The following is a 57295-nucleotide window of genomic DNA, read 5'->3' on the forward strand; positions in this document are numbered from 1 at the left end:
CTCTATATCTCCATCGTATTCAACCCGAAGCCTCATTTGGCAGGAAGGGCACAGGTTGCCTTCGATACGGACACCAAGCTCCTTCTCAATCTCTGGACGAAGCTCATGCGGGATCAAGTGCAGCGGCTCTTCATGCATCGGGCAGCCTTTAATGGCGTAAATAGCTCCCTTCTCCGTTCTGGAGAAACGCTCCAGCCCTTTCTTCAGCATCGTTACAATGGTGGATTTGCCGCCGCTGACCGGCCCCATGAGAAGCAGGATCCGTTTACGGACATCCAGCCTTCTGGCAGCCGAGTGGAAGTATTCCTCCACCAGCTTCTCCACGGCGCGGTCGAGACCGAAAATTTCCTGTTCGAAGAACTTATAACGCTTCCTTCCGTTATCGTCCTCTACCCCAAAAGATTCAATCATCTCATAGACGCGCGCGTGCGCAGTCATGGCCGGGGTCGGGTCCTCTCTAAGCAATTGAATATATTCTCTGAAAGATCCCGTCCACGCAAGCTTTTCACTCTCTGTCTGATACTCCGATATTCGCTTGAAAATGTCCATGCCGTGCCTCCTCCCATCGCTTCCGCAATCCGCTAGTTTTCATTCCGCCCGGGATTATCTCTACATCATTGATCGTGTGGACCAACTTTTTACTGAAGTATTACAATCCTATGCTTAGTTATGTAGGAAATTGACCACTATTTTAGGCGGCAATCCGGCAAATAACGACAAGCATTTGCTATAATGAGGGGAGAAAGAGGGGAATTAACATGGCAGTTAACAAGGAAGAGGAGCTGTACAGCCCCATCAAGGCCTACTACGAAAAGCTAGGCTTTACGGTAAAAAGCGAGGTTCTACACTGCGATTTGGTTGCGATGAAGCCGGATGGCAGCGAGGCGGTTGTTGTCGAAATGAAAAAAACGTTCAATCTCGCCTTGCTGCTGCAAGGGATTGAACGCTTACGCATAAATGATCATGTTGTGCTCGCCGTAGAGCGCAACCGCAAGAAAAGCGGCGCCCATAACCAGCGCTTCGGCGATATAACGGAGCTGTGCCGGATGCTTGGTCTTGGTTTAATGACCGTCACCTTCTTCAAGACCAAAGCGCCGCTGATCGAAATGCTGTGCGAGCCCGGCGAGATGCCAAAGCGCGGCATCCGAAGAACGCGCCAGGCACGGCTCCTCCGGGAGTTCCGGGAACGGAGCGGCGATTACAATGTAGGCGGCAGCACCGGCCGCAAGCTCGTTACGGCCTATCGGGAGAAGGCGCTCCGGGCGGCCTATGCCTTGCAGCAAGCCGGCATCCTGTCGCCAAGCCAGCTGGCGTCGCTGACGGGCAATCCGCAAAGCGCCTCGATGCTGCGCAGCAATTATTATCTTTGGTTCGAAAAGGTAGGGCGAGGCCAATATCGGCTAACGGCAGCCGGCGCCTTAGCCTTGGCGGAATATGCCGAGGTGATCGCAGAATGGAAAGAGACCTTCACTCTCCCGCCGGCACCCGAGCCGAAGCCCGTTAAAGCACAAAAACCGAAAGCTCCTAAAGCCTCCAAAGGCAAGACGACCAAACGCGCGAAGGGAGTCCCCTTTAGCTACGAGCCGTAAACTCGCGGATCGCTTCCGCCAGGCGCGCAACGCCAAGCACCGTTCTCTCCCCTTTATTATGGGTGAAATTAAGCCTCGCTGTGTTTCGTTTCGGATCATACGCGTAAAAGGCGCTGCCCGGCACAAAAGCTACGCCCTTCGATACCGCAACCCGCAGCAGCGCTTCCGCATCCAGTCCCTCGGGAAGCTCCATCCACAGGAACATGCCGCCCTTCGGCTCGATCCAATGCAGCCCTTCGATTTTTTGCGCTTTGATCAGGCTTTGCATCTCCCGCATCCGATCCCCGTAGGATTCCGAGATAATCCTTATATGCTCGTCGAGCGGGAAATGCGCAAGCAGCTGGCTCAAGATCTGCTGATCCATCGTGCTGGACTGCAGATCTGCCGCTTGCTTTGCTTTTGCAAGCATCTTGATTACCCGGGCATCGCCGATCGCCCAGCCGGTGCGAAGTGCGGGAGCCACGATTTTCGAAAAGGTGCTCGTATAAATAACAACGCCGCTCCCGTATTGCTGCTGGTCAAGCGCAAACAGGGTTGGGAAAGCCTCGTGTTCATCGTATTTCAGCTCGCCGTAAGGATCATCTTCAATAATAGGCACTTGATGGCCGGCGCAAATACGCAGGAGCTGGTGCCTTCTTTCCAGGCTCCACACGTTGCCCGTCGGATTGCCGAAGGTCGGAACGGCATATATAAACTTCGGCTTATGCTGGCGGACCAGACGTTCCACATCCTCCGGAATCATGCCATGCTCATCGCTTTCCGCGGCTACAACCTTTAGACCATGCAGCTCAAACACTTGCAGGCAGGCTAAATAGGTAGGCCGTTCAACAAGCACCGTATCCCCCGGCTCGGTCAGAACCTGGACAAGCAGGCTGATCGCTTGCTGGGAGCCTGTCGTAATAATCATGTCATCGGGCTGCACGTTCATCCCCTTCTGGGCCATGCGGACGCACAGCTGCTCCCGAAGCGGCAGGTAACCCTCGGTAAGCCCATACTGCAGCGCGCTTGTACCGGCGGAGATCGCTCGGTCCGCGGCTTCCCTGACAGCCTGTACGGGAAAAAGCTCTTCCGCCGGCAGACCGCCGGCAAAGGATACGATGTCATTGCCTTGCGTCAGCTTCAGAATATCCCTCACGACGGAAGACTTAACCTGCGTCATTCTTGTTGCAAAGCGAAATTCCATATTTTTCTTCTCCTCCCGCAATAAAAAATCATGATTTGCACTGTCACTATTGTCGCATAATAAAAAGAATCCATGCAAACTTAAACGTTTTCTTTTCCCTAATACTTGGTTATAATGAAGCTAGCATATCGGAGGTGCACAAAATGTCTATTACTTTCGTTATTGTTATGACAGTCTTTATTTTGTTCCTGACTGCCATCTTGACGTCATCGTACAACGACGACAAGACCAAAGGCCTTTAAACAAAGGCCAAGCCCGAATTCTAAGCCATTTATAAGACAGCACTTATAAATTCTTGGAATTCAAAAAAAGAAGCTTACCCTGCATGCAGGAGAAGCTTCTTTTTTTTCATCGTATGTTTGTATGAGTGCTTTATGGAGGATTGAATCCGGTTAACGGTTATGAAGCTGTCCCATTTCATTCATGCACGGCTCGCATAAATAACGGTCCTTGAACTCCTTCACTTCTTCCATTGATCCGCAGAACACGCATCTCGGACGGTAACGTTCCAAAATAATATGGTCGCCTTGCACTAAAATCTCTACAGGATCCCCCTCATTCATTTGATACCGTTTACGAAGTGATTTAGGAAGGACAATTCGCCCGAGCTGGTCCACCTTTCTAACCACACCTGCTGGTTTCATCTTTTCACCTCTTTATGACTGGATTTGCAAGCTAACGTTGTGAAACATAGCACAGTAGACTTTCGATGGCCTTTTACAGATTCCTTCCTAAACAAGGATAGTCCTTAATATTATGTAAATTCAGTCCATTCCCGGGAACTTATTCTGGCGTAATGCCTCATACACAATAATAGCCGCCGAGTTGGAAAGGTTCAGCGACCGGACATCTCCCGTCATCGGCATCCGCATGCAAGTATCCAGATTCGCGTCAATCAGCTCCTGCGGCAGCCCTTTCGTTTCCTTGCCGAACACGAAGAAATCTCCGTCTTGGAATTCAAACTCCGTGTACACCTTCGTAGCTCTTGTGCTTGCGTAAAAGAATCTGCCGTTTGGATTCGCATCCTGCAGCTCCTTGAAGGAATCATGGTATTCCACATGAACCGCATGCCAATAATCCAGTCCGGCGCGCTTAAGAGTGCGGTCATCGGTCTGGAAACCAAGGGGACGTACAAGATGAAGAAACGCGCCTGTTGCGGCGCAAGTCCGGGCGATATTGCCCGTGTTAGCAGGAATTTCAGGTTCAACCAAAACAATATGAAAAGCCATATCTGTACCAACCTCACATTCTATGTCATTATACACGAAACATTGCGTTATCGCACCAGTGCCAAAGAGGCAATTTTTACATTAGGTTAACGTACTCTTAATCTCCGCATAAATGTCTTCCCCCATAATGAAAACATCTTGTAGGAGGCAAAAGGAGAATAGATACGATGAAAAAGAAAATATTGGTCGTTGATGACGAGCCGTCCATCTCCATGCTTATCGAATTTAACTTGAAGCTCGCCGGTTATGATGTCCGGTGCGTAAGCGATGGCGAAGCCGTATTCGAGATGTTAAAGCCATTCCGTCCTGACCTGATCGTACTCGATTTGATGCTTCCGAAGATGGATGGCATTCAAGTATGCCGTGAGCTGCGCAAACAGAGCAATGCGGTGCCAATCGTAATGCTGACTGCCCTGCAGGACGTTACGGACAAAATCGCCGGGCTTGATAACGGAGCCGACGATTACATGACAAAGCCATTTAGCCCGCAAGAGCTGATCTCCCGTATTCAGGCGATATTCCGCCGCATTCAGTCCCTTCCGGGTCAAGCTGAATCAACGTCGTTCGATATCGGCAGATTGACGGTACGCGCCGAACAGCGTGAAGTGCTGATCGATGGCCGCACCATAGAGCTGACACCCAAGGAATTCGAGCTTCTTCTTTTCTTATGCAAGCATAGAGGCAAAGTATTAAGCCGTCAGCAGCTGCTCCATGGGGTGTGGGATTACCACTTCCTCGGCGATACGCGAATCGTTGACGTTCATATCAGCCATCTTCGAGATAAAATCGAGCAAAACGCAAGAACGCCCGAGTACATTATGACGGTCCGCAATGTCGGATACAAGCTTCACGCCCCTAATATGGCCGATTCGTCGCTTGCATAAGCACCTCTAACAAGGAAGACCGCCTTTCCGGTTTGCGGAAATGGCGGTCTTTGTTCATTTCTTAACCGTTACGGCGCTGGAAATCAGCCATAAATTCAGCAAGCGCTTTGCAGCTCTCGTGCGGTACGGCGTTGTACGTCGAAGCGCGAAGACCGCCAACATCGCGGTGGCCCTTCAGGCCAACAAAGCCGTGTTGCTCCGATTCCTTCACGAATTGCTTCTCCAGCTCTTCGTTTTGCATACGGAAAGTAATGTTCATAAGCGAACGGCTGTCTTGATGAGCGCATCCAACGTAGTAGCCATTGCTTTGGTCGATCGCGTCATAAATCAGCTTTGTTTTATCGCGGTTGAGCTGCTCCATCGCGGCAACTCCGCCGTTGCCTTTGATCCATTTCAAAACCAGGTTAACCATATATACCGAGAAGGATGGCGGCGTATTGTAAAGCGACTTGTTCTTCGCATGGGTATCGTAACGGAAGATAGCCGGGATGTTTTTCGGGCTTTCTTGAACAAGGTCATCGCGTACGATAACAACCGTAACGCCGGATGGACCGAGATTTTTTTGCGCTCCGGCATAGATAAGACCAAATTTGCTAATATCAATAGGACGGCTTAAAATATCGCTGGACATATCGGCTACAAGCGGAACATTGCCAAGGTTCGTCGGGAACTCCTGGAACTGTACGCCTCCGATGGTTTCATTGGATGTCAAATGAAGGTAAGCGGCATTCTCGGGCACAACGAAATCATTAATGCTTGGCATACGCATGAAATTGTCGTTTTCCGACGAAGCGGCAATGACCGTCTCGCCGACCAGCTTCGCTTCCTTGATGGCTTTGTCAGCCCAAGCGCCAGTCTTGACGTAAGCGCCGGGACGGCCCGCGGAAAGCAGGTTCATTGGAATCATGGCAAACTGCTGGCTTGCGCCGCCTTGAAGGAAAAGAACGTGATAGTTATCCGGAATACCGAACAATTCGCGCATGAGTGCTTGTGATTCGTTGTTCACTTGCTCATAAAGTGCGCTGCGGTGGGACATTTCCATGATGGACATCCCCGCGCCCTGATATTCGACAAATTGCTCTTGCGCCTGCTGCAGCACCTCAAGCGGTAAAGCGGCCGGTCCTGCATTGAAATTATAGGCTCGTTTCATTTCCGTTACCCACCTTTTGTTTTTGTTAAACATCTCACATGATATTGATTATGATAGCAATTTTACCGGCTCTCTTCAAGTACATTTACATAATGTTAGTGACAAAAAGTCGAACGGAGATTATTCACATGGCAGAAAATATTCGGATTTTCACCGCAATATCCATTCCAGCAAACATTACCGGACAAATCGTTAGCCATTTGCCCGATTGGCAGAATCGGCTCTCTTTTCAGAAATGGGTGGATCCCCGGGACCTCCATATCACGCTTCATTTTATCGGAGACACGCCCGTTTCTTCCATTCCCGCCATACAGGCGGCGATGCGGGAAGCCGTTTCCCGCTCATTGTCCTTCTCTTTGGAGTTGTCGAAGCTTGGCAGCTTTGGCCGCGAGGAACGCCCCTCCGTCTTATGGCTTGGCTTAAAGCGGCTGCCCGATGAACTGCTTCGGCTTCATCAAGCGCTTGGCCAATCGCTTCATTCGGGTATTGGCTATACGCCGGAGACCCGTCCTTACCGGCCTCACGTGACCTTAGCAAGGAAATATTCCGCTACCGAACCATGCTCAGCCGGAAAGCTTGAGGAGCTCTCCAGCCCCTTTCTGCAGTATCAGACAGCCTTCGACATAACCGGCATCACGTTATACCGTACACGGCTAGGCGAAAGACCTATGTATGAACCGCTTGCGGTTGCACAATTCGACAAAAGAAAAGCGGACTCCCGCCAAGGGAGCCCGCTTGAATAAGTGCGTTTCGAATTAGCAGCCGAAATAGAGGCTGTACTCGTGTGGATGAATACGGATCGATACCGCTTTAGCTTCGCTGCGTTTAACGGCAACATAGTTAGCGATGAACTCTTCCGTAAATACGCCACCTTCAGTCAAGAATTCGGAATCCGCTTCAAGAGCGTCAAGCGCTTCGTCGAGCGTACCAGGTACGCTGCGGATTTCTTTCTTCTCTTCTTCTGGCAGTTCGTAAATGTTTTTGTCGAATGGTCCGTAGCCCAGAGCAACTGGATCCAGTTTACGCTTGATGCCGTCCAGACCAGCAAGCAGCATAGCCGCGAATGCCAGGTAAGGGTTAGCCGTGGAGTCCGGAGTACGGAACTCGATACGGCAGCCTTTTGGCGTTACCGATGCGATAGGAATACGTACGGCAGCGGAACGGTTACCTTTCGAGAATACGAGGTTAACCGGAGCTTCGTAACCAGGAACCAGACGTTTGAACGAGTTTGTCGAAGGGTTCGTCAAAGCGATCAGAGCTGGTGCGTGGTGCAGAATACCGCCGATGTAATGCATAGCCAGCTGGCTCAGGTTGCCGTAAGCGCCTTTTTCATAGAACAGCGGAGTGTCGCCGTCGAAGATCGAGGAGTGAACGTGCATACCGGAACCGTTGTCGCCGAACAGCGGTTTTGGCATGAAAGTAGCCACTTTGCCGTATTGGCGAGCTGTGTTGTGAACGATATATTTGTACAGCATGAGGTTGTCAGCTGTCTTAGTCAAAGTGCTGAAGCGGAAGTTGATTTCTGCTTGACCGGCAGTTGCAACTTCGTGGTGATGACGCTCAACGCGAAGGCCAACTTCTTGCATCAGGCGAACCATTTCGCTGCGGATGTCTTGTTGTTGGTCAACTGGAGCAACTGGCACGTAGCCGCCTTTTACAGGAACTTTAAAGCCAAGGTTGCCGCCTTCTTCTTTACGGTTCGTGTTCCAACCTGCTTCTTCGGAATCCACGTAGAAGGAAGAAGAGTTCATTGTGCTTTCGTAGCGAACTTCGTCAAAGATGAAGAATTCGGACTCAGGAGCGAAGAATGCAGTAGTACCGATACCAGTCGTTTGCAGGTATTCTTCCGCTTTTTGAGCGATGCTGCGTGGGTCACGCTCGTAACGCTCGCCGTCCGGTGTATGGATGTTACACATAATGTTCAGTGTAGGATGATCTGTGAAAGGATCAACGAATACTGCTTCAGTATCCGGCATCATTACCATGTCGGACTCTTCGATACCGCGGAAACCTGGGATCGAGGAACCGTCGAATGCTACTCCGTTTACGAAAGTATCAGCGTCAACTTCTGTAGCAGGAAGAGTAATGTGGTGCGCGCGACCAGCGAGATCCACAAAACGGAAATCTACAAACTGGATGTTGTTTTCTTGAATTGTGTTCAAAACATTTTGAACTGACATCAGATATTTCCTCCATTTCCGAACATTTGCTTAGTGTTGAACTGTTATCGTTCAATTTTCGTGCTAAACTATGAGGTAATTATAAAACTACGGTTTGGCATCGTCAATACTTATGTAAGGTATTTTTTATTCATATGTGAGGTATACTTACAAGTTTAAACATTTGTTCACAATTAGGCCTTTACATTCGATCAGAAAAGCCGGGAAGCCTTATGTATCAAGGCTTCCCGGCTTTTCGCATTTCAGAACTGGCTTAAATTTTCCATTCCGCGAAAGCGGCTGCTGGTTCTTTCGGAGTGTTAAATTGCTTGCCGACGATTGGCGCCAGCTTTTCTAAATCCTTTAATAAATTAGCGAATTGGTCTGGGAACAAGGATTGTACGCCGTCACCTGTCATCGAATTATCCGGATCTGTGTGCATTTCCACAATCAGACCGTTCGCCCCTGCCGCAACGGAGGCTTTGGACATCGGCTCTACCAATTCGCGGCGTCCTGTACCGTGGCTAGGGTCCGAGATGACCGGCAGATGGCTAAGCCCTTGCAGAACCGGGATCGCGGACAAGTCCAGCGTGTTTCTTGTGTAAGTTTCGAACGTTCGGATTCCGCGCTCGCATAACATAACATTCGGATTGCCGCCTGCGAGGATGTATTCCGCCGCGTTCAGGAATTCGTCATACGTTGCGCTGAACCCGCGCTTCAATAACACCGGAGTCTGAATGGTGCCAAGCTTGCGGAGCAGGTCGAAGTTCTGCATGTTGCGCGTTCCGACTTGAAGGATATCGGCATATTCGGCGCATACGTCCACATACTCTGGTGTCATAACCTCCGTAATCGTGAGCAGGCCATGCTTCTTGCCCGCTTCCGCCATCATGACCAGACCTTCCACTCCAACGCCTTGGAAGCTGTATGGACCCGTGCGAGGCTTGAACGCACCGCCGCGGAGCACCTGTCCGCCGGCGGCTTTGACAAGACGTGCGATCTCATCGATCTGCTCCGGCGATTCAACCGCGCAAGGACCGCCCATAATAACGAGGTTGTCGCCGCCGATCTTAACGCCTTTAATATCGATGACTGTGTCGTCCGGATGAAAGTCACGGCTCGCCAGCTTGTAGGACTTCGAAATCTTGATCACGTTCTCTACGCCTTTCATTTGGCGAAGATGCTCGGCAAGCGTTGGCTCTGCCTTGCCGATAATTCCGATAACCGTCCGGTCGGTTCCTCTCGATACATGGGCTTGCACGCCAGCTCTCTCGATATGGTTCACAATTTCTTGAATACGCTCTTCAGCAATATGCGGGCTAGTAATAACGATCATGTCCATCTCTCCTTTTCCACTTCAACGCTTATACGCTTTTATGCTTTGTGGCTTTTATGCTTTTACTTGTTAAAGCAAATATACAATATGGACTCTTGATTCGTCAAATATTATTTTCTTAGATCAGCTGCTTAGCAGCTACGGAAGTGAATATTCTTACGATCGCTGTGCTCGATAGATTCCCTTAATTAACTATTCCGAGGTTGGAATCTATCTCACAAGGCGAACTACAAGCTTTCCAAAGGAAAGCTACTTCGTAAGCATAACCTCCGCTTCTCCAGAACATTCACTTCCTCCGCCGCAACCGCTTGATTGACAAAAAACAATAAAAAACTCAACCTAAGAGTCCGGGGAAACTGGGCCTTCAAACCTTCTCCAGGTCGATCCGCACTTACTGTCACATAATAAGATCGTCACATCATTCGTTGACGATGTTAGGATAACTTGACTCTACTCAGCTTGACGCCTAGTTCTACCCTTAACGATACGCGGCAGTGTTAAGCTCCACTTTTGGAGCAGAGCGGACATCCTTCCGATGCCGCGTATCGTTAAGGCTTAGCTATACCATGGAAGTAGCCGCAACCGGACTAGCTTAAAAAAATAAATGCGGTGCAAAGGAGCACCGCATTGACTCGATCTTCTATTAAGCTTCAGCTGCGCCGGAAGCCGATTTGGTACGAATTGTTGGGAGGAGCTTGTTCTTGTTGACCGTACGCTTGATCTCCCACGTGGAAGGATCGTTATGGTCGTATTGCTCCAAATATGCGATAACTTCTTTTGTTATCGGAGTTGGAGTAGACGCGCCTGAGGTTACGGCAACGCGTTCGATGCCCTTAAGCCACTCCTGCTCAATCTCCGACACGTCGGATACCCGATAAGCCGGCACACCCGCGATCTCCTGGGATACCTGCGCCAGACGGTTGGAGTTATTGCTGCGCGGATCGCCAACAACGATGCACAGCTGCGCCTGTCCGGCTTGCTCCGCTACCGCTTCCTGGCGTACTTGCGTAGCCAGGCAGATTTCGTTATGAATCTCCGCCTTCGGATACGTCTCCAGAAGCTTGCTCATAATATGACGGATATCCCATTGCGACATCGTCGTCTGATTCGTAATGATAATACGGCCTTCAGGCACGTCAAGCTTGGAAATATCCTCAACTCGCTCAATCAGGTGAACGCGGTCCGGCGCTACGCCAATCGCGCCTTCCGGCTCCGGATGGCCTTTTTTGCCGATATAAATAATATGATAATCCTCGGCGACTTTCTCCCGGATCAGATCATGCGTTTTGGTTACGTCCGGGCAGGTCGCGTCCACAATGGTCAGGCCTTTCTCACGCGCCCGGTTGCGAACCTCGGGGGAGACGCCGTGGGCCGTAAAGATAACCGTACCTCTCTCCACCTGCTCCAAAATTTCCAGACGGTTCTCGCCATCAAGCGTAATAACGCCCTCTTGCTCGAAAGCCTCGGTCACATGCGCATTATGAACAATCATGCCAAGAATATAAATCGGACGCGGAAGGTCCAGGTTTTTGGCGGTTTGCAGCGCGAGCACCATGGCATCCACAACGCCATAGCAATAGCCGCGCGGCGATATTTTAACAATCTCCACTTGTTGCACCTGCTTTCTGAATAACGAAGGTTAGTCTTCGATTCGATCGGTTCCTTCTATTATAAACGAAGCAGGCTGGGCGGAAAAGTCTATTGGCAGCCAAATGACAAACGTGGACCCTTCTTCCTCCATCGTCGTGACCTCGATCGAGCCGCGGTGCTCATCGATAATCCATTTGGCGATGGACAGGCCAAGCCCTGTGCCAACGGTCTTGCCGCGCGATTCGTCCGCCCGGTAGAACCGGTCGAAGATATGGGGAACCTCGTTCGGATTCATGCCGATTCCGGTATCTTTGATAATAATGCCAAGCTGGTTCTCCCGGCGCGTCGCCGACATCTCGATCCAGCCGCTTGGCGTGTATTTGAATGCATTCTCAATGAAGATAAACAAAAGCTGCTGCAAGTAATCGGCATTACCGTATACCTGGAAACCGTCCAGCGCGGTCAAATCCCCAATCCGCCATTCCGCATTGCGAGGCAGCAGCCCCGCTCTCCGGCCTACTTCCTCCACAATCGGAAGCATAGGCTGCGTTGTTTTCTCCATCTCGTAACCCGCATCCGCTCTTGCCAGAGCAAGAAGGTCATTAACGAGAGTGGACATCCGCCGCGCCTCCGCCGCAATATCCTGCATCGCTTCGTTTGACAGCTCATAGCGCTGGGCATCCAGTGCCAGCACAATATCTCCCGCTTCATCCGGTTCAAGCGTCTTCGACCACATCCGCTGCAGCAATTCGATATTCCCGCGAATCGTCGTCAGGGGAGTACGCAGCTCATGGGAGGCATCCGAGACAAATCTTCGCTGCGCTTTATACGATTCGTCCAGTCCGTTATACGCCATTTCGATGCGGGATAGCATAATATTCAGGGTATAGACCAAATGGCCGATCTCATCCTTTGGACCTTCAATCGGAATCCGCACGCTCAGATCGGAACCGCTATGGATTTTTTCGGTGGCGTGGACGACCCGTTCGATTGGCTGAAGAGCTTTGCGCGCCATAAAGAGACCAACAGTAAAGGCAATTATAAGGCATATCAAAGAGGACAATATAAGAATAACCCGAAGTCCGGCCAGGTAGTTCTCTTCGCTGGCTACAACAGTGCCAACTTGAAGCAGGCCAATTAACGACCCGTCCGTATTATTGGGAATTGGTTTTTGATAGATTAGAAACGCAACTTCGCCCGCATTTGTATTCAAAACCGCTTTTTTATAGCCATAATCCGGATTGGTCTTCGCTTCCGGGATCGGGAACTTAATTCCGTTTATTTGAAGCTCACCGGAGGTTTTTATGACGCCTTCCTTATAGTTGACTAATTGCACGTAAAAATCTTTCTCGTAAAACGGGGAATTTCTCTTAATGTTCAGGTCAATCTGATTTAATCCGTTTTCGTACTTCACGATGTCATAGGAATCAGCCTGATCCCGTAGCTGTGTCTTCGTATCAGCGTACGTATTCATGTTTACGAAAAAATAAATCGCCACGCATAACACGATAAGTGCTGCCGCAAGAATGCCGGAAAACCATAAAGTCAGACGAAGCCTGATCGTCATGTGAAATCAACCCTCTCCCCGCAGTACATAGCCGGTTCCGCGCACGGTCTGGATAATCCGCTTGGTCCCGCCTTCCTCCAGCTTCTGGCGGAGCATCGCGATGTACACTTCGAGTACATTGGACTCGCCGCTGAAATCATAGCCCCAGATCTTCTCCATAATGGCATCTCTCGTCAATACGCGGCGCGGATTCTGCATAAATAAGAGCAGCAAATCGTATTCCTTTGCGGTCAGCTCGATTCTTCTGCCGGAGCGGATAGCTTCGCGGGAATCCAGATCCAATGCCAGATCCTCAAACACAATTTTGTTGCTGCTGGACTCGTCAATCTTGTCCGATTTGCGGCGCAGCAAAGCACGCACTCTGGCCAGAAGCTCCTCCAGCGCAAATGGCTTGATCAAATAATCGTCCGCGCCCGCATCCAATCCCTTGACCCGGTCCGAAATATCGTCTTTCGCCGTCAGCATAAGAATAGGCACGGCGCTTCCGCCCTCCCGCACGCGGCGGCATACTTCCCAGCCGTCTACCTGCGGCATCATGACATCGAGTATAAGCATGTCCGGATCCGCTGTTAAAAGAAGCTTCAAGCCTTCCATCCCGTTGCTTGCCGTCGTTACCTCATAACCCTCAAATGCAAGGCTTCTTCTGAGCAACGAAGTGATTTTCTCGTCGTCGTCTACGACCATGATGTGTTGTCTCATTCTCTATTCTCCCCTTGTATCACTTATCATCTTTGTCTAGAAAAGAAGCGCAGAGACTTTCCTCTGCGCTTGCTTTACCTTCTTACTCGGCATTAAATTTGTTTTTGTCGCCAATCTCGACTTGCAGATCCATCTTCTCGCCTCTGCGGATAATGTTCAGTACGGCTTTATCGCCAACCTTGCGTTTTTTGATTTCGTCAATAAGCGCCTGCGTGCCGTCAAACGATTTGCCGTCAATACCTACGATAACGTCGAATTGCTTCAGATCGGCAATGTAGGCCGGAGAGTTGTAATAAACGTTGCTGACAATCGAGCCTTGCGCTTTATCCATGCCAAGCTGCTTCGCAATGGCATCCGTTACGTCGCCAAGCTCTGCGCCGATGAACGGAACCGGCTCTTTCGGTACTTCCTTGTTGTTTTTGAGCGTATCCAGAACTTCCTGGATAGTGCTTGTCGGAATCGCAAAGCCAATGCCTTGCGCCTGCGAGCTGACCGCGGTGTTGATACCGACAACCTCGCCATTCACATTCAGAAGAGGACCGCCGGAGTTGCCAGGGTTAATGGAAGCATCGGTTTGAAGCAAGTGTTTGTATTCGCGCGTACCGTCCGTATCCTGAATATCGATTGGGCGCTCCTTCGCGCTCAGCACGCCTACGGTTACGGTATGGTCGAATCCGTACGGGTTGCCGATCGCAACAACCCAGTCGCCGATGTTGATCTTATCCGAGCTGCCAAGCGGCAGTGTAGGGAATGCTTTTTCGCCCGTAACCTTCAGTACGGCAAGGTCCAGATCAAAGCTGGAGCCCAGAAGTTCAGCCGTGAACGGCTTGTCGTAGCCTTGTACCGTCACTTCGATTTTATCGGAATCCGCAACAACGTGCTGGTTCGTTAGAATGTAACCGTCGGATTCAAAGAAGAAGCCTGTACCGATTCCCGCCGCCTGCAGGTTGTTATCGTCATTCTTGTTATTGTCCTGCGGCTGATTCGCATCCGGCGCATCCTCGCCAAAGAACTGACGGAAGAACGGATCGTCCAAAATGCTGCCGCCGCCGCTGCTGCGTGTTTGCGGCTTCACATATGTCTCGATTTTCACTACCGCAGGGCTCGCTTTCTCAAACAGCGAAGCAATGTTATCCGGTCTTGCCGCCGCTACGGACGCGCCGCCGTTGCCGCTTGTCGTACCGGATGCCGTTGAGCCCGAGCCCGCGTTAGCCGTGCTGTCCTGCTTCGAGGAAAATACCGAGTTGCTCGTAAACCAGTTATTCGTATCCGAAGCGTACATCAGGCCGCCCATCAAGCCGCCTACCACCACAACGCCGGCGAGGAAAGAAACGAACATTCCTTTAATCGGGCTCTTCTTGCGAGGCTCACGGTTCTGCCAATTGCTTTTGCCGGATTGCTGGTTATAAGTAAAGGGTCTCATCGGCACCGGAGGCGTTACCTCTACCTTAGGCTGTTCCAGCTCAGGCTCGTTGTCGCCGGATGACGCCTCGTAATAATCCTGAGGATTAGACCGGGAAGGAACGCTCGCTCCGTTATCGTCTTGCGCGGATGATTTGAAAGGCCCGTATGAATAATAGTAGGACGTTTTACCCGGAGCTTCCGATCCTTCAGCCGTTGATGCCGTGTTGTCTTCTTCGCGCGGATTGTTGTCATCATCACCATTAGCACGATTCTGAAAGAAATCGTCGTATTTTTTGTTCTGATCGTCCATTTCCGTTCTCCTCCTTGATCTATTCCGTTAAAGCAGCCGAATCTTTCATTCATCGGCGCTTAATTCCTGTATTCCTATCATGCACATTCTACCTTAAAACAAACTTAAAATGAATTAAAACGAACATAAAAAAAACGTCTGCCGACGTTATTTCTATGCACTTTTCGTTTGACTCTACCAAACTCCCCATTTCTCAATAGAGAGTTTGGCGTGCGATATTCTATTGGGGGAACAATCTTTCGACCTCTTTTAGAACTTCCTTCGCCTTGCCTACCCACTTCTGGTCGACATGGGCATCCGGATCGGATGGCGCCTGGAACTGGTCGAATAATGCTCCTACTACGCGGGCGCTTGCCTCCGGATCATTGCCCTCCTGGTATTCATGCCTGAGCACATAGGGCTGCGCAAACGTAATGACGGCATTCGTATCCGCGTTTACGTCCACCACGCTGCCGTTCGTTACTTGAAACGGCAGTCGAAGCCACACCTTATTCTCTTCATCCAACGCCCGGTCGAAGGAACCGTTTGTATAGTCCCAGTTGCCCCCAAGCGAGAATTGCTGCTGCTCCAGCCAGTCTCTGGAGTCGGTAAATGCTTGCTGACGGGCTTCCAGCGATGAGGATAGTGGAATCATGACAGTTCAGCTCTCCTTTGGCATCTCTTGCTTATATAACCGCTAAAGGATAATATGCCCCGCCAATAAGCCCTTTATGTGTTTTTTACCCAGCCTTTGCGATGAGCGAGCACCGCCAGCTGCGTTCTGTCCTCCAGTTCGCACTTCATAAGCAGATTGCTGACATGGGTTTTGACGGTTTTGACGCTGATATGAAGCTCTTCGCCAATCTCTTTGTTGGAGCGTCCTTCCGCAATTAGCAGAAGCACTTCCTTCTCCCGCTCCGTCAATTCCTCGTCGCCCGACTGGGCCGTACGCTGGCGCAGGCCTCTCGTCAGCGCTTGCGATACATCCGCCGTCATCACCGGCATGCCCTTGACCGCCCCATGCAGCGCATAGATCAGTTCCTCCGCCGATACGGTCTTAAGAACATAGCTGACTGCTCCCGCTTCAATGGCCCCGTACACCTTGTCGTCCTCCAGGAAGCTTGTAAGCATGATAATCTTCAGATTCGGATAATTGGCAATCAGCTGCCTGGTCGTCTCAATGCCGTCCATGCCCGGCATCATCAAGTCCATCAGGATAACATCCGGAATGCCGGAAGGCAAACCCGCCTCCAGCATCGAAATCGCGGCCTGACCGCTACCCGCTTCCGCTACGACCTCAAATTTGGGCTCCAGCATTAAATACGTGCGCAAGCCTGTTCTCACCATGTCATGGTCATCCACAATCATAACTTTTAACGTATTAGTCCCGGTCATCGTTTTCATTCCTCCGCCACATTTTCGGTATCGTAACCTTTACTCGCGTGCCGCTGCCCGGCTTGCTTATAATCTCCGCCAGACCGCCCAGCTGCTGGGCCCGTTCCTGCATCGTCGACAACCCGTATGAACCTCGTCTTACTTGATCCGCCCGGAAGCCCGCTCCATCGTCCTGCAGACTAAGCACAACCTGCCGCTCATTCTCCGTCAGACTTAGCGAGCAGCTCTGCGCACCGGAATGCTTAACGACATTCGCCATCGCCTCTTGAACGATCAGGAACAGCTGATGCTCCTTGGCTTCCGTAAGCGGCTCAGTCAACCGCCAGTCGAATACCCCCTGCAGACCGTTCTGCCGGCAGTAATCCGGAAACCATTTATCAAGCGCCTCCAAAAGCGTGCGCCCTTCCAGCTCCATCGGCCGCAGCTGCGCGATAAAGATCCGCATCTGCTTCTGAGCGAGCGTTGACATCTGAATAAGCTGATCCAAGACGGAAGCTGCCCGTTCCCGGTCGATTTCCTGGAGCTTCGGCAGCGAAGAAGCGCACATGTGCATGGCAAAAAGCTGCTGGCTGACCGTGTCGTGCAAATCCCGGGCCAGCCGTTTGCGTTCCTCCTGAACGGCAGCTTCATTAGACGCCGCTTGCGACATCACCTGCTCTTCCCCGGTCATCTGGAGACGCTTCATTCTCTCCTCCATCAGCTCGGCAAGATCGTTAAATTCGCGGTACAGCTCCGAAAAAGAGGAGTCGCCGGATTCCGTAATCCGGACCTGGAAATTCCCGTTTACCGCTTGCTTAAGCGCAAGCTGAAGCGTATCGATCCGCCTCTGAATATGCTGGCCCGTCCAGTACCCGAAGCCCGCGCTGACAAGCAGAAAGACGGACGCTGCGCCATAGCGCACTTCCGTCTGAACATTGTCTCCGTCTGCCAATCCTACCCACACGGCGATTCCAAGCAGCAGCGCGGTTACGGAAGAAGCCACAAACATCGTGAGCAGCTGCCATTTGCCGCCGCGGAACAATCGAACGATCATAACCGTCTATCCCACCTTCGTCACACGAACATCGCCGACGAACGTGCTAACGACGAGTTTGATTTTTTTATCCGTCTCCTCATAGTAAGGGGAATGGATATGGATGCTCTTGAACATTCCGCCTTCCTTCTGGCCCAAAATCTTCACGTCGCCCACAAAAGCGCTCGAGACGACCTGTACGCCTACCTCGTAATCGTTCGGCACATAGACTTTGACGTCGCCTATAAAGGAAGAGATGCAAATCTTCGTCTCCCCGAACGGGATTTGCGCTTTCGTTAAATCCACAATGGTATCGCCTATAAAATGCGAGATATTAAGCGGCTTCAGCTCCCAATAATCCTGGCCGATATGAATATCTCCGATAAACCCCGATCTGGATTGCGCATGCGGATCGTGATTCCAATATTCAAATGAGCCGTGCTTCGCCCGCTGGCGATGCTCGCGTATATGCTCTCTTACCTGATGCTTATGCTCCCGGATATGACGCTTTTGCTCGTGAAGCTGCCGGCGCCACTGCTGTTTCATGTCATGATGTCTCATGCGATGGAGCGGTTCTTCGCGGTAGTTCCCGGCCGGCTCGCCGCGTTCGTTCCTTTCGGCAAAGGCAGACGCGTCTCCTTCGCTGCCGGATTTATTCCCTCCGTCCATGCCGTCCGGCTTCGTAGGGTCCGGATGAAGCGGAGGCGCCGACGGCACTTCGCCTTTGTAATCGGTATAAGCATTGTACGACTTCCACTCGTCATCGTATTGCGGCGGTTCTGGGTGACGGTGCCTCGGACGACGCAAGAAGTTAATGCCTATCAGGATGATGATGACCGGCCATGCATAGGAAATGATATCGCTGAACGACCAGGCGAACCACTCCAGGTTATGACCGAGGAACAAAAAGCCGAGTATAATCATCATCCCTGCCCACCAGCCCGAGCCGTGACCCTGACGGCCCGCAAGCAGTCCGTGCAATCCGATCCAGAGCAGCACGACCGGCCAATAATTGGAGACAATCTCGCCAATACTAATGTCGTAATCAATCATGCCCAGTTGCTTCAATAAGAAGAATACGCCAACGGAAATGATGACAAGACCCGATAACAGCCGGTTTAGAAAGCTACCGTTCAATTTAGTCAACTCCCTGCCTGTACTTCAGAATGTCTTATTGCTACTTAGTATAGCTAATGAAAGAAGCGATATAAAGGGACGGCCGATTGAACTTGGCATCGGTCTCGAGACGGAGTCCAAAACAGATTGTAAGATCAGCTGCCAGCCCTTCGCTTCCAATCTATGAAATTCTGTAAAAAAAAGTTAGGCTGCGTTATAAAACATCACGCTAATACGTTGACATTTCTTACTTCGGCTATTTATAATGGTGAGCGGATTCATAGAGACAGAGAAACCTTACATCAATAACGACTATGAACAACGGGAGTTGAATCAATGGATGTAGCAGAACTGTCGAGAGGGCTGGATACCATATGGGTTGTCTTGACAGCAGCAATGATTTTGCTGATGGAAGGCGGATTTGCCCTGCTTGAGGCCGGCTTTGTCCGGCAGAAGAATGCGGTTAGCATTATTATGAAGGTATTTGTTGACATTGTATTTGGTGCACTTGTCTTTTACTTCTTCGGTTTTGCCATCATGTATGGCAAAGACATCGGCGGCTTGTTCGGCTCATCCGGTTTCATGCTTAACGGAGACTTGTCTCATATTAGTCTGAATATTTCCCACGAAACCTACTGGCTGTTCCAATGCGCCTTTGTAATTGCCGTTATTTCCATCGTATCCGGAGCTGTTGCGGAACGGATCCACTTCCGTGCTTATATTCTGCTCACCATTGCCATGACCGGTCTGATCTACCCGTTGTCCGGGCATTGGGTATGGGCGGTGAACGGCTGGTTAGGCAAGCTTGGCATGATCGATTTTGCCGGATCGGCGGCAATCCACGCTCTTGGCGGATTCGCGGCACTTGCCGCAACCTTGTTTATCGGTCCGCGGATCGGCAAATTTTCGCCTGACGGCAAAGTAAACATCGTATCCCCCTCCAACCTGCCGCTCGCTTCGGTTGGCGCTTTTATTCTCTGGTTCGGTTGGTTTGGCTTTAATGCCGGCAGTACGCTTAGCGCAACGAACGCGGCAATCGGCCACATCGCCGTAACGACCATGCTGTCCGCGGCATCGGGCGGCGCCATCTGCATTCTCTTTACGATGTTCCGTTACCGCAAAGCGGATCCGCCGATGGTTATTAACGGCTCTCTCGCCGGCCTGGTCGGGATTACGGCGGGTTGCGCCTTTGTCTCCGACGGCGCGGCCATCTGGATCGGCTCTATCTGCGGGATTGCGATGGTTCTGGTGACGGAATACATGGAGCGCAAACAAATCGACGATCCGGTCGGAGCCTTCGCCGTGCATGGCATTAGCGGCAGCATCGGTACCCTGGCCGTCGGATTATGCGCGATTCCGGAGCTTACCGAAGGCGTCGGAAAAGGCTATTACGGTCTGCTATACGGCGGCGGCTGGAACCTGCTTGGCGCCCAAGCCCTTGGACTTGTCGTTATCGCGATTTGGGGGTTTGGCCTTACGTGGGCCGTATTATGGCTGATCCGCAAAGCGATGCCGGTTCGCGTCTCCAAAGACGAAGAGCTGGTGGGCCTTGATGTCGGAATCCATGGCGTCCCTGCCTACAGCCAGGAGAACGACTTTATCGACGTTGACCACATCACAAGAAAATAAGGTTATTAGAAAAATAACGGCGTTCCTCCGAAGGGGAACGCCGTTTATTTATAGGATAAGTATTATCGATATAGTTCATTAACCAAATCTCCGGAGACCGTTACGATATCTGTAGGCGACGAGACCTGAATAGATCTTGCATGCTCGATCTCTAGCCGAAGCGCGCGAACCTGCTCCATCGGTTTTTTAACGAAATGAATGTACTCAACGGCCAAATGATGATCCGGCTTCCGGCCTGACAATAACCGGCGCAACGTGGACATGGATTGGTAAGCACGTTCTTCCTTCAGACGCCGCTTCTCGTAACGTTCAACCATTTGCTCGATTTCTGCGATTTCCTGCTCCTTCTTCGCTACGTACGCATCAATAAAGGGCAGCACCTCAGCCGCTTTGCGATGATGGGTCGAAGAATGATTCGTATGGATAATTGGATCGGTCATGTCAACTCACCTGTCTTCATTGCGTGATTATTTGTTACATACCTAATCATACAACAAAGATTCGTTCTTGAAAACTCAATTTATGTAACATTAGAAAATTTGACAAAAACAATATTTTCAAGTCAAGCTGCTTGATCGCCGTCCTTGCGGAGCGCATTCAAGAAAAAAAGAGGAACCAGGGACGGTCCCTCTTGTTGATTGTTTTAAGTCATTATTTTTGTGCTTTTTGAGTGGCTTGGTTAGCTGTTTTACCAGCTGTAGCATTTTGGTTATTGAACTCTTCAGCGAATTCAGCATTGAACTTATTGTTTTGAGCTTTGTTGTTTTTGTTCTTAGCCATGGTAGTCATTCACCTCCCCGTTCAACCTTAGTATGGCTGCGGGAAGGCTTATTATGCAGGTGCGAAAGCGGGGGATCATGACTCCAGATAGGTCTGCGGAATCGGTTTTCCCGCCTCTACCGCGCGGTTAATTTGGTTCAGCCAGGACTGGGAAAGCTTGCCGTTGCCTTTGCGAAGCACCTGGACATCGACCGTTCTTTTCCCCCACTGCTTATATACATCTTTTATCGTCTCAAAGTATAAGTCGAGCCTGTGGCCTTTGATGGCCGAGCCGGTATCCGCCACTACGCCGTAGCCATAGCCCGGAATATAGAGCAGCGTACCGATCGGGAACAGCTTTGTATCCGCCGCAACGGTCGACACTTGCCCCCTTCTGACTTTTACTCCGGAATAAGTGATTCCGTATTGCGGATGCCCCGGACGTTTTCCGGTCGATTCGTAACCAGCCGTATAACCGGTAGCTACGACTTGAACGGTTGACAGAGCCTGCTCTGCAATGGCTTCAACCGCTGCATTGCCGTCCTTGTTTTTCTTTGTTGCTTCATGAATTTCCTGCTTGGCCGCAGGTGCTGCAGCAAGGCTCGGAGCGGCAACTCCGCCTGTCAGCATGGCGGCTATCGCCAGGCCTGAAATTGTTTTTGTACAAGTAAAAAAGCTTGTGACCATTTGGGCAGCTTCCTCCTCAGAAGAATATTTCCCAAACGGTCCAAGCTTTATGCATGAAACTTAGATTGTTTTTGTTGCGATTTCGTTTTGCAGCATCTCAATCAGCTCCGCTACAGGCTTGGCGCCGATGTCGCCTTCGCCGCGCTTGCGTACCGAGACGGAGCCCGATTGCGCTTCGTTGTCGCCTACGACAAGCATATACGGCAGCTTCTCCAGCTGCGCTTCGCGGATCTTGTAACCCAGCTTCTCGTTGCGCAGATCGCTCTCTACGCGGATACCGGCCAGCTGCAGCTTCTCTTCCACTTCGCGCGCGTAAGCTTCGTAAGCCGTGGATACCGGAATAACCTTCGCTTGAACCGGCGACAGCCAGAGCGGCAATGCGCCCGCAAAATTCTCGAGCAGGAAGGCAGTCATCCGTTCCATTGTACTGATGATACCGCGGTGGATAACGACCGGACGATGCTTCTTGCCGTCCTCGCCGATATATTCAAGCTCGAAGCGGTCAGGCAGCAGGAAATCGAGCTGAGCCGTCGACAAAGTCTCTTCCTTGCCAAGCGCCGTCTTGATCTGAACGTCAAGCTTGGGACCGTAGAACGCCGCTTCGCCTTCCGCTTCGAAGAATGGCAGGCCAAGCTCTTCGACTACCTCGCGCAGCATACGCTGCGACATTTCCCACATCTCGTCGTTCTGGAAGTACTTCTCCGTATCCTGCGGATCACGGTACGACAAGCGGAAACGGTATTCCTTGATGCCGAAGTCCTCATAAACTTTGCGGATCAGGTTAACCACGCGCGCGAATTCTTCCTTAATCTGATCCGGACGGCAGAAAATATGCGCGTCATTCAGCGTCATCGCGCGTACGCGGTGCAGACCCGTCAAAGCGCCGGACATCTCATAGCGGTGCATGGTACCCATTTCGGCAATGCGAACCGGCAAATCGCGGTAGCTTCTCATATCGCTCTTGTAGACCATCATGTGATGCGGGCAGTTCATCGGACGAAGAACAAGCTCTTCGTTATCAAGCGCCATGAGCGGGAACATATCCTCGCTGTAATGCTCCCAGTGTCCGGAGATTTTGTAAAGCTCGACGTTAGCGAGAACCGGCGTATAAACATGCTCGTAGCCAAGACGCTCCTCGAGGTCAACGATATAGCGCTCCAGCGTACGGCGAACCTTTGCGCCGTTCGGCAGCCACAGCGGCAAGCCTTGACCCACCTCGCGGGAGAACGTGAACATTTTCAACTCTTTGCCAAGCTTCCGGTGGTCACGCTTCTTCGCTTCCTCCAGGAAGTGCAGATGCTCGTCCAGCTCGGCTTTCTTCGCGAAAGCCGTTCCGTAAATGCGCTGCAGCATCTTGTTCTTCGAGTCGCCGCGCCAGTAAGCGCCGGCTACGCTAAGAAGCTTAAATGCTTTGATACGGCCTGTGGAGGGCAGATGCGGTCCGCGGCAAAGGTCAAAGAATTCGCCTTGGTCATACATCGTAATAACCGAATCCTCAGGCAGATCGCGGATCAGCTCAAGCTTCAGGTTATCGTCAAGCTCGGTGAAAATCGCAAGCGCTTCTTCTCGGCTGACAACGCGGCGGCGAATGTCAAGATTTTCGTTAACGATGCGCTGCATTTCCTTTTCGATCTTGGTCAGATCTTCCGGAGTCAGAGACTGGTCCATATCGATATCGTAATAGAAGCCATCCTCGATTACCGGACCGATGCCAAGCTTCACGTTTGCGTTGCCATACAGGCGTTTGATGGCTTGTGCCATCAGATGAGCCGTACTGTGACGGTACACTTCAAGGCCGTCGGCCGATTCAACGGTAACGATCTCGATCGCCGCATCGGACTCGATCGGCGAATATACGTCAACGACCTTGCCGTTGATTTTACCTGCGATTGCATTCTTGCGAAGACCCGGGCTGATCGAGCCGGCTACTTCTTCGATTGTTGTTCCAGCCGCGTACTCTCGTACCGCGCCGTCTGGAAAAGTAACTTGGATAGACATGGATTTCCCTCCTGAGAAAGTTGGCATAGCAGGCGGGATGAACGCAAAAAAAGCACGCATCCCGCAAAGGGACGAGTGCTTGATTACCCGTGGTTCCACCCTACTTCGATTGCTCTCTTTCCTCTGAATCAGAGAAATGAGGCAGTCCTTGTATTGATCTGATAACGGAGACATCCGGTGCAGCTTAGTAGTGGTTATTCGTTATGATCCACGTTCAACGGCACAGCTACAAAGGGGTATATTTGCTGATGTCTTGAAGGAAATTGCAGCCGAGTTTCCTCTCTCTGGACCGACATTGCGTAGCAAATACATGGCTTTGTCATGGCTTTTTGCATAGTTATGAGCAAATTATAACCGCTTTGTCCCCCATTGGTCAATAGATGCGGCTATCCGGCTGAATGGTTCCATTTCCTTCAAAGCATGGGCTGCAAGCCGGACATTGGGTGCAGACCGATACGCGGTTGTCGAAAATCGTCTCGATCGTCCGGATCACCTGCATATCCTCCTGCCTCGTATGGATCATAATATGCTTGGGAGAGACGGCAATTAACGAGCTGATGACCATATCTTCAATATTCATCTCGGTCTCCAGCATCTCGGCCACTAACTTGTCCGAGTGGGGCTTCGGTTCAAAAGGCTGAAATTTTTCATTGTAGAGGACAAATTCATGGCTTCCTTTATGCACCAGATGGACAATCGGCACTTTGGATTCCTGCAAGCCCACAAAATATTTCAGCAGCGAAATAAACTCCTGGTACTGTTTATCCAGCACGTACTCATCCAAAGCGTAATCTACAATTTCCGCCAGCTCCGTCCGGTAAGCAAGCAACCGAAACGAGGTTAATCCGTCCAAATGCAAAACGGAGTTTTCTTGCAGGTAGCGGTCAATCTCATCGGCTACCTTCGTTTTGCGTCTCTGCCGGTCCGCATCCAAAAATCTCGTCCCGAGACCGTCCCATTCCGTTCCGTGCAGCAGCTCGTGGCAATATTTTTCGATGACAGGCGCATCGATGGCATGGTTGTTCCTGTATTTTCTCCGAATGATGGCTGCCAGTATGAGCGGTTCCATATCGGTTACGATGAATTCGGCAAGCGCTTTGGATGCCGCTTGATACACCGATTGGCTATGGTCAGCCAGTTGAAAATACGGCAGGATCGCTTGGCAGCTTATTTCCTTATCGGAAAGCAGCGTGTACTGTATAGCTTCTTCTTCGATGTTTGCGATATGTAGATCAGTGGTCGTGTATTCCGCCATTAACTCGCCGCTAATTGGGCAGCGGATTGCTCCATGTTCGAAGGCAGCGTTACGGTAAACAGCTCCATGAGCTCACCCCTTTCATTCCCCTTATAAGTATATGGCTGGGGGGTTGGGTATATACGAATGGAGTGGTGGGAGATGATGGGCAGTGGCGGCGGTGAGTGCTGGTTTGTTTTTCGAGCTGGCTAGGTTGGGATGTTGCTGATGGCGGCGATGTCGCTGCGCTTTCGCTTCGCTCACTCCCCCACTCCTTGTGGGGCGAGGCTTTTTATGCTGCCCGGCTTCCTCGGACAGCAATTTTTGTTTCTAACAGAGCGTTAATCTTTGCTCCGTTAATTCGATACAAGTGACTGGACATAGTGTTTCGAGTTTGCGTTGGATCCAGTCCAGCGTAGTTCTCGATTTTGCGGGCAAATTTAGAGAGGTAATCCAACGCAGCGCAGGCGATGGCGCTACTCCATTGGTTGAGGGGATAACCTTTTTTATGGGTCAGAGGCTTGGGGCTGACGTCGTGGCAAAGCTTGATCCGGGGATCATCCAGAATAGAAAGATGTTTGACAGCGATCATATTCAAGCCATGAGGAGGGCCCTCAAGGTAAACCCGCAGCGATAATTTCAATCGGTTTACCGGTCATATCTACATTGGTGTTGCAATCGCGCAGGGCAATGATGTGATCTCCCTCGGCGCCTTGAAGAACGATATGCTCATGACCCTCCATAGCAGAATCAGGTCCAGGCTGCCGATCCCCTGCTCCTTCACGTATGTATCAATGGAAACGGTATGGAAAACGTCGGCATTGCCGCTGCCCTCCTGCTCCGTCACCGCATCCTTCTCCCCTTGTCTTGTTCATGGAAAAGAATAGGTGACACCAACCTCATTTCTCGCCGGAAATAAAAATAAGCATCCAAGCCCCAAGAACCGGGACCGGATGCTTATTCCTTTATTAGTTCTGCATAACAAAGTCTTTCGAAGCGTGCTCGTTGTCGTCGTACATCTTAAGCGTGTTGTATTTCGTGTCGCGTTGCGCCGGGATTTTACCGGACTCGCGGATCAGTTGAAGAATAAGTTCAATGTTGACTTTATGCGTGGTGCCCGCGGCGGATACGACGTTTTCTTCGATCATCGTGCTGCCGAAGTCGTTGCAGCCGTACGAAAGCGACTGCTTGCCGATTTCCGGCCCCATCGTCACCCACGAGGATTGGAAATTGTCGATATTGTCGAGCATGATGCGGCTTACCGCAACCATCTTCAGATATTCCTCCGGCTTCGACTTCTCCACTTTCCTCATGTTGGTGTTGTCAGGCTGGAACGGCCAGCAGATAAACGCAAGGAAGCCCTTCGAATCGTAACCGTTAGCGATGCATTCATCCTGCGCGTCGCGAATGCGGAGCAGGTGAAGCGCACGCTCCTCCGCCGTCTCGCCAAAGCCGTATACCATCGTTGCCGTGGTGTTCATGCCATGACGGTGAGCGGATTTCATCACGTCCATCCAATCCGTCCAGGAGCCCTTCAGACGGCTGATTTTGCGGCGGGTACGGTCATCGAGAATCTCGGCGCCGCCGCCCGGAAGCGAATCAAGGCCTGCTTCATGCAGCTGGCGGATCACTTCGTCAAGCGACAGCCCATCCGAAACTTCCTTCATCTTCTGAATCTCGGCAGGCGAGAAGGAATGCATCGTGATGTCGGGGAAATGCCGCTTGATCTCGCGGAGCAGGTCCGTGTAATAGGAGAACGGCAGATTCGGGTTTGTACCGCCCTGCATCAGAATCTCCGTACCGCCTACATCGATGGTTTCCTGAATTTTGTTAAGTATCGTTTCGTTCGAGAGGACATAGCCCTCATTCGATCCCGGCGCGCGGTAGAATGCGCAGAACCGGCAATAGACATCGCAAATATTTGTATAGTTGACGTTCCGGCCCACGACAAAGGTCGTAATCGGTTCAGGATGGCGTCTCAGCATCAGCTGGTTCGCAACCTCGCCCATTTTTTCAATTTCATCGGATTCAAGCAGCGTTACGCATTCGTCAAACGTAATCCGTTCGCCCTGCAGCGCTTTATCCAAAATCTGGTCCAACGTAGACATCGCAAGACCTCCTTATCTTTCCGTTCTTAATAGCTATCAACTAATCCTATCATATCTCGTTCTTGTCCGTCATCTTTCGTATGTTACGGAAATACGAAAAAATACGGCTTGTCGCAAGCGACAGCCGCATTTTTCGCTTATTTTGAACAAAAATTATCCGCGCAGGGCAGCGTCCAGATCCGCAATCAGATCCTCTATATCTTCAAGCCCTACCGAGTAACGGACAAGACCGTCCGTAATTCCCCGCTCGTAGCGAACCTCCCTAGGCATTGCCGCATGCGACATTTTGGCCGGGTAGGATAAAATGCTTTCCACCGCGCCAAGGCTGACGGCAACCAGCGGCAGCTGAACGCGGCTCAGAAGCGCAGCCGCGCGTTCTCCGCTGCCTACGTCGAAGGAAACGACGGCGCCGTAACCCTTCGACTGCTTCTCGTGAATCTCCCGGCCCGGATGATCCTCAAGACCAGGGTAGTAGACTCTGGCAACCTCCGGATGATCATTCAGCCATTCGGCCAGTCTGCGGGCGCTGCGTTCGCTATGCTCCATGCGGGCTTGCAGTGTCTTCATGCCGCGCATCAGCAGCCAGCTCTCGTGAGCGCTCAGAACCGCACCGAGTCCGTTCTGAAGCTGATAGAGCCGGCGTCCAAGAGCTTCATCGTTAGTTACAGCAAGTCCAGCGAGCACGTCGCTGTGGCCGCTCAGAAACTTCGTAGCGCTGTGAAGCACAATATCAACGCCAAGCTCGAACGGACGCTGATGGTAAGGCGTCATGAACGTATTGTCGAGCATCGTCAGGAGGCCGTTTTCTTTCGCCCAGCCCGTCACTCGGGCGATGTCCGTGATCTTGAGCGTTGGGTTGGACGGCGTCTCCATAAATACCGCTTTGGTGTTTGGTTTTATCGCGTCTTTTACTTGGTCGAAATCCGTCATGTCCACAAACGTGGTTTCAATATTGAAACGGGTCAGCACGGCCGTAAGCAAACGGTATGTACCGCCGTATACGTCTTCCGTTACGATCACATGATCGCCTGCGGACAGCAGCATAAACGCCGTCGAGATCGCCGCCATGCCGGAGGCGAAAGCGAAGCCGCGGGTTCCGCCTTCCAGCAAAGCGATATAGTTTTCAAGCGCCTCGCGGGTCGGGTTGCCCGAACGGCTGTAATCATGATGCGGAGGATTTTGAATGTCCGCCTGATGGAAGGTTGACGCCTGGAAAATCGGAGCGCTGGATGCGCCGGTCTGCTCGTCGATTTCAGCGCCGAAATGCAGCAGCTTTGTCGCAAAGCGGCGTCCGGCGATTTTTTCGGGATTATGTCTTTCGCTCATGGCGCCTTAAGCCCCCTCGATTTCGCGCTTTGCCTCAGCCAACGCCTGCTTTAGATCGGCAATCAAATCATCGGCATGCTCGATTCCAACCGAGAAACGAAGGAGACGGTCGTCAACGCCGATCTTCTGGCGGATTTCCAACGGAATATCGGCATGAGTCTGAACAGCAGGATAAGTCATAAGCGACTCGACGCCGCCAAGGCTTTCCGCAAACGCGATCAGCTTGATATGACGGAGAATCGGCTCTACGTAACGGGCATCCTTCAGACGGAAGGAGAAAATGCCGGTGTTGCCCGAGGATTGCTTGTTCTGCACATCATGACCCGGGTGATGGGGCAGCGCCGGATAATAGACATCCTCGATCGCCTCATGCTCCAGCAGATAATTCGCGATAGCGGTTGCGTTAAGCTGATGGCGTTCCATGCGAAGCGCGAGCGTCTTCATGCCGCGCATCAGCAGCCAGGAGTCCTGCGGACCAAGAACGGCGCCAAGCGAGTTATGCAGGAAAGCCATCTGCTCGGAGAGCTCTTTGCCCTTCGTCACGATCAGACCGGCTAGAACGTCATTGTGACCGCCCAAGTATTTGGTTGCGCTATGAACGACGATATCCGCGCCAAGCTCTATAGGACGCTGGAAGAACGGAGTAAGCAGCGTATTATCTACAATAGTAAGAAGACCTTTGGACTTTGCCCATGCGGATACACGCTCCAAGTCTGTAATCATCATCAGCGGATTCGTTGGCGTCTCGATCAGAACCGCCTTCGTGTTCGTCTGAAGCAGCTCGGACATGCCGTCAAGATCGTTCGTATCGACATACGAAGCCGTAACGCCGTATCTGGACATGATTTTCTCAAGCAGACGGTATGTGCCGCCATATAAATCAAGCGAAACGATCAAATGGTCGCCTTGGCTGAACAAAGCGAAGATCGTTGTCAGAGCGGCCATACCGGAGCTACAGGCAAACCCCGCGTCGCCGGATTCGAGCTGAGCCGCCGCTTCTTCCAGAACGGTACGCGTCGGACTTTTGGTGCGGGCGTAATCAAAGCCCGTGCTTTGGCCAAGCTTGGGATGGCGGAACGCCGTTGCTTGGTAAATCGGGAAGCTTACCGCACCCGTAACAGGCTCCTTCTCGGAACCGATATGCGCAAGATGACTTTCAATTTTCATAAGTTCGTCCGTCTCCTTCGTCTTCGTCATTTCTAATTTATTAATTAGATGCCTGCGCCCAAATCATAAGGCGTTTGTTGGTATACATAATAGTTCAACCAGTTCGAGAACAGCAAATTCGCGTGGGAGCGCCATGTCGAATAAGGGAGTTTTTCCGGATTATCTCCCGGGAAATAGTTCTTCGGCAGATCAATTTCCAGCCCCTTTGCTTTGTCGCGGTCATATTCGTATTTCAGCGAAAGCGGATCGTACTCCGAATGCCCGCTGACGAAAATTTGCCTGCCGTCTTTGGAAGCCACGATATATACGCCGGATTCTTCGGACTCCGACAAAATTTCCAGATCCCCGATTTTCTCGATATCCTCGCGGCGGACCTCGGTATGACGGGATTGCGGCACAAAGAACATTTCGTCAAAGCCGCGGAGCAGGTTGACGTTCTGCTTCTCGGTTGTATGCGGGAATACGCCGAAAATCTTCTTGTCCAGTTCGTATTTCGGTACGCCGTAATGATGGTACAAGCCCGCCTGCGAGGCCCAACAGATATGGAAGGTCGACGTCACCTGGCGTCTGCTCCAATCCATAATGTCCTTCAGCTCTTCCCAGTAATTCACGTCCTCGAAGTTCAGATGCTCAACCGGAGCGCCCGTAATAACAAGACCGTCATAATACTGGTCCTTGATGTCATCGAAGGTTTTGTAGAACGATTCCAGATGCTCGTGCGACGTATTTTTCGATGTATGGGTCTTCGGATGCAGCAATACAATCTCCACTTGCAGCGGCGTATTGCCAATGAGTCGAAGAAGCTGCGTTTCCGTCGTTTCCTTGGTAGGCATTAAATTCAATATGGCGATCCGTAATGGACGGATGTCTTGATGGAAAGCGGTGCTTTCATCCATAACGAAAATATTCTCGTTGTTCAAAATCTCTTTGGCTGGCAGGGAATCAGGTACTTTAATCGGCATTGCGATTCACTCCTTTACTTGATTATCGGCCTTCTCAACGCAAAAAAGACCCTTTCTGCCGTGAGAAAAGGTCGTGCGCTCATCAAAAAAAAAGAGCTCTCGCCTCCCTCATCTCTCAGAAACTAAAGTTTCCGCAAGAATTAGCACCGTGCTTACGCCGGTTGCCGGGCTTCATCGGGCTAGTCCCTCCGCCTGCTCTTGATAAGAAAGTGGTTCTATTCGGTTGTAGAAATCCAATTCTATTCTTAACTTTAATGGATTCTGCCATTCGCGTCAAGGACGTTATTGACATATGCTGTAGAAGGCTTTCCAAAAGGTCAGTCGGCCTATTTTTCCGCTTGAATGTAAAGTGTATAGGGGAGTATACTAGACAAGGATTAAAAGCCGATTTTTCATGAAGAATAAAAGGTAAAGGAGTGCAAACAGAATGGAAGGCGATCGACCGAAGCCTGACAACAACCGAATACGGCAGCTGCCGGATCTATCGTTGCTCAAGCGGGCGTTTGCGTTTTAAGTCCGTTCTTTTGCTCGTTCATCCGGCAGCTCGTCACAAGAGAGGAGAAGCTCGGATGAAAATTCGTCATGTAAACAACGGGTTATTTACCCTGATCGAAGACATTAATGAGACGCTTGTTCCGGCAGCGGAAGGCTTCTATTGGATTGATGCCGACGTGGAAGACCTTGCGATCCTGCAGCCGCTGTTCGGCATGCATGATCTGGCGGTCGAGGACTGCCTGAGCGAGGAAGAGCAGCGTCCGAAAATCGAAATTTATGAAAACCAATATTTTATTGTCATTAACAGCATCCGGTTCGATGACGAGGAAATCTTCCTCCGCGCGCTGAATATTTTTCTAGGCCGTCATTATATTATTACGATTACGAAGCAAAAGCTCAACGAGCTGCGCACGCTGAAACCCGTTCTGTGGGAGCAGGAAGTTAATCGGCCGGACTATTTCCTATATCATCTCGTCGACATCGTGGTCGACAATTACTTCCTCGTAGGCGACCGGATCGACAACCGGATCGAAATGCTGGAAGAAGATATATTAATGAATACGAAAAAAACGCATCTGAACGAAATCATCGGTCTGCGCGGCGAAATTTTGTGGCTGAAGAAAGTGCTTGGCCCGCAAAAGGACCTTATCGCCACGCTGAACAAGCGGGATTTGAAGCTAATCGATGACCAGCTGCAAAAGTACTTCAGCGACATTTACGAGAACGCCGTCAAAATCGCCGAGTCCTTCGATACGTACCGAGAGCTCATGGGCAACTTGCGAGAAGCTTATCAGTCGACGATCTCGGCCCGGGCGAACGAGATCATGCGCGTGTTCACCGCGATGACGACGATCTTCATGCCGCTGACCTTTATTACCGGGATTTACGGGATGAACTTCGACTTTATTCCCGGGATGCATGTGCGCGGCGGATCAATTATTCTGCTTGGCATCATGCTCGCCTTGGGGGCTGGAATGCTGATTGTGTTTAGGAAGAAAAAATGGTTGTGAGTGTGGGGAGCCGCCCTGTGTTGGGGCGGCTTTTTTGCTGTCGATCGGGGTCGGTCGGGTCGGTGTGATCCGGGGACGTGAAGGATCTCCTTTCAGCCGCTGTTGTCAACACTTTGCCTGAACTTAATGTTCCAAGGTTGCAAAGTGTAGACAAAGGCGGGCGCTCCTGCAGGAGATTCCTTCACTTACCCCTGCGCCCCTCCCCGACCGCCCCGCGCTCCCAGCACCGCTGCCCACAACCCCCGGCGGCTTTGGGGAGAGGGCCGAAAGGGGCTCAGGCGCTGCGCACGAGCCCGATTTCACATCGTGATAAGACCCTGACAGTGTCTTATTCCATCGCCTACTGACCATCCGCCAGTTTCACCTTGCTCGCGTAGACGATAAGACCCCGGCAGGGTCTTATCACGGTCACTTCAACCCCCTAATAGCACAATAAGACCCTCGTGGGTCTTATCTCATCGCCAACTGACCGTTTCCGCCAGTTTCACCCACCCAGCTCGCCATAGTCGATAAGACCCTGGCAGGGTCTTATCGTAGCCACTTCAACCCCCTATAGCACAATAAGACCCTCGTGGGGTCTTATTTCATCGCCAACTGACCGTTCCTGCCAGTTTCAGTCTGCTCTTATAGACGATAAGACCACGGCAGGGTCTTATCACGGCGACTTCAGTCCCCTTATAACACAATAAGACCCTCATGGGGTCTTATTGCGCTATGCGAATAGCTCGCACTCCTCACCATATTAAGCTTCGTCGTACAAATTCGCCGACAAATAACGTTCGCCCGTGTCAGGAAGAAGGACAACAATCGTTTTGTTTTTGTTCTCCGGACGTTTGGCCAATTGAGAAGCCGCGAATGCCGCGGCGCCGGAAGAGATGCCGACCAGCAAGCCTTCGCTGCGCGCCAGCATGCGGGAAGTTCGGTACGCGTCTTCGTTTTTGACCGTAATAATCTCGTCCACGACGGACGCGTTATAGTTATCCGGCACAAAGCCCGCGCCAATGCCTTGAATCAGATGGGGACCTCTTTCGCCGCCAGACAATACCGCGGAGCTAAACGGCTCAACGGCAACAATTTTTACGTTTGGATTAAGCTGCTTCAAGCGTTCGCCTACGCCGGAGACCGTACCGCCCGTACCAACGCCGGCCACAAAGATATCCACCCGGCCGTCGGTATCGCGCCAGATTTCCTCCGCTGTCGTTGTCTTATGGATGTCCGGGTTCGCGGGATTGCTGAATTGCATCGGTATGTAGGAGCCTGGAATTTGAGCAGCCAGCTCATCCGCTTTGCGGATTGCTCCCGACATGCCCTCGGATGCCGGCGTAAGCACAAGCTCCGCGCCAAGCGCCTCCAGCAGCTTGCGGCGTTCGATACTGAACGATTCAGGCAAAATTATAATGAGCCGGTAGCCCAAAGCCGCCGCCGCAAAAGCGAGCGCAATGCCGGTATTGCCGCTTGTTGGTTCAATAATCACCGAGCCGGGAACAAGCTTTCCTTTTTCCTCCGCATCCTTAATCATCGCAAAACCAATCCGGTCCTTCACGCTGCCAGCCGGATTGAAGTATTCCAGCTTCGCGATAACTTTCGCAAGCGAATCCTGACTCTTATTGTAATGAGTAAGCTCGAGCAATGGTGTGTTGCCGATCAGCTCTGTCAAATTACTGTAAATGCGTGGCATTCATCATCGCACCTTTCTTTATTGGATCATTACCCATTATAGCATTTGCTGCCGAAGCCTGCTTATGCCATCTCTTCCTCTGCCGCTTCGCGCGAGCCTTTTTCCAGATTAACCTTCCACAATAAAACGATTCCGATTATAAAGAAGGCAATCAGAGACAAAATCGCGACCCGGCTCGAACCGGTAAGGGTCCCCACCACGGAGAAGACAAACGGACCCGCAAAGGAGGAGAACTTGCTCGACAGCGCCAGGAAGCCAAAAAACTCGCCCGTCCGCGAAGGCGGCACCAGATTGGCATAGATCGAACGGGCTACCGCCTGGCTACCGCCCTGCACAAGGCCCACCATGATGGCAAGCGCATAGAAATGAACGGCGCTGGTCATAAAGAAGCCTAGCCCGACGATAAGAACATAAATAAGCAAGGAATAATACAACATGCGCTTCGAACCAAAACGACCGGCCAGCCTGCCGAACAGGATCGTACATGGCCATCCGACAAACTGCGTGATCAGCAGCGCAATAATCAGATCGCTTGTCTCAATGCCGATACCCGCACCATATATCGTTGCCATGACAATAACCGTGTTGATTCCATCGTTGAAAAACCAGAAAGAAGCCATATACTTCAGCAGCTCGGGATATCGCTTGATAACCGAGAAGGTCTTTCCAATCCGGACAAAGCCTGCCCGGATGATTTCGCCCCTGCCGAGATGGCCGGTTGGCTTCCTGCTTTCCTTCACCAAGCGAAGAATCGGAATGGAGAACAGCAGCCACCAAACCCCCACCGTAATAAAGACCATCTGGGTGGCAAAGGTTTTGCTTGGGAAGCCCAGCGTCTCCCAGCCTTCAATCATAATAACGTTGATAAGCAGCAGCAGGCCGCCTCCGGCATAACCGTAAGCATAACCTTGCGAGCTGACTCGGCCTCTTAACTCCTGCGGCACGCCGTCCGCCAGCATCGCGTCATAAAAGGTATTCCCTCCGGAGAAGCCTATAGAGCCCAACACCATCAGGCATGAAGCCAATAGCCAATCGTCTTCACCGGCAAACGCCATAAATACGCAGGACAATACGCCAAGCAGCATAAATACGGACAGAAACCTCAGCTTTGAGCCCGTATAATCGGCAATAGCCCCAAGAATCGGCGATAACACGGCCACCAGCAGCATCGCAATGCTTTGGGTATAACCCCAATAGGTCTCGGCCCGGTTGCCCGCCAGATGAACGGCTGCGACATCGGAATAATAAACCGGCAGCACCGCTGCCATCATCGTGGTGGCAAAGGCGGAGTTTGCCCAATCGTACATTTTCCAGCCACGCAATGCTCTTTGGTCCAGAACAAACGCCCCCGTTTCATTGGCCATACTTCAGCAATAGTTCGACAGTCCCCCATTTATTCCTTTTCAATTGAAATGGCCATACAAAAAATTAACATTAACCTCATGCTTCGAAAACATTAGATTAAGAATTTTTGAAGCTTGCCCGCTTTTTTGCTGTAATCATCCATTTGCTTTATAATAAATAGTGATCATGTTCGAGGGGGAATTGAATTGAATATTAGCCAGCTTGAAACGCTCCTCACCATATCGAAGACGATGAGCTTCCGCAAAGCCGGCGAGCTGCTGAATTTGACACAGCCGGCCGTCTCTGCTCAAATAAAAACGCTGGAGGACGAATTCAAGACAGTTCTCATCGATCGCAATCAGCCCGTCACCTTGACCGACCACGGAAAAGTTTTTTTGGAGCATGCGGAGAGAATACTTGCGGTTGTTGAAGAATTAAAGCAGAAGCTGTCCGATTTGAATGCGATACCCCAGGGCCATATCGTACTCGGAACCACCTCATCCATGGCCATTCAGATCTTGCCCCGGGTGTTATCTTACTTCCAGGACCAGTATCCGTTGATCAAAACGACGATACACACGATGCCATCCTCGCAAGTTCTGGCCAGCGTGGAGAACGGTTCAGTCGATATCGGCATTACCTACATCTCGGAAAAAAATCCGAATATGGACACATCCATTCTTTATTACGATTCCTTTGTCCTCGTTGCATCTCCCGCTCATCCTTTAAGCCAAGTAGCGCATACTACGATAGATATGATCAAGGATTACCCCTTTATCATGCTTGCGCCCGACACCTTGGGCCGCCGCTTCCTGGATCAAATCTTCAAGAAAAATAATATCCAGCCGAATATTATTATGGAGCTGTCGAGCAGCGAAGAAGTAAAGCGAATGGTTGAGATTAATCTTGGCATTGCCGTCGTTTCCAAGCTGTCCATTGCCAATGAATTAAAGCTTGGTTCGCTCAAAATCATCAAAGCGACGGAGCTTGAGCCCTATCACCCGGTGGCTGTCGTCTATAAATCCGGCAGATATTTAAATACGGCCATGCAGCAATTTTTAAGCGACTTAAAAGGCATGCCCGAGCAATCCTTTCTTGGCAGCGAGTAGACAGAATCCTTACATATGGCCAACAGCTCTGGCCATTGGGCAGCCATTCTTTTTAGGAGGAATTCATCATGAAATTCGATTTGCATACCCATCACGAACGTTGCGGCCATGCCGACGGCATGATCGAAGATTACATTATTGCCGCGCTTGACGCAGGCCTTGAAGTCATTGGCATCTCCGACCATTCGCCGTATTTCGGCAGCGAGCAGGATCAGCCTTTTCCCGGCATCGCTATGGCCCGAAGCGATTTTCAGAGCTATGTAGACGAGGTTCTCCGCCTGAAAGAGAAATATAAAGACCGCATTGAAGTGCTGCTAGGCATGGAGTCGGATTTCTTCCCCAAACACGCCGAAACCTATAGGGATGCTTATCGCAATGTCCCGTTTGACTACTTGATTGGCTCGGTCCATCAGGTCAGCGGTGTGAGCATCTTTAACCGCAACCGTTGGAAAGGCTTGTCCGAGGAGAAGAAGATCTCGGAAAAAGTCGCGTATTACGAGCTTATCCAGCAATCCGCCCGAAGCGGCATGTTCGACATACTCGGTCATATCGATGCGATGAAGGGCTATTACCCGGCCTTCTCCGATATTCCGGCCAATGACGTAATTGATGATACGCTTCGAGTTATCGCCAAGTGCGATGTCGCTATTGAGATCAATACGTCCGGCGGCACCAAGGATGTTGGCGGCTGGTACCCTTCCGATGCGATTCTAGAGAGAGCGCTTCATTTTGGAGTAAATGTCACGTTTGGCTCCGATGCCCATAAACCAAGCCGTATAGGCGAGGATTTCGAGCGGGTACGCAAGCGCCTGAAGGAAATCGGTTTCTCGCAATGGGTATTCTACCGCAAACGCCAGCAAATCATTGTTCCACTGTAGTAAAAGAAATCTAGGCTTTGCCTTTCAGGCAAAGCCTTTTTGCTGCGTTCTTTATCGGACAAAAAAAGTGGACCTGTGCGCTCACAGGTCCAAAATCGATATATTAAAAGGGGGTCTTGTTTATTATAATAGCCTAATAATATGTTTGTACCGTAACAGAACTATTTCAATTGTGTAACAAATTCATTCCATCATTTAAGCGATTACCGGATATGGCTGGCTGGAATCATTATCGGAGCAGGGTCTGCTCTTGGCAATGCTTTATTTATGAAGGCGCTGGACTATGGCCCCGCCGCCTTGACGTCCCGCTTACTAACATGAACCGCTCCATTCTCTCTACAAGGAAAAGCTGAACCGTGCGCAATGGTCCGCTTTTGTATTGACGATCGCCGGGCTACTCATTATTCGGATTTGAACGTTCTGCCCTTACAATGCAAAAAGCACCCCAGAGTCTGCCGTGCAGAACCCCGAGGTGCTTTTCTTAAAAACTATTATTATTTCAGCAAAGCGTCGATCGAGAAATCGCCAGCGCCCGTGAAGGCTACGCCGAGCAGAACGGCAATCAGAACCAGGTTATATTCATAACCGTTTTGCGTAACCCAGGGACCATTGGCGCCATGAACCTTCGCAATCGCTACAACCATGGTAAGGATCAGCAATGCCGCTCCTACTTCCACCCACAGCCCCGCTCCGAACAATACGCCGCCTACAACCTCGGACAAGCCTGCGCCGGCTGCCATCAATACGCCGGGTTTCAATCCGATCGATTCCAGCCAACCGCCCGTGCCTTTTAGACCGTAACCGCCGAACCATCCGAACAGCTTCTGCGCGCCGTGTCCAATCATCAATAAACCAATAATAACCCGAATGATCAACAAGCCAGTATCCAACATTTAAAACCTCTCCCTTTATCTCTCGTTAATTGAGCGGCCGCTCTCTTTGATGCAATTATCATAATGTATGTTACTTACTTAAGTCAAGTAGATATATTAAAATTAGCAAATACCCAAATTTGGCTGCGCTAACGAACTTACTTTTCCTTAGAACATATGCTACAATATAGGTAGAAAAAGGGGTGATCGCGTTGGATTATTCAACTATGTGCCCAAAGTATGAAGCTGCGGCCGACATTCTTGGTAAGAAGTGGACAGGGCTTATCATCCGGGTTATGCTTGGCGGACCTAAACGGTTCAAGGAAATTAAAGAACAGATCCCCGAGATGAGCGACAAAATGTTAACGGATCGGATGAAGGAACTAGAGAGTCAGAGCATTGTAAAACGAACTGTCTATCCTGAAATGCCTGTTCGAATCGAATATGAGTTAACGCCTAAGGGTCGCGAGCTCCAGCCCGTGATCGAGTCGATTCAAAGCTGGGGCGAGCAATGGATGTAACGCCGTCAAACAAAAAAGCTGTGCCGGACTAGGATATCACTATCCCGTCCGGCGCAGCTTTTTTGTTTGAGTTGACTTTCAACGTTAGCTCCATTACTATAATGATAATAGTTATCATTATCAAATAAGCAAAAGAAATACCCCCCGCCTGCGCGGAGGGCATCCTTCTTAGCCAAGCCATTTTTTGAACAATTGTTTGGTAGTATCACGGTTGATTGCAGCAATCGAAGTCGTAAGCGGAATGCCTTTCGGGCACGAACGCACGCAGTTTTGCGAGTTGCCGCAGCCTTCGATGCCGCCGTCTTCCATCAGCGTCTCCAGACGTTCAGCTTTGTTCATTTCACCTGTAGGGTGAACGTTGAAGAGGCGGACCTGGGAGATTGCTTGCGGACCGATAAAGCTGTTGCGGTCGTTAACGTTCGGGCAGGCTTCCATGCAGACGCCGCAAGTCATACACTTGGACAGCTCGTAAGCCCATTGGCGCTTCTCTTCTGCCAGACGCGGGCCTGGGCCCAGATCATACGTGCCGTCGATCGGAATCCATGCTTTAACCCGTTTCAGCGCATTGAACATGCGCTCGCGGTTAATAACAAGGTCACGCACGACAGGGAATGTGCGCATCGGCTCGAGGCGAATCGGCTGTTCCAGCTTATCGATCAGCGCGCTGCAGGCCTGACGAGGCTTGCCGTTGATGACCATCGAGCAGGCACCGCACACTTCCTCAAGGCAGTTGGATTCCCAGCATACCGGAGCCGTGTTTCCGCCATCCGCTTTTTTCGGATTACGCTGAATTTCCATTAAGCCGCTGATTACGTTCATGTTGGCGCGGTAAGGAATTTCAAACTCTTCGGTATAAGGCGCGGAGTCCGGTCCGTCTTGACGGGTAATAACGAACTTTACGGTTTTTGTTGCTGTCGTTTGAGCCATTGTTATTCTCCTTTCTTCTTGTTGGCTGTGTAGTCGCGTTTACGCGGTTTGATAAGGGAAGTATCGACATCCTCATACGAAATTTGCGGACCTTCAGGCGTCCAGGTCGCTTTCGTTGTTTTGAGGAAATCCTCGTCGTTACGGTCCGGGAAGTCCGGCTTGTAATGCGCGCCGCGGCTTTCGTTGCGGAGCAAAGCGCCAAGCGTCATCGCTTCGGAAAGCTCAAGCATGTTCCACAGCTGACGCGTGAACGCTACGCTGGAGTTGTTCCATTTGAGCGAGTCGTTGATATTGATGTTTTGGTAACGCTGCTTCAGCTCTTTGATCTTGTCAATGGTTTGCTGCAGCTTGTCGTTGAAGCGTACAACCGTCATGTTGTTTGTCATCCACTCGCCAAGCTCTTTGTGGATAACGTAAGCATTCTCGGTACCGTTCATGCCGAGGATCTTGTTGTACTTGTCTTCGTGACGTTTCTTCTCGCGGTCGAATACCGATGAGGAAATGTCTTCAGACGATTTCTTAAGGCCTTTGATGTATTCAACGGCTTTAGGACCGGCAACCATGCCGCCAAAGATAGCGGACAGGAGCGAGTTCGCGCCAAGACGGTTCGCGCCGTGGTATTGGTATTCGCATTCGCCCGCCGCGAACAGACCAGGAATGTTCGTCATTTGGTTGTAATCAACCCACATGCCGCCCATCGAGTAGTGAACCGCAGGGAAGATTTTCATCGGGATTTTGCGCGGGTCGTCGCCCATGAACTTCTCGTAAATCTCGATGATGCCGCCGAGCTTAACGTCAAGCTCCTTCGGATCTTTATGCGACAGGTCAAGGTAAACCATGTTCTCGCCGTTGATGCCAAGCTTCTCGTCAACGCAGACGCTGAAGATTTCGCGTGTTGCGATATCGCGCGGAACAAGGTTGCCGTACGCCGGATATTTCTCTTCAAGGAAGTACCAAGGCTTACCGTCTTTGTACGTCCAGATCCGGCCGCCTTCGCCGCGTGCGGATTCGGACATCAGGCGCAGCTTGTCGTCGCCAGGGATAGCCGTTGGATGGATTTGGATAAATTCGCCGTTTGCGTAATGAACGCCTTGCTGATATACAGCGGATGCAGCTGTACCCGTATTGATAACGGAGTTCGTTGTTTTACCGAAGATGATACCAGGACCGCCGGATGCGAGAATAACGGCGTCGCCGACGAAAGTATGTACTTCCATCGTGCGCAGGCTTTGCGCCGAAACACCGCGGCAGATGCCTTCGTCATCCAGTACGGCGCCAAGGAATTCCCAGTGCTCGTATTTCGTTACGAGACCGGCTGCTTCCCAGCGGCGAACTTGCTCGTCCAGGGCGTACAGCAGCTGCTGGCCGGTTGTTGCGCCCGCGAACGCCGTACGGTGATATTGCGTGCCGCCGAAACGACGGAAGTCAAGCAGACCCTCCGGCGTACGGCTGAACATTACGCCCATTCGGTCCATTAAGTGGATAATGCCAGGCGCGGCTTCGCACATTGCTTTTACCGGAGGCTGATTCGCGAGGAAGTCGCCGCCGTAAACGGTATCGTCAAAATGCTCCCAAGGGGAGTCGCCTTCACCTTTTGTATTTACAGCGCCGTTAATGCCGCCTTGCGCGCAAACGGAATGGGAACGTTTCACCGGCACGAGGGAGAACAGTTCCACATGCACGCCCGCTTCCGCCGCTTTAACGGTTGCCATAAGGCCCGCAAGACCGCCGCCAACGACGATAATTTTATTTTTAGCCATAACGTTTCGCTCCTTGTCTAAATACTACTAACCGATATTGGTCAATGCCAATGCGGCACTTGCCGTTTCCTTGAATTCGTCACCCATAAATGCTACGAGGGACAGGATGAACAGCGCAGCTACAAGCACAAAGATTACCATGCAGATATTCGCCGAAACCCGTTGAGCTTTCGGGGAGACCGTAATACCCCAGCTGATCAGGAACGCCCAGAGGCCGTTGCTGAAGTGGAATACCGCAGCCAGAATACCGATGAGGTACAGAATGAACAAAGCAGGGCTAGTTGCAATATTATGCATGGTCGAGCCAAGCTCTTCATGCGTTACATTGCCAAGCGCTACCTGCACGCGAGTCTCGAACACGTGCCAGATAACAAAGATAAACGTGATTACCCCCGTTATACGCTGCAACGTAAACGCCCAGTTACGTTCATATTTGAAACGTCCCGAGTTGAGGTTCGACTGATAAGCCATATACAAACCGTAAACACCGTGGAACAAAATCGGCAGATAGATGCCGAAGATCTCGAGCAGCGTTACGACAGGCAGGCCGTTAATAAAATGAACCGCTCTGGTAAAGCCTTCCGGCCCGCGCTCATACGCCTGAAAATTGGCCAGGGCATGCACGATGATAAATCCACCCAGCGGAATCACCCCAAGCAGAGAGTGAAGCTTGCGCCAGTAGTACGAATTTCCTTTCATTGATACTTCTCCTTTCCAGACTGTGGTCGCTCCATGACATTTTTACTGTTGACAAACCATTCTACATTGTACCCCCGGCTATTAAGTCCGTCAACAAAAGTCGACACCATTTGCGAAAGTTTCATTTCTCGACTTTTATTGAACCCCGCAAAATATTAGGACTTCGGAGCTTAGGCTTCACATTGCATTGCGAGGGCTATGAAAATTGTGAACGTTCCGTGTATGCCACCCTTTTAATCCTACTCCTTTTGAGCTTATAATGGAATTGCATATTTATTATAATTTATTATAACCAATTCACATAAGCGATCGGGGAGACCAAAATGATCGAAGAATTTCATATGTTTGCATCTATTGTAGAGCATTCCAGCATGAACAAGGCAGCTGCGCTGCTTAATTTGTCCCAGCCGGCTTTATCCCGCAAACTGGCCAAGCTTGAAGAAGAGATTGGCGCCAAGCTGTTCGAGCGCGTAGGCAAAAGGCTTGAACTGACCCGCGTCGGCCAATTGACTTACGAATATGCCGTAAACCTCCGCAAGCTGCACCGCCGTTATATGGATTCCGTCGCCGAATACACCGCGGCGGGACGTACCTCCATTACGATTGGGGCCAGCTTAACGACGCTGCAAACAACCTTACCCGATTTCATCAAGACGCTAAACGCCAGTCATCCGGAATTCGACATCAAGGCCGTAACCGGGAAAACCCACGAGATTGTCACTCTTGTCCGGGACAACAAAGCGGATATCGCCATCGTCGCCTCCATGATCGAGGACTCCCAGCTTCATTGCGTGCCGCTGTTCGACGATCATCTGCTGCTCGTCATACCGACCAGCGTTGCCGTTACGCATGAAGAGCCTCTTTCAATAGAAGATTTAAACGGGCTGCCGATGATCTTGTTCTCCAAAGGAACCTGGTATCGCAGGCTGACCGACGAGGTTTTCGCCAAATACCATCTTCAGCCGGATGTCAGGATGGAAATCGATTCCTTCGAGGCTATCGTCCGTCTGCTTCATACGTGCCGCGCGGCAACCTTGCTCCCGCATTCCTATATGCGCAAGCAGTTATTAGCCGACAACGAACTTGTCGTTGTCCCCATCCGCGAGCTTGAAGAAACCAAGAGAACGACTTGTCTCATCCACAACGACCCTTCCGATCTTCATCCGGCGGTCCGCAGATGGATCTCGGAGCTCGGTCAGTAAAGAGGGGCGCTTTTAATCTTTTCGCACTTGTCTTTCTCTTTTGCCTTTCTCTCTTCTCTCTCCCGCAAGGGAGGACAGTGGCTTGCGCTTTTTAGCGCTTCACTGTCCTTTTTCATTCCCTCGCGAGGGGGAATGGATGGGTGCGGCGCGAGGCGGGAAAGGGGTATCTCTGGAGGAGCGAAGCGTTCGCCTTTGTCACTTCCTTTGCTGCATCTATGTAAACCTGTTCAGAGCAAAGGAATGACAACAGCGGCCGGAAGAGATACCCCGTCCCGCGGAGCCATCCCGCCCCTTCCATTCCCCACCACCTCTGCCAGCCAGCGAGCAAAAAAAGGACAGAGAACGCTAACCGCGCCCACTGTCCTTATCATCACCTGATTATGGTTTCTTCAAACTGTTCAATCTGGTCGTTTGTTCCGATCACGACCATAACGTCCTTTTCCGTCACAACATCCATAGCCGTAGGAGCAATAATAATACCGGAAGGCTTGTTAATGGCTACGATGCTGCATCCGAACCGGGCACGCAGGTTCATATCTTGAAGCGACTTGCCGTTCAGGCATTTCGGCACCGAAAGCTCCGCAATGGTATACTCCTTCGACAGCTCGATATAATCAAGCAGATTCGGGGAGACAAGCTGATGGGCAACCCGGATGCCCATATCCCGTTCCGGATAGATAACGCGGTCGACGCCGATTTTCTCCAGCACCCGTCCATGCAGCTCGCTCATGGCTTTGGCCACAACCCGCTTCACGCCCAGGTCCTTCAATAATATAGTCGTCAGTATGCTGGCCTGGATGTCATCGCCAATCGCCACCACTCCGCAGTCAAAATTACGAACGCCTAGCGATCGCAGCGTCTCTTCGTCCGTGCAATCGGCCGATACCGTATAGGTCAGCACATTGCTCATCTCCTGAACGGCTTCCTCGTCCCGGTCGATTCCAAGCACCTCGTAGCCCAGCTTAATGAGCTCTCTTCCGAGACTCGAGCCAAACCGTCCCAAGCCTACGATCACAAATTGATTGTTCTTCATTCCTGCTCCCTATTCCCCTATCCAATCGTAATTTTGCCTTCCGGATACCGGTACAGCTCTTTCTCTGTTTTTGGTCCAAGCGCGTAAGCAAGCGTCAGAGGACCAAGCCGGCCGGCGAACATCGTTAATGCAATGACAATCTTGCCGAAAAACGTCAGCTCGGGCGTAATGCCCGTCGTGAGGCCAACGGTACCGAACGCCGACGTTGTTTCGAACAAAATTTTCAGAAACTGCTGGTCTTCCGTTGTGGACAGCAGCATCGTGACCAATATGACCAGCGTCAGCGACAGCATCGTAATCGTAAGCGCCTTAAAGATCCGGTCTTTCCCAAGCCTGTAATGGAAGAGAACGATATCCTCCCGCCCGCGGATCATTGCGATAACCGCCCCAACCATAGTCGTAAAGGTCGTCGTTTTGATTCCCCCGCCCGTGGAGCCCGGAGATGCGCCGATAAACATCAGAATAACGGTGAAAAATACGGTAGCCTGCCGGAGCTGGGTATAATCCAGCGTATTGGCCCCTGCCGTCCTTGGCGTAACGGACTGGAAAAAGGAAGCCAGTATTTTATCGCCCCAATTGAGGGATCCCAGCGTCATGCTGTTCGAAAACTCGAAAACAAAGATAACAAGGGCACCGACGGCAATCAGAATGCCGGTTGCCGATAGAACAACCTTGCTATGCAGCGAAAGCCGTTTGTTTTTCCGGAACTCCAGCAAATCCGCCATGACCACAAAGCCTAATCCGCCAAAAATAATAAGCAGCATCGACACGATATTAACGAGCGGATCGCCCACATACATCGTTAAGCTGCGGAAATGGCCGAAGATATCGAAGCCCGCATTGTTAAAGAAGGAGATCGAATGAAAAACCCCGTACCAAACCGCTCGGCCGAGCGGCATATCAAATGCAAACCGGACGGCGAACAGCACCGCGCCAACCAGCTCAATCGTCAAGGAGTAAAAGATAACCCTGCGGATTAAACGAACGATGCCCTCCATGCTCGTCTGGTTCATCGCTTCCTGCAGAATGAGCCGTTCCTTAAGCGAAATTCGCTTGCGCAGCACCAGCGCAATCAGCGTGGCCATGGTCATAAAGCCTAACCCGCCGATTTGAATCAGCGAAAGGATGACGATCTTGCCGGCGGTAGAGAAGTATGTACCCGTATCGACAACAACAAGGCCGGTGACGCAGGTCGCCGATGTCGCTGTAAACAGCGCATCGATAAAGGGCAGGCGCGATCCGTCATTGGAGGCAAAGGGCATCGACAACAGTATCGCTCCAATGATAATGATCATCGCAAACCCAAAGACAAGAATCCTTGGCGGAGACCACTTCAAGATATTGAGGTATTTGGTCATTGTTTTCTCCTTTTAATGGACCTTTCAACATTTGGGCATAAAAAAAAGCACGGGAACTCCCATGCCGGATGAGTCCTGTTCCACACAGCCTGCGAGGTTAGCTGACGGATTCGGGCCTGGAAAGGCAGCCCTATTCAAGCGGAATGCTCGAAATTCACCCCATGCTGGCGGATGGCTCCGGACAGCGGTTTGGTTCCCCCGTTTTCAATAACGAAATTCGGCTGATACGATTCGATTTATATGACGTTAACGATTATACGCCTTAAGGACGGAAACGATCAAAATGAGCCTAAGCGATAATTAGGCGGAATTCGTTCAAATATAGGCAATGCTATAAAGCAAATGGTCACTTGCTGGCTGCAAGTCCTTATTTCACCGCTTTCCGTTTGCATCCTCCGCTTTCGCCCGCATTGGATAAATCAGGTTAATAATGGTATGGTAACTGTAGCGAAGCATCGTCTGAATTCGAAATGGAGGTTTTGTATGATCCCTTCCATCGCTCCTCATGATTGGAAAAGGTTCTTGTGGGCTGCTGTTGCAGGCGCAATTATTTTTATCTTTACCCAATTCGGCCCTGCAGCCGGGGACCAGCTGTTCTCAAGCTCTACACCTAAGGTTATCGCAAAAAGCGAAGCCGAGTCCACCGCGAAAACGTTCGTCCAGGAACAGTTCGGCAAAACGGCCGTAGCCGCCCATGCGATTTATCAGACCGACAGTCTGGCAAACGGGTATTTCTCCAAGGAAGATCTGCTTGGCAAGTTCGAGGATCAATACGAAGCCAAGTTCCCGACCGATACGTTCCAGGTCAATCTGGAGCTGGAGGACGGCACCAAGGCTTACGTCTACGTCCATATGACAAACGGCGGCATCACGGGCTGGCATTGGCTTGGCGGTCAATCTGCCGGGAATGTCCAGTTGGTTCAAACGTCAGCGAAGGCTTTTGCCGAAACAAAAGGATTCCGGCCTGAAGAATTGGACAGCTTGTATAGAAATGACCAAGGTGACGCGGTTCTTCACCCAACCGGTTATACGCTTGGAGACGCTTCTCTCGAACTGATTATCGGCGTTGGTCTTATCGACGATAAACCTGTGATCACCAGGTACAAGCCCGCATTCCAGGCTCCGGCTGATTACGTCGCTTATGTGGAAGGCCAGAAAAAGACGGGCAGCGCGCTGTCTGTGGTCAGCCTGGCGTACATGTGCTTTATCTCCCTTGTCTTGTCGCTTATATACGCGATTCTGTACAGAGGACACACGACTTTTAAACGCGGGGTATTTATCAGCCTTGTGTTTATCTTCTTCTACATTTATAACAATCTGAATGTACTCGACGGCATTTTGGCAACCTTGGGCGAGCAGAGCCGGTCGGATGCCGAGATGAAGGCTACCGTCATGATTACCGTCGTACTGCTGATTCCGGTTGGCCTCGCCGTTTACTTCGCCCTTGTCGCCGGCGACGGGATGTGGCGCTCGCAGAAACGGCCGTTATGGCCGGGATTCCGCGAACGCGGCTATGGCGAGCATGTATGGCGCAGCGTTGGCCTCTCCTATCTCTTTGCGGCTATTATTCTCGGCGCGCAAGCGATTATTATGGTCGCCATGAAGTTTCTTGCCGGTTCTTGGGCAACCAGCGATGCTACGCAATCTGCGTACAATACGGATATGCTGTGGCTGATGCCAATGATGGCCTGGTGCGCGGCCATCTCCGAAGAAGCGATATTCCGGTTGTTCGGCATTGCTCTATTCAAGAAATGGTTTAAAAATACGTTTATCGCCACTCTTATTCCCACGGTCATGTGGGCGCTGGGGCATGTCGGCTATCCGATCTTCCCGTTCTATACGCGTATCGTAGAGCTGGTTATTCTGGGAACGGTATTTTGTCTTATCTTTCTCCGCTACGGCTTTATAACCGCCGTGTTCACCCACGCCATACTGGACAGCCTTATCATGGGCTTCGAGCTGGTCGGCGTTGGAGGAGGCGTCAATATTACCGCTGCCCTTATCTACGCTGTTCTCCCTGTTATCGTCGCGTGGGTTATCAAGTACTGGCATGGCCGGCGTTTTATACGGGTCTGAACGATTTCTCTTTATAAAAGGGATGTATCTGTTAAAGATACATTCCTTTTTTGCGTTTTACCGGTACCGCAAAGAGCCCATTTAATAGAAACGGTCATTTTGTCCAAGAGGAATCCTGTCCACCTTAATATAATCTATTATACCAATATATGGAGTGTGATAGGATTGATTGCAAGAATCAGCGGTTATGACCGCAAACAGAGCTCAGGCAGTAAATGCTATGAGAAACAGTCGTCGGGCAAAAAGTCAAGCGGCCGTCACAAATCGTCCGGGAAAAAGAACACATCGGGCGGCAAGAAAAACGATTGCCATGAACACAAGTCTTCAAGCAAAAAATCGTACGGCTATTCACACAAATCAAATGGCTGCAAATGCGAGCACAAATCTTCGGGCTGCAGCGACAATTCAGTAATTCCGTATAAAAAGGAAGAAAAATCAAACGGAAAAAGTTATGCTGAATATGCTTATGGCATCCTTAGCAAGCTGTCGCTCGGACAAGTTATTCACCGCGTTACGCTGGATAACGGAAAGGATCTGGATAAAGCGAAATGGGCTGGCTTTAAGAACGGGCATGCTACATTCTCTGCCTTCAACTACAAAACCACTTACCTCGTTTATGTCCCGCTGAACAAAATTACGAGCATCGCTCTTTAAAAGCACCGGACAAGGAACCATTTCGCATTTATATCCACTTTCGTACAGACGCAAATCTATCATCCTTCATATAATCTAGTACTACGTTTAAGAGGAGTGATAGATTTGCCAAACAAAAACAAAAACAATAATAACGAGAAGCATCAAAAACAAAACCCCGATGCAGCTAACAAGAGCCTTGGCAACCGCACCGGCGGCAACCAAAGCCCTGGCGGCGGCAACCGCACCGGCGGCAATCAAAGCCCTGGCGGCGGCAACCGCACCGGCGGCAACCAAAGCCCTGGCGGCGGCAACCGCACTGGCGGCAATCAAAGCCCTGGCGGCGGCAATCGTACCGGCGGCAATCAAAGCCCTGGCGGCGGCAACCGCACCGGCGGCAATCAAAGCCCTGGCGGCGGCAACCGCACCGGCGGCAACCAAAGCCCTGGCGGCGGCAACCGCACCGGCGGCAACCAAAGTCCTGGCGGCGGACGCAGCGCAGGCGCGGCAACCGAAGCCGGAGCAGAGAACAAATCGGGCAAAAAAGGCAAGGGCAAAGATAAAAGCAAAGGCAAAGATAAAAGCAAAGGCAATTAAAGAATGAAAAAAAGAAACGGGATGAAAAATTCATTCCGTTTCTTTTTCTTTTACCTCTTCGTTTAAAGCAGCTAAAATTTGCGAAGCCAGCTTCTCGCCAATCGAAAGAGGCTTAAATTCTTCGATGGAAGCTTCCTTAATCTTCTTGATCGAGCCAAAATGCTTGAGCAGCAGCTTGCGGCGCTTCTCCCCGATCCCCGGAATCGCATCCAGCTGGGAAGCGATCATTGACTTGCCGCGCTGTTCGCGGTGGAAGGAGATCGCAAACCGGTGGACTTCATCCTGAATCCGCTGCAGCAAATAAAATTCCTGGCTGTCGCGCGGCAGCGGCACCACTTCCGGCGGGTCGCCGGTCATCAATTGGGCCGTCTTATGCTTCGCATCCTTTACGAGTCCGCAAACCGGAATATACAATCCAAGCTCGTTTTGGAGAATATCAAGTGCTGCGGAAATTTGCCCCTTGCCCCCGTCGACTACGATGAGATCCGGAGGGGTCTGCCGCTCCTTCAGCATTCTTTCATAACGGCGCCGCACAACCTCGCGCATGGTCTCGTAATCATCGGCTCCAACAACGGTCTTGACCTTGTACTTGCGGTATTCCTTCCTGTCGGGCTTGCCATCCGTAAAAACAACCATTGCCGAGACCGGATTGGTACCTTGAATATTCGAGTTATCAAAAGCCTCGATACGCCGGACCTCCGGGAGTCCCAGCCATTCGGCTAATCCTTCCGAAGCGCGGATGCTTCTCTCTTCATCCCGCTCGATCAGGCGGAATTTATCGGCAAGCGCAATCTTGGCGTTATCGATCGCCATGGATACGGCTTCGCTTTTCCGTCCGCGCTGCGGCATCAGCACCTTCACCTTCAGCCAGTTATGCAGCATAGCAGCAAACTCATCCGCGGCCGTGGACGATTCCGCCGCCCCTTCTTCCTCTTCTGCCGGGAGCGGAAGCAAGATCTGCTTCGGCAATGCCGGATTATCGCTGTAATATTGGGTCACGAACGTCATAAAATCATCGTACTCATCCCCATAATAAGGAAACGTTGTGCCGCGCCGTTCAATCATTTTCCCTTGGCGCATGTACAGAATCTGTACGCACATCCAGCCCTTCTCTACCGCGTAACCAAAGATATCGCGATCAAGGGCATCGTTCATCGTAATCTTCTGCTTCTCGATAACAGCGTCGATGCTGATGATCTGATCGCGATATTCCTTGGCACGTTCGAAATTTAGCTCTTCGGCCGCCGCCTCCATCTTACGCTGAATTTCCGCTTTTACCGCATCATGGCCGCCGTTAAGAAATTTGGTGATCTCCTGGATCATTGCGTCGTACTGGCCCTGCTCCACCTCGTATTCGCAAGGAGCAATACATTGGCCGATATGATAATACAAGCAGACTTTATCGGGCAGCGTCCCGCATTTGCGCAGCGGATAAAGCCGGTCCAGCAGCTTCTTGGTCTGCTGAGCCGCGTAGGCATTCGGATAAGGCCCGAAATATTTGCCTTTGTCCTTGACGACGCGCCGCGTAACCTCTAGACGCGGATGTTTTTCATTCGTGATTTTAATATATGGAAAAGTTTTGTCGTCCTTCAGAAGGACGTTATACCTTGGATGATATTGCTTGATCAGATTGCATTCGAGAATGAGTGCTTCCATATTGCTCGAGGTAATAATATAGTCAAAGTCCCGGATTTCCGATACGAGCCGCTGCGTCTTCCCGTTGTGGCTGCCGTTAAAGTAGGAACGGACGCGGTTTTTCAGCACTTTCGCTTTGCCTACATATATAATCGTGCCTTCCCCGTTCTTCATTAAATAACAGCCGGGCTGGTCTGGAAGCAGCGCTAATTTGTTGCGGATGAGCTCTTCGGCTTCTGCCCTGCTGGCGGCTGTGTTGTTTTGTTGATCCATTTTCTCCCTCCTAAAAAGAATCACCACACAAATGGCCCAACCTTGGCCATTGTGGTGATTCTTACTTCCAAAACACCGGCTTAGCGCTGTTTATCTATTCCTTTATTTTAGCATATCGAACGCATGTTTCGCTTAATAATTGTCAATGAATTGCTTTACAATTATTCGTAAAGTTGGGTATACTATTAGAAGCTTGAATGGTCTTCAAGGGAGGCGTAATCCACAAATGGAAAATGTACGTGATCCGCGCGAACATGTGAACGAAGAACCGCGCCACGACTTGATGGACGTTATGAACGGCTTTGGCGGAATGCTCGGCTTTATGACCGTCTTTTTCGCTGCAGCCGTCATCATTAAATTCATCATCTCGTAACCACAAACAAGAAAAGCTCCGTACCGGATATCCGGTACGGAGCTTTTTTCGCTTTATTCTTATTGAGCGACGGCACGAAGATTATCGCCGTTAGCAGCCTTTTGCTCCGGCTGCGCCTGCTTGTGGGAAGGCTGATCGTAACGTGTGCGTTCAGTACGGTCGATTTGAACAATACGTCCATCATGTACGGTAATATTGACAGAACCATACTGCAGCCCATTAACTTGCTCAAGGATACGGTCCAACCACAACTGATCTACTTCCAACGGTTTTGCCATTATTAACCCCTCCATAATCAACCGATTTACTCGGCATTAGTTTCAAAAAAAATTTACTCGGCTTGTTCGCGCGATTCGTTTTGATTCGTTTTCCATTCGAACAAAGCCTTCACCAGCAGAGTCAGGACGGCCAGCATCACAAGCAGGGATGCTACGGCAAAGGAAGCCGAGAACTGATATTCGTTATACAAAATTTCGATATGCAGCGGAAGCGTATTTGTCTCCCCACGAATATGGCCGGATACGACGGATACGGCGCCAAACTCCCCCATCGCTCGGGCGTTGGATAGAATCACGCCATACAGCAGGCCCCATTTGATATTCGGAAGCGTGATGCGCCAGAAAATCTGCCAGCCTTTTGCCCCAAGACTAGCTGCGGCTTCCTCTTCCGGCACGCCTTGCGCCTGCATCAGCGGAATTAACTCGCGGGCTACAAACGGAACGGTAACGAAGATGGTGGCCAATACGATACCCGGAAGCGCAAAAACGATCTTAATATCATGCTCGTCAAGCCAAGGGCCAAAAAAGCCCTGCGCGCCAAACATTAAAATATAGATAAGTCCGGAAATAACCGGCGAGACGGCAAACGGCAAATCGATTAAAGTGATAAGAAAATTTTTCCCCCGAAAGCGGAACTTGCTGATTGCCCATGCCGCCGCTATACCGAACACCGCGTTTAGCGGTACGGCAATTAGCGCTACTAGCAAGGTTAATCGCAAAGCGGATAAGGCATCCGGATCGGTGATTGCCGCTTTGTATACATCAAAGCCCTTCTTGAAGGCTTCGATAAATACCGAGACAAGAGGCATCGCAACGGCCAGCCCCAGAAATAACACGGCGATGCTGATTAAAGTCCATTTTACGCCAGCCGATTCGGTAATATGCCTCGGTCTCTTCGACGCTTCCTGCGACAAGTGCGCGGTAACTGCTCCAGCCATGATAATCCCTCCCCTAATCCGCTATCGTGCGGCGATTAATCCGCCATTGCATGAAGTTGATAAGCAGCAGAAGCAGGAACGAGACAATAAGCATGACCAGCGTAATCGCCGTTGCCCCTTTATAATCGAATTGTTCCAGCTTCGTCATAATGAGGAGAGGAGCGATTTCCGTTCTCATCGGCATGTTGCCCGAGATGAACACGACAGAGCCATATTCCCCGATCCCCCGTGCGAATGCAAGCGCGAACCCGGTTAAGAGCGCCGGCATCAGCTCCGGCAAAATAACCTTCCAGAATGTCCGCAGCCGGTAGGCGCCAAGCATAACCGCCGCTTCCTCGGTTTCTTTCTCGAAGTCCTGCAGGACAGGCTGTACCGTGCGGACAACAAAAGGAATTCCGATAAAAATGAGTGCAATCGTAATGCCAAGCTGCGTATAAGCAACCTTCAGCCCCAGCGGCGCGAGAATCGAGCCTACCCAGCCATTTGGTGCGTAGATTGCGGTCAGCGCAATACCGGCAACCGCCGTCGGTAGAGCGAACGGCAAATCGACGAGGCTGTCGATAATTTTTTTGCCCGGGAAGCGGTACCGGACAAGCACCCAGGCGACCAGCAGCCCGAATACGAGATTCGTTAGCGCGGCGAAAAAAGATGTGGTAAAGCTGATCCGGTAGGAAGCGATTACCCTTGGATTCGTAATAATCGCCCAGAATTCGTTCCAGCTCAGGCCGGTTGTTTTCACAAACACACCGGCGAGAGGGATAAGAACGATCAAGCTGAGGTAAGCGATTGTGAAGCCCATCGACAAGCCAAAGCCCGGCAATACGTTTTTGGACTTCCTTTTGGAACCTTTCATGTGAAGTCAGCTCCGTTCATCTATGGTCACCCTCATTATTTCGAGCCTGGCGTGTAAATCTTATCGAAGATGCCGCCGTCGTTAAAGTGTTTCTCTTGAGCGGTTTTCCAGCCGCCGAAGTCATCGATGGTAATCAGTTCAAGGTCTTTGAATTGGTCTTTGTATTTCGCTGCAATCGTTTCGTTGATTGGACGGTAGTAATTTTGCGCCGCAATTTCTTGGCCTTCATCGGAATACAGGTATTGCAGGTAAGCTGTAGCTACATCTCGCGTGCCGCGTTTGTCTACCACTTTGTCAACGACTGCAACAGGAGGCTCCGCTTTAATGCTGAGCGAAGGATATACGATGTCGAACTTATCCGGACCAAGCTCTTTCACGGACAGGTAGGCTTCATTCTCCCAAGCAAGCAGCACGTCGCCAATGCCTTTCTCTACGAACGTAGTTGTAGCGCCGCGTGCACCGGAGTCAAGTACGGGAACATGTTTATACAATTGCTGCACGAACTCTTGCGCTTTTGCTTCGTCGTTATTGTTCTGTTTGAGCGCGTAACCCCAAGCCGCGAGGTAGTTCCAGCGCGCACCGCCTGATGTTTTCGGATTTGGCGTAATGACTTGCACGCCATCCTTGATCAGATCGCCCCAGTCGTTAATGCCTTTTGGATTGCCTTTGCGCACAAGGAATACGATTGTGGATGTATATGGCGCGCTGTTATGTTCAAATTTGGTTTGCCAGTCTTGATTGATAAGGCCCGGAGCGACAAGAGCGTCGATATCGTAACCAAGCGCCAGCGTTACAACATCGGCATCCAGACCGTCAATTACAGCGCGGGCTTGAGCTCCGGAACCGCCATGGGATTGCTTAACGGTAACCTTTTGGCCTGTTTTGTCCAGCCAATATTTCGAGAATGCTTCGTTGTATTTAACGTAGAGCTCACGGGTTGGATCGTATGATACGTTCAAAAGTTCAACATCTTTGGGCTTTTCGGTTGGAGCTTCCGATGCAGTGCCCGCATTGGAGGCTGCAGGAGTTTCTTTATTTCCACTGTTCGAGGAATTTGAATTGGAGTTGGAGTTATTGCCGCATGCTGCGAGCGCCAGCGTAAAAGTAAGAATAAGTACAAACGATCGGATAATAGCTAATCTCTTCATTGTCAACACACCCCTATTTTTATTGACAGACGAATAATGGTTAGCATCCGGTGGTCCGGGTAGATAATATTATTCCTACCTGTTTAGTTGGTTATGGATGAATATTACCAGTCCGCCCAATCATCTGTCAATAGAAAATTGGAAATTATTTATTGACTATATAAGGCAAACTTATAAACGAAGACGCAACAAAGCCGGGCTGAAAGCCCGGCTTTGTGCTGCGTTATTGAATTGAAGCCGCATCCAGCGGAAAATGGCAGGCGATTTGCCTTCCATCCTCCCGCTCCTTGAGCAGCGGTTCTTCAACGCTGCATTTGGCTTGCGCAGCCGGGCAGCGCGGATGGAAACGGCAGCCGGACGGCGGATTAGCCGGCGACGGCACATCGCCCTGCAGTACGATTCTCTCCCGCTTCCGCGTCGGGTCCGGTCTTGGAATAGCCGATAAAAGAGCTGCCGTATACGGATGGAGCGGCTTGGCGAACAGTTCTTCCGTTGGCGCGATCTCGACGATTTTCCCCAGATACATAACGCCTACCCGGTCGGAGATATGCCTCACCACGTTAAGACCATGGGCAATAAAAAGAAAGGTTAATCCAAGCTCCCGCTGCAGCTTCATCAGCAGGTTAATAACCTGCGACTGCACCGATACGTCGAGGGCGGATACCGCTTCGTCCGCGACAATAAACTCGGGATTCAGCGCGATAGCCCTAGCAATGCCGATCCGCTGCCGCTGGCCGCCGGAGAACTCGTTCGGATACCGGTTGCGGCGCGTAGCATCCAAGCCAACTAGCTCCATCAGCTCGACGACACGACTGTCGATCTCGCGTTCCGTCATCCTCTCGTGCAGCCGCAGCGGCTCTCCTATAATATCCTTTACCAGAAACCGCGGATTCAGCGATCCGAACGGATCCTGGAAAATAATCTGCATCTGCTTGCGCAATCGGCGCAGCTCCGAACCCGCCAGCTTCTGGACATCCGTTCCATTGAAGTTAACTTCGCCTTCCGTCGCCTTATGAAGATTAAGCACAACCCGGCCAAGCGTCGATTTGCCGCAACCCGACTCGCCAACGAGCCCAAACGTCTCGCCTTTGCGGATGGACAGCGTCACATCATCCACCGCTTTGACCTGGCCGACTACCCGGTTAAGAAGACCCGACCGAATCGGAAAATATTTTTTGACTCCGCGCAGCTCCAGTACATATTCCGCGTTCATCGGCTCACCTCGGGGTTCGATTCATTTTTCCAAACAGCTGCTCCGCCTTCCTCCATGTACATCCAGCAGGAAGCGTAATGATCTTCGGTTACGGCCATAGCCGGCGGCGCCTTCTCCCTGCAAATCTCCTTCGCATACGGGCAGCGCGGATGGAAGCGGCAGCCCTCGGGGAGCTGGCTTAACCCGGGGATATTGCCCCGGATCGTATATAATTCTTCACCGCGCGCGCCTTCGAGGCCCGGCACTGAATTGAGAAGGCCTTCCGTATAAGGGTGGCTTGGACGCGCGAATATTTCGTTTGCGCTGCCCTCCTCCACGATAATGCCGGCGTACATAACCGCTATGCGGTCTGCCATCTCGGCGGCAACGCCCATGTCATGCGTAATAAGCAGAATCGACATGCCAAGCTCCTTTTGCAGGCTGCGGAGCAGGTCGAGAATTTGAGCTTGAACCGTAACGTCCAGAGCCGTGGTTGGCTCGTCTGCGATAAGCAGGCTGGGATCGCACGCTAGGGCTATCGCGATTACAACCCGCTGGCACATCCCGCCGGACAGCTCATGCGGATATTGCTTCACCCGAATTTCGGGAGCCGGGATGCCAACCAATCGCAGCATGTCAACCGCCATTTTACGGGCTTCCTTCTTCCCTTTTTTCCGGTGAAGCATAATGCTCTCGGCGATCTGGTCTCCTACGGTATAGACCGGATTGAGAGAGGACATCGGGTCCTGGAAGATCATTGCGATTTTGTTGCCCCGGATCCGGATCATTTCGTCCTGACTCTTTTTCGCCAGATCCTCACCTTGGAATTTAATGCTGCCTTCCAATATCGCGCCGCCATTATAATCAATCAGCCGCATGACGGCCAATGAAGTGACGCTTTTGCCGCTGCCCGACTCTCCAACCAGACATACGGTTTTCCCTTTTTCTATGGAGATCGACAGATTCTCGGTTGCTTTAACCGTACCGCCCACCGTCAGAAATCCGGCCGTTAAATTTTCGATTTCAAGAAGCTTTTCCGCCATCTGTCGATCCTCCTCTCGGACATTTTCTGCCGGGGATTTAAAGAGTCCTGAATGCCGTCACCTATAAAATTCACGGCAAGCACAACTAGAAGAATGCAAACGCCGGGGTAAACGGCCTGAAGCGGATCAACAAGCATAAATTCCTGCGCGTTGCTCAGCATCAGCCCCCAGCTTGTTTTTGGCGCTTGAATGCCTAAGCCGAGATAGGACAATGCGGATTCGCTCAAAATCGCTGACCCCACCATTAAGGTTGCGTTTACGATAATCGGAAAGCTGGCGTTGCGGAGCAAATGTTTGAAAATAATGCCGAGATTCGAAACCCCGATGGCCCTTGCCGCTTCTACGTACTGCATCTCCCGAAGCTGCAGGAACATTCCTCGTACAAGCCGCGCCACGCTCATCCAGCTGGTTAGAATCAGAACGATAATCATGTAACGGAATTCCGTGCCAAAGATCGCAAGCACCAGAATATTAAGGAACAATAACGGAATCGAATTCATCACGTCTACAAGCCGCATAAAGCAGGTATCGATAAATCCGCCGAAAAAACCGGATATAGATCCAATGACGGCCCCGATAATGACAGATCCGGCAGCTACCGAAAATCCCACCATCAAAGAAATCCGGGCGCTATAGAGCAATCTCGCGAAGATGTCCCGGCCGAGCTCGTCAGTACCTAGCAAATGTCCGTCCGTACCCGCTTTTACGTTAACAAACATCATATCGATTTTTGCCGGATCGTATTTCGTAAGCCAAGGCGCGAACGCTCCTCCCAATATAAAAACCAGAAGGACAACCAGACCGGTTATCGCATAAGGATTGCGTCTGAATTTGGACCAGGCCGTACGCCAAGGCCCGGGAGGACGCTTAAGCGGCTTAATCGCCTTTACTTCAACAG

55 protein-coding genes and 2 riboswitches (2 of these 57 cut by a window edge) are annotated in these 57295 nt (G+C 51.1%); of the genes, 13 read left to right on the forward strand and 42 right to left on the reverse strand.

What is annotated here, in order from left to right; translation table 11 throughout:
- A protein-coding gene (locus FHT67_RS17485; protein ID WP_132307771.1) for a PrkA family serine protein kinase crosses the window boundary here: on the reverse strand, positions 1 to 549 show its 5' end (the start). Its footprint begins 1347 nt before the window's first position; only the first 549 of its 1896 coding nucleotides appear in the window; its start codon is at positions 547 to 549; the stop codon falls past the left edge of the window.
- A gap of 209 nt (positions 550 to 758) precedes the next feature.
- On the opposite strand from FHT67_RS17485, the gene FHT67_RS17490 reads away from it, so the two are divergent.
- Entirely contained in the window at positions 759 to 1589 is an 831-nt protein-coding gene (locus tag FHT67_RS17490) for a DUF2161 family putative PD-(D/E)XK-type phosphodiesterase (RefSeq protein WP_132307773.1), read from the forward strand.
- Here FHT67_RS17490 and FHT67_RS17495 read toward each other — a convergent pair.
- The 3 genes from FHT67_RS17495 to trmL all read right to left on the reverse strand — a co-directional run bounded on the left by FHT67_RS17495 (position 1573) and on the right by trmL (position 4001).
- Entirely contained in the window at positions 1573 to 2772 is a 1200-nt protein-coding gene (locus tag FHT67_RS17495) for an aminotransferase-like domain-containing protein (RefSeq protein WP_167200290.1), read from the reverse strand. The two genes, FHT67_RS17490 and FHT67_RS17495, sit on opposite strands and share 17 nt — an antisense overlap.
- 392 nt (positions 2773 to 3164) lie before the next feature.
- Entirely contained in the window at positions 3165 to 3416 is a 252-nt protein-coding gene (locus tag FHT67_RS17500; protein WP_132307776.1) for an AbrB/MazE/SpoVT family DNA-binding domain-containing protein, read from the reverse strand.
- A 120-nt stretch (positions 3417 to 3536) separates the two neighbouring features.
- Positions 3537 to 4001, reverse strand: a complete 465-nt coding sequence (gene trmL / locus FHT67_RS17505; RefSeq protein ID WP_132307777.1) for a tRNA (uridine(34)/cytosine(34)/5-carboxymethylaminomethyluridine(34)-2'-O)-methyltransferase TrmL — start codon at positions 3999 to 4001, stop codon at positions 3537 to 3539.
- A 167-nt stretch (positions 4002 to 4168) separates the two neighbouring features.
- Between trmL and FHT67_RS17510 the strand changes: the two genes are divergently transcribed.
- On the forward strand, positions 4169 to 4885 hold the full coding sequence (locus FHT67_RS17510) for a response regulator transcription factor (protein ID WP_132307778.1): 717 nt from the start codon (positions 4169 to 4171) through the stop codon (positions 4883 to 4885).
- A 61-nt stretch (positions 4886 to 4946) separates the two neighbouring features.
- Here FHT67_RS17510 and serC read toward each other — a convergent pair whose 3' ends face one another.
- Positions 4947 to 6035 carry a 3-phosphoserine/phosphohydroxythreonine transaminase gene (gene serC / locus FHT67_RS17515; RefSeq protein ID WP_132307779.1) on the reverse strand — a complete coding sequence of 363 codons (1089 nt, stop codon included), beginning with the start codon at positions 6033 to 6035 and terminating at the stop codon, positions 4947 to 4949.
- Positions 6036 to 6163: 128 nt separating this feature from the next.
- Between serC and thpR the strand changes: the two genes are divergently transcribed.
- Positions 6164 to 6778 (forward strand): RNA 2',3'-cyclic phosphodiesterase, encoded by a 615-nt coding sequence (gene thpR / locus FHT67_RS17520; protein WP_167200293.1) that lies wholly within the window; start codon positions 6164 to 6166, stop codon positions 6776 to 6778.
- Positions 6779 to 6790: 12 nt separating this feature from the next.
- On the opposite strand, the gene glnA is transcribed toward thpR, so the two are convergent.
- The 10 genes from glnA to liaF all read right to left on the reverse strand — a co-directional run bounded on the left by glnA (position 6791) and on the right by liaF (position 18623).
- Positions 6791 to 8215 carry a type I glutamate--ammonia ligase gene (glnA, locus tag FHT67_RS17525; protein WP_132307781.1) on the reverse strand — a complete coding sequence of 475 codons (1425 nt, stop codon included), beginning with the start codon at positions 8213 to 8215 and terminating at the stop codon, positions 6791 to 6793.
- A gap of 253 nt (positions 8216 to 8468) precedes the next feature.
- Complete coding sequence (aroF, locus tag FHT67_RS17530) at positions 8469 to 9530, reverse strand: 3-deoxy-7-phosphoheptulonate synthase (protein ID WP_167200296.1); 1062 nt, start codon at positions 9528 to 9530, stop codon at positions 8469 to 8471.
- 643 nt (positions 9531 to 10173) lie between these two features.
- The gene (locus FHT67_RS17535; RefSeq protein ID WP_167200299.1) at positions 10174 to 11139 is read right to left on the reverse strand and encodes a 4-hydroxy-3-methylbut-2-enyl diphosphate reductase; all 966 of its coding nucleotides are present in this window, start codon (positions 11137 to 11139) and stop codon (positions 10174 to 10176) included.
- Positions 11140 to 11169: 30 nt separating this feature from the next.
- Positions 11170 to 12687: a sensor histidine kinase gene (locus tag FHT67_RS17540; RefSeq protein ID WP_132307784.1), complete on the reverse strand. Its 1518-nt coding sequence runs from the start codon at positions 12685 to 12687 to the stop codon at positions 11170 to 11172.
- Between the two features lie 6 nt (positions 12688 to 12693).
- A complete protein-coding gene (locus tag FHT67_RS17545) occupies positions 12694 to 13386 on the reverse strand; it encodes a response regulator transcription factor (protein WP_132307786.1) in 693 nt (230 codons plus the stop codon).
- 82 nt (positions 13387 to 13468) lie between these two features.
- Positions 13469 to 15100, reverse strand: a complete 1632-nt coding sequence (locus FHT67_RS17550; RefSeq protein WP_167200302.1) for a S1C family serine protease — start codon at positions 15098 to 15100, stop codon at positions 13469 to 13471.
- Positions 15101 to 15320: 220 nt separating this feature from the next.
- Positions 15321 to 15734 (reverse strand): YugN-like family protein, encoded by a 414-nt coding sequence (locus tag FHT67_RS17555; protein ID WP_132307790.1) that lies wholly within the window; start codon positions 15732 to 15734, stop codon positions 15321 to 15323.
- A gap of 74 nt (positions 15735 to 15808) precedes the next feature.
- The gene (locus FHT67_RS17560) at positions 15809 to 16474 is read right to left on the reverse strand and encodes a response regulator (protein WP_167200305.1); all 666 of its coding nucleotides are present in this window, start codon (positions 16472 to 16474) and stop codon (positions 15809 to 15811) included.
- Entirely contained in the window at positions 16461 to 17507 is a 1047-nt protein-coding gene (locus FHT67_RS17565) for a sensor histidine kinase (RefSeq protein WP_132307794.1), read from the reverse strand. The genes FHT67_RS17560 and FHT67_RS17565 overlap by 14 nt, the downstream gene beginning before the upstream one ends.
- 6 nt (positions 17508 to 17513) lie before the next feature.
- Positions 17514 to 18623 (reverse strand): cell wall-active antibiotics response protein LiaF, encoded by a 1110-nt coding sequence (gene liaF / locus FHT67_RS17570; protein WP_243867278.1) that lies wholly within the window; start codon positions 18621 to 18623, stop codon positions 17514 to 17516.
- A 315-nt stretch (positions 18624 to 18938) separates the two neighbouring features.
- Here liaF and FHT67_RS17575 point away from each other — a divergent pair, with 315 nt between their 5' ends.
- On the forward strand, positions 18939 to 20231 hold the full coding sequence (locus FHT67_RS17575; RefSeq protein ID WP_132307796.1) for an ammonium transporter: 1293 nt from the start codon (positions 18939 to 18941) through the stop codon (positions 20229 to 20231).
- A 62-nt stretch (positions 20232 to 20293) separates the two neighbouring features.
- On the opposite strand, the gene FHT67_RS17580 is transcribed toward FHT67_RS17575, so the two are convergent.
- The 11 genes from FHT67_RS17580 to metA all read right to left on the reverse strand — a co-directional run bounded on the left by FHT67_RS17580 (position 20294) and on the right by metA (position 30472).
- Positions 20294 to 20671: a hypothetical protein gene (locus tag FHT67_RS17580; protein WP_132307798.1), complete on the reverse strand. Its 378-nt coding sequence runs from the start codon at positions 20669 to 20671 to the stop codon at positions 20294 to 20296.
- A gap of 211 nt (positions 20672 to 20882) precedes the next feature.
- Positions 20883 to 21011: a hypothetical protein gene (locus FHT67_RS30375; protein WP_279513579.1), complete on the reverse strand. Its 129-nt coding sequence runs from the start codon at positions 21009 to 21011 to the stop codon at positions 20883 to 20885.
- A 75-nt stretch (positions 21012 to 21086) separates the two neighbouring features.
- Positions 21087 to 21677, reverse strand: a complete 591-nt coding sequence (locus FHT67_RS17585; RefSeq protein ID WP_132307800.1) for a 3D domain-containing protein — start codon at positions 21675 to 21677, stop codon at positions 21087 to 21089.
- 60 nt (positions 21678 to 21737) lie between these two features.
- Complete coding sequence (gene thrS, locus FHT67_RS17590; RefSeq protein WP_167200308.1) at positions 21738 to 23675, reverse strand: threonine--tRNA ligase; 1938 nt, start codon at positions 23673 to 23675, stop codon at positions 21738 to 21740.
- Between the two features lie 373 nt (positions 23676 to 24048).
- Complete coding sequence (locus tag FHT67_RS17595) at positions 24049 to 24930, reverse strand: putative sporulation protein YtxC (protein WP_167200312.1); 882 nt, start codon at positions 24928 to 24930, stop codon at positions 24049 to 24051.
- Between the two features lie 271 nt (positions 24931 to 25201).
- A complete protein-coding gene (locus FHT67_RS29715) occupies positions 25202 to 25552 on the reverse strand; it encodes a hypothetical protein (protein ID WP_208403338.1) in 351 nt (116 codons plus the stop codon).
- 18 nt (positions 25553 to 25570) lie between these two features.
- Complete coding sequence (locus FHT67_RS17600; RefSeq protein WP_167200314.1) at positions 25571 to 25756, reverse strand: hypothetical protein; 186 nt, start codon at positions 25754 to 25756, stop codon at positions 25571 to 25573.
- A 121-nt stretch (positions 25757 to 25877) separates the two neighbouring features.
- Positions 25878 to 27017, reverse strand: coding sequence for a cyclic dehypoxanthinyl futalosine synthase (gene mqnC / locus FHT67_RS17605; protein ID WP_132307809.1), 1140 nt, complete (start codon positions 27015 to 27017; stop codon positions 25878 to 25880).
- Positions 27018 to 27170: 153 nt separating this feature from the next.
- On the reverse strand, positions 27171 to 28343 hold the full coding sequence (locus tag FHT67_RS17610) for a trans-sulfuration enzyme family protein (RefSeq protein WP_167200317.1): 1173 nt from the start codon (positions 28341 to 28343) through the stop codon (positions 27171 to 27173).
- 6 nt (positions 28344 to 28349) lie between these two features.
- Positions 28350 to 29510, reverse strand: coding sequence for an aminotransferase class I/II-fold pyridoxal phosphate-dependent enzyme (locus FHT67_RS17615; protein ID WP_167200320.1), 1161 nt, complete (start codon positions 29508 to 29510; stop codon positions 28350 to 28352).
- Positions 29511 to 29554: 44 nt separating this feature from the next.
- On the reverse strand, positions 29555 to 30472 hold the full coding sequence (gene metA, locus FHT67_RS17620; RefSeq protein WP_132307814.1) for a homoserine O-acetyltransferase MetA: 918 nt from the start codon (positions 30470 to 30472) through the stop codon (positions 29555 to 29557).
- Between the two features lie 105 nt (positions 30473 to 30577).
- A riboswitch (SAM riboswitch) is annotated at positions 30578 to 30680 on the reverse strand.
- A gap of 361 nt (positions 30681 to 31041) precedes the next feature.
- Between metA and corA the strand changes: the two genes are divergently transcribed.
- Positions 31042 to 31977: a magnesium/cobalt transporter CorA gene (gene corA / locus FHT67_RS17625; RefSeq protein ID WP_132307816.1), complete on the forward strand. Its 936-nt coding sequence runs from the start codon at positions 31042 to 31044 to the stop codon at positions 31975 to 31977.
- Between the two features lie 742 nt (positions 31978 to 32719).
- On the opposite strand, the gene cysK is transcribed toward corA, so the two are convergent.
- Together cysK and FHT67_RS17635 are read right to left on the reverse strand one after the other, a co-directional pair.
- Positions 32720 to 33655, reverse strand: a complete 936-nt coding sequence (gene cysK, locus FHT67_RS17630; RefSeq protein ID WP_167200323.1) for a cysteine synthase A — start codon at positions 33653 to 33655, stop codon at positions 32720 to 32722.
- 62 nt (positions 33656 to 33717) lie between these two features.
- Positions 33718 to 35019, reverse strand: coding sequence for an MFS transporter (locus FHT67_RS17635; protein WP_481856717.1), 1302 nt, complete (start codon positions 35017 to 35019; stop codon positions 33718 to 33720).
- A gap of 186 nt (positions 35020 to 35205) precedes the next feature.
- Between FHT67_RS17635 and FHT67_RS17640 the strand changes: the two genes are divergently transcribed.
- Positions 35206 to 36108, forward strand: coding sequence for a LysR family transcriptional regulator (locus tag FHT67_RS17640; protein WP_132307820.1), 903 nt, complete (start codon positions 35206 to 35208; stop codon positions 36106 to 36108).
- Positions 36109 to 36176: 68 nt separating this feature from the next.
- Positions 36177 to 36986, forward strand: a complete 810-nt coding sequence (locus FHT67_RS17645; protein ID WP_167200326.1) for a histidinol-phosphatase — start codon at positions 36177 to 36179, stop codon at positions 36984 to 36986.
- Between the two features lie 494 nt (positions 36987 to 37480).
- Here the strand turns inward: FHT67_RS17645 and FHT67_RS17650 are convergent, their stop codons facing one another.
- On the reverse strand, positions 37481 to 37879 hold the full coding sequence (locus tag FHT67_RS17650; protein ID WP_167200329.1) for a DoxX family protein: 399 nt from the start codon (positions 37877 to 37879) through the stop codon (positions 37481 to 37483).
- 206 nt (positions 37880 to 38085) lie between these two features.
- Between FHT67_RS17650 and FHT67_RS17655 the strand changes: the two genes are divergently transcribed.
- Positions 38086 to 38379: a winged helix-turn-helix transcriptional regulator gene (locus FHT67_RS17655; protein ID WP_167200732.1), complete on the forward strand. Its 294-nt coding sequence runs from the start codon at positions 38086 to 38088 to the stop codon at positions 38377 to 38379.
- A gap of 168 nt (positions 38380 to 38547) precedes the next feature.
- Here the strand turns inward: FHT67_RS17655 and sdhB are convergent, their stop codons facing one another.
- From sdhB to FHT67_RS17670, 3 genes are read right to left on the reverse strand one after another with little or no spacing between them, the layout of a single operon-like run.
- A complete protein-coding gene (gene sdhB, locus FHT67_RS17660; RefSeq protein WP_132307826.1) occupies positions 38548 to 39306 on the reverse strand; it encodes a succinate dehydrogenase iron-sulfur subunit in 759 nt (252 codons plus the stop codon).
- A gap of 2 nt (positions 39307 to 39308) precedes the next feature.
- Complete coding sequence (gene sdhA, locus FHT67_RS17665) at positions 39309 to 41066, reverse strand: succinate dehydrogenase flavoprotein subunit (protein ID WP_167200332.1); 1758 nt, start codon at positions 41064 to 41066, stop codon at positions 39309 to 39311.
- Between the two features lie 27 nt (positions 41067 to 41093).
- Positions 41094 to 41765, reverse strand: coding sequence for a succinate dehydrogenase cytochrome b558 subunit (locus FHT67_RS17670; protein ID WP_132307830.1), 672 nt, complete (start codon positions 41763 to 41765; stop codon positions 41094 to 41096).
- A gap of 323 nt (positions 41766 to 42088) precedes the next feature.
- On the opposite strand from FHT67_RS17670, the gene FHT67_RS17675 reads away from it, so the two are divergent.
- A complete protein-coding gene (locus tag FHT67_RS17675) occupies positions 42089 to 42967 on the forward strand; it encodes a LysR family transcriptional regulator (protein ID WP_167200335.1) in 879 nt (292 codons plus the stop codon).
- A 370-nt stretch (positions 42968 to 43337) separates the two neighbouring features.
- Here FHT67_RS17675 and FHT67_RS17680 read toward each other — a convergent pair whose 3' ends face one another.
- A complete protein-coding gene (locus FHT67_RS17680) occupies positions 43338 to 44000 on the reverse strand; it encodes a potassium channel family protein (protein WP_132307834.1) in 663 nt (220 codons plus the stop codon).
- Between the two features lie 17 nt (positions 44001 to 44017).
- Positions 44018 to 45358 (reverse strand): TrkH family potassium uptake protein, encoded by a 1341-nt coding sequence (locus FHT67_RS17685; protein WP_167200338.1) that lies wholly within the window; start codon positions 45356 to 45358, stop codon positions 44018 to 44020.
- 71 nt (positions 45359 to 45429) lie between these two features.
- Positions 45430 to 45591, reverse strand: a riboswitch (cyclic di-AMP (ydaO/yuaA leader).
- Between the two features lie 250 nt (positions 45592 to 45841).
- Between FHT67_RS17685 and FHT67_RS17690 the strand changes: the two genes are divergently transcribed.
- The 3 genes from FHT67_RS17690 to FHT67_RS29720 all read left to right on the forward strand — a co-directional run bounded on the left by FHT67_RS17690 (position 45842) and on the right by FHT67_RS29720 (position 48664).
- Positions 45842 to 47434, forward strand: coding sequence for a CPBP family intramembrane glutamic endopeptidase (locus tag FHT67_RS17690; protein ID WP_167200341.1), 1593 nt, complete (start codon positions 45842 to 45844; stop codon positions 47432 to 47434).
- A gap of 165 nt (positions 47435 to 47599) precedes the next feature.
- The gene (locus FHT67_RS17695) at positions 47600 to 48088 is read left to right on the forward strand and encodes a hypothetical protein (protein WP_167200344.1); all 489 of its coding nucleotides are present in this window, start codon (positions 47600 to 47602) and stop codon (positions 48086 to 48088) included.
- Positions 48089 to 48193: 105 nt separating this feature from the next.
- Positions 48194 to 48664 (forward strand): hypothetical protein, encoded by a 471-nt coding sequence (locus tag FHT67_RS29720; protein ID WP_208403339.1) that lies wholly within the window; start codon positions 48194 to 48196, stop codon positions 48662 to 48664.
- 30 nt (positions 48665 to 48694) lie between these two features.
- Here the strand turns inward: FHT67_RS29720 and uvrC are convergent, their stop codons facing one another.
- On the reverse strand, positions 48695 to 50572 hold the full coding sequence (gene uvrC / locus FHT67_RS17705) for an excinuclease ABC subunit UvrC (RefSeq protein WP_167200346.1): 1878 nt from the start codon (positions 50570 to 50572) through the stop codon (positions 48695 to 48697).
- A 226-nt stretch (positions 50573 to 50798) separates the two neighbouring features.
- On the opposite strand from uvrC, the gene FHT67_RS17710 reads away from it, so the two are divergent.
- A complete protein-coding gene (locus FHT67_RS17710; RefSeq protein ID WP_132307844.1) occupies positions 50799 to 50945 on the forward strand; it encodes a YqzM family protein in 147 nt (48 codons plus the stop codon).
- Between the two features lie 59 nt (positions 50946 to 51004).
- Here FHT67_RS17710 and FHT67_RS17715 read toward each other — a convergent pair whose 3' ends face one another.
- The 7 genes from FHT67_RS17715 to FHT67_RS17745 form a co-directional block, all read right to left on the reverse strand.
- Positions 51005 to 51223, reverse strand: coding sequence for a YezD family protein (locus tag FHT67_RS17715; RefSeq protein WP_127493128.1), 219 nt, complete (start codon positions 51221 to 51223; stop codon positions 51005 to 51007).
- Between the two features lie 53 nt (positions 51224 to 51276).
- Positions 51277 to 52161: a sulfate ABC transporter permease subunit CysW gene (gene cysW / locus FHT67_RS17720; protein WP_167200349.1), complete on the reverse strand. Its 885-nt coding sequence runs from the start codon at positions 52159 to 52161 to the stop codon at positions 51277 to 51279.
- Positions 52162 to 52174: 13 nt separating this feature from the next.
- Positions 52175 to 53014, reverse strand: coding sequence for a sulfate ABC transporter permease subunit CysT (gene cysT, locus FHT67_RS17725; protein ID WP_167200352.1), 840 nt, complete (start codon positions 53012 to 53014; stop codon positions 52175 to 52177).
- A 35-nt stretch (positions 53015 to 53049) separates the two neighbouring features.
- Positions 53050 to 54162: a sulfate ABC transporter substrate-binding protein gene (locus FHT67_RS17730; protein WP_132307848.1), complete on the reverse strand. Its 1113-nt coding sequence runs from the start codon at positions 54160 to 54162 to the stop codon at positions 53050 to 53052.
- 223 nt (positions 54163 to 54385) lie between these two features.
- Entirely contained in the window at positions 54386 to 55375 is a 990-nt protein-coding gene (locus FHT67_RS17735) for an ABC transporter ATP-binding protein (RefSeq protein WP_167200355.1), read from the reverse strand.
- Entirely contained in the window at positions 55372 to 56397 is a 1026-nt protein-coding gene (locus FHT67_RS17740; protein WP_167200358.1) for an ABC transporter ATP-binding protein, read from the reverse strand. Before FHT67_RS17740 ends, FHT67_RS17735 begins: the two co-directional genes overlap by 4 nt.
- Positions 56364 to 57295, reverse strand: the 3' portion of a protein-coding gene (locus FHT67_RS17745; protein ID WP_132307854.1) for an ABC transporter permease. It continues 40 nt past the right edge of the window; the window shows 932 of its 972 coding nt (coding positions 41-972); its start codon lies beyond the right edge, outside the window; its stop codon occupies positions 56364 to 56366. The genes FHT67_RS17740 and FHT67_RS17745 overlap by 34 nt, the downstream gene beginning before the upstream one ends.

The sequence above is a fragment of the Paenibacillus sp. BK720 genome (genome assembly GCF_011761545.1).
Lineage (GTDB): Bacteria > Bacillota > Bacilli > Paenibacillales > Paenibacillaceae > Pristimantibacillus.

Coding starts and splice junctions, on each gene's coding strand:
- FHT67_RS17490 (WP_132307773.1), top strand. CDS start 759: ATGGCAGTTAACAAGGAAGAGGAGCTGTACAGCCCCATCAAGGCCTAC.
- FHT67_RS17495 (WP_167200290.1), bottom strand. CDS start 2,772: ATGGAATTTCGCTTTGCAACAAGAATGACGCAGGTTAAGTCTTCCGTC.
- FHT67_RS17500 (WP_132307776.1), bottom strand. CDS start 3,416: ATGAAACCAGCAGGTGTGGTTAGAAAGGTGGACCAGCTCGGGCGAATT.
- trmL (WP_132307777.1), bottom strand. CDS start 4,001: ATGGCTTTTCATATTGTTTTGGTTGAACCTGAAATTCCTGCTAACACG.
- FHT67_RS17510 (WP_132307778.1), top strand. CDS start 4,169: ATGAAAAAGAAAATATTGGTCGTTGATGACGAGCCGTCCATCTCCATG.
- serC (WP_132307779.1), bottom strand. CDS start 6,035: ATGAAACGAGCCTATAATTTCAATGCAGGACCGGCCGCTTTACCGCTT.
- thpR (WP_167200293.1), top strand. CDS start 6,164: ATGGCAGAAAATATTCGGATTTTCACCGCAATATCCATTCCAGCAAAC.
- glnA (WP_132307781.1), bottom strand. CDS start 8,215: ATGTCAGTTCAAAATGTTTTGAACACAATTCAAGAAAACAACATCCAG.
- aroF (WP_167200296.1), bottom strand. CDS start 9,530: ATGATCGTTATTACTAGCCCGCATATTGCTGAAGAGCGTATTCAAGAA.
- FHT67_RS17540 (WP_132307784.1), bottom strand. CDS start 12,687: ATGACGATCAGGCTTCGTCTGACTTTATGGTTTTCCGGCATTCTTGCG.
- FHT67_RS17545 (WP_132307786.1), bottom strand. CDS start 13,386: ATGAGACAACACATCATGGTCGTAGACGACGACGAGAAAATCACTTCG.
- FHT67_RS17550 (WP_167200302.1), bottom strand. CDS start 15,100: ATGGACGATCAGAACAAAAAATACGACGATTTCTTTCAGAATCGTGCT.
- FHT67_RS17555 (WP_132307790.1), bottom strand. CDS start 15,734: ATGATTCCACTATCCTCATCGCTGGAAGCCCGTCAGCAAGCATTTACC.
- FHT67_RS17560 (WP_167200305.1), bottom strand. CDS start 16,474: ATGACCGGGACTAATACGTTAAAAGTTATGATTGTGGATGACCATGAC.
- FHT67_RS17565 (WP_132307794.1), bottom strand. CDS start 17,507: ATGATCGTTCGATTGTTCCGCGGCGGCAAATGGCAGCTGCTCACGATG.
- FHT67_RS17575 (WP_132307796.1), top strand. CDS start 18,939: ATGGATGTAGCAGAACTGTCGAGAGGGCTGGATACCATATGGGTTGTC.
- FHT67_RS17580 (WP_132307798.1), bottom strand. CDS start 20,671: ATGACCGATCCAATTATCCATACGAATCATTCTTCGACCCATCATCGC.
- FHT67_RS30375 (WP_279513579.1), bottom strand. CDS start 21,011: ATGGCTAAGAACAAAAACAACAAAGCTCAAAACAATAAGTTCAATGCT.
- FHT67_RS17585 (WP_132307800.1), bottom strand. CDS start 21,677: ATGGTCACAAGCTTTTTTACTTGTACAAAAACAATTTCAGGCCTGGCG.
- thrS (WP_167200308.1), bottom strand. CDS start 23,675: ATGTCTATCCAAGTTACTTTTCCAGACGGCGCGGTACGAGAGTACGCG.
- FHT67_RS17595 (WP_167200312.1), bottom strand. CDS start 24,930: ATGGCGGAATACACGACCACTGATCTACATATCGCAAACATCGAAGAA.
- mqnC (WP_132307809.1), bottom strand. CDS start 27,017: ATGTCTACGTTGGACCAGATTTTGGATAAAGCGCTGCAGGGCGAACGG.
- FHT67_RS17610 (WP_167200317.1), bottom strand. CDS start 28,343: ATGAGCGAAAGACATAATCCCGAAAAAATCGCCGGACGCCGCTTTGCG.
- FHT67_RS17615 (WP_167200320.1), bottom strand. CDS start 29,510: ATGAAAATTGAAAGTCATCTTGCGCATATCGGTTCCGAGAAGGAGCCT.
- metA (WP_132307814.1), bottom strand. CDS start 30,472: ATGCCGATTAAAGTACCTGATTCCCTGCCAGCCAAAGAGATTTTGAAC.
- corA (WP_132307816.1), top strand. CDS start 31,042: ATGAAAATTCGTCATGTAAACAACGGGTTATTTACCCTGATCGAAGAC.
- cysK (WP_167200323.1), bottom strand. CDS start 33,655: ATGCCACGCATTTACAGTAATTTGACAGAGCTGATCGGCAACACACCA.
- FHT67_RS17635 (WP_481856717.1), bottom strand. CDS start 35,019: ATGGCCAATGAAACGGGGGCGTTTGTTCTGGACCAAAGAGCATTGCGT.
- FHT67_RS17645 (WP_167200326.1), top strand. CDS start 36,177: ATGAAATTCGATTTGCATACCCATCACGAACGTTGCGGCCATGCCGAC.
- FHT67_RS17650 (WP_167200329.1), bottom strand. CDS start 37,879: ATGTTGGATACTGGCTTGTTGATCATTCGGGTTATTATTGGTTTATTG.
- FHT67_RS17655 (WP_167200732.1), top strand. CDS start 38,086: ATGTGCCCAAAGTATGAAGCTGCGGCCGACATTCTTGGTAAGAAGTGG.
- sdhB (WP_132307826.1), bottom strand. CDS start 39,306: ATGGCTCAAACGACAGCAACAAAAACCGTAAAGTTCGTTATTACCCGT.
- sdhA (WP_167200332.1), bottom strand. CDS start 41,066: ATGGCTAAAAATAAAATTATCGTCGTTGGCGGCGGTCTTGCGGGCCTT.
- FHT67_RS17670 (WP_132307830.1), bottom strand. CDS start 41,765: ATGAAAGGAAATTCGTACTACTGGCGCAAGCTTCACTCTCTGCTTGGG.
- FHT67_RS17675 (WP_167200335.1), top strand. CDS start 42,089: ATGATCGAAGAATTTCATATGTTTGCATCTATTGTAGAGCATTCCAGC.
- FHT67_RS17680 (WP_132307834.1), bottom strand. CDS start 44,000: ATGAAGAACAATCAATTTGTGATCGTAGGCTTGGGACGGTTTGGCTCG.
- FHT67_RS17685 (WP_167200338.1), bottom strand. CDS start 45,358: ATGACCAAATACCTCAATATCTTGAAGTGGTCTCCGCCAAGGATTCTT.
- FHT67_RS17690 (WP_167200341.1), top strand. CDS start 45,842: ATGATCCCTTCCATCGCTCCTCATGATTGGAAAAGGTTCTTGTGGGCT.
- uvrC (WP_167200346.1), bottom strand. CDS start 50,572: ATGGATCAACAAAACAACACAGCCGCCAGCAGGGCAGAAGCCGAAGAG.
- FHT67_RS17710 (WP_132307844.1), top strand. CDS start 50,799: ATGGAAAATGTACGTGATCCGCGCGAACATGTGAACGAAGAACCGCGC.
- FHT67_RS17715 (WP_127493128.1), bottom strand. CDS start 51,223: ATGGCAAAACCGTTGGAAGTAGATCAGTTGTGGTTGGACCGTATCCTT.
- cysW (WP_167200349.1), bottom strand. CDS start 52,161: ATGGCTGGAGCAGTTACCGCGCACTTGTCGCAGGAAGCGTCGAAGAGA.
- cysT (WP_167200352.1), bottom strand. CDS start 53,014: ATGAAAGGTTCCAAAAGGAAGTCCAAAAACGTATTGCCGGGCTTTGGC.
- FHT67_RS17730 (WP_132307848.1), bottom strand. CDS start 54,162: ATGAAGAGATTAGCTATTATCCGATCGTTTGTACTTATTCTTACTTTT.
- FHT67_RS17735 (WP_167200355.1), bottom strand. CDS start 55,375: ATGAACGCGGAATATGTACTGGAGCTGCGCGGAGTCAAAAAATATTTT.
- FHT67_RS17740 (WP_167200358.1), bottom strand. CDS start 56,397: ATGGCGGAAAAGCTTCTTGAAATCGAAAATTTAACGGCCGGATTTCTG.